This window comes from Pantoea sp. 22096 (assembly GCF_052045955.1).
GTDB lineage: Bacteria > Pseudomonadota > Gammaproteobacteria > Enterobacterales > Enterobacteriaceae > Pantoea > Pantoea alfalfae.
Map to the genome: position 1 here is coordinate 56589 of NZ_JBQEPW010000009.1, position 57146 is coordinate 113734.

Sequence of the window (57146 nt, forward strand, 5' to 3'; positions counted from 1 at the left end):
CATGTAATCGACGATATCCAGGTCGACTAAATTGGCAAACTTGGTGCCATCCTTCAGATTATCCACCACCAGAATGTCGGTGTGACCGCGATCGTTCAGCGCTTTGACGATGTTGCTGCCAATCATTCCTGCGCCGCCAGTTACGATAATCATGTTGTTACCTTCAACGTTGTGGGGTGAAACAGGAGGTTTCACACACGAATACCTCACATCATAACATTTCATCAGAGTGCAGACAGCCAGATGACTCTGTAACGCGTTGTGCGTACATCGTCGCGGCGTGAACTATGCTGCAAAAATGACATTCTGTTGGGCGATTTATCGTGAAGAAGCGGCCTGTTCAGTAAGATATGCCAGATTTTTGCCATCTGAGGAGAGCAATGATGCCTGCGCAATTTTATCAACAACTTCGTCAGCAACTTGATGATGCACGTCAGGAAGGACTGTTTAAACAGGAGCGGATCATTACCTCTGCGCAGCAGACGGAGATCGCGGTTGGCAGCGAGCCGGCAGTGATTAACTTCTGCGCCAATAACTACTTAGGTTTAGCGAACCATCCGGCGCTGATTCAGGCGGCGAAAGAGGGGATGGATTCGCATGGTTTCGGCATGGCGTCAGTACGCTTTATCTGCGGCACGCAGGACAGCCATAAGCAGCTGGAAAAGCGGCTGGCAGAGTTTGTCGGCATGGAGGATGCCATTCTCTACTCCTCCTGTTTCGATGCAAACGGCGGCCTGTTTGAAACCCTGCTTGATGCGCAGGATGCCGTTATCTCGGATGCGCTGAATCATGCCTCAATTATCGACGGCGTCCGGCTGTGCAAAGCGCAGCGTTATCGCTACGGCAATAACGATATGGCGCAGTTGCGTGCCTGTTTGCAGGAAGCACGCGATAAAGGTGCCCGACATATTCTGATTGCCACCGATGGCGTCTTCTCAATGGATGGGGTGATTGCGAATCTGTCTGCCATTTGCGATCTGGCTGATGAATTCTCCGCGCTGGTGATGGTGGATGATTCCCATGCGGTGGGCTTTGTCGGGAACACCGGACGCGGTACCCATGAATATTGCGGCGTCATGGGCCGGGTCGACATCATTACCGGCACGCTGGGTAAAGCACTGGGTGGCGCGTCCGGTGGCTATACCGCAGCAAAAGCCGAAGTCGTGGAGTGGTTACGCCAGCGTTCCCGTCCCTATCTATTCTCTAACTCGCTGGCGCCAGCCATCGTGGCTGCCTCGCTGCGGGTGCTGGATCTGCTCAGTGAAGGCGACGGACTGCGTCAGCGTTTGTGGGACAACGCCCGTTACTTCCGTGAGCAGATGACGGCGGCGGGCTTTACGCTGGCTGGTGCCGATCACGCCATTATCCCGGTGATGCTGGGTGAAGCCAGCGTCGCCCAGGAGTTTGCCCGCCTGCTGCAACAGGAAGGCATCTACGTGACCGGCTTCTTCTATCCGGTGGTGCCAAAAGGTCAGGCACGCATCCGCACCCAGATCTCTGCGGCGCACACCCAGCAGCAGCTGGAACGTGCGATGGCGGCCTTTACCCGCATCGGCAAACAACTGGGCGTCATCGCCTGAGGAGTCCGTCATGAAAGCACTTGCCAAACTGAAGAAGGAAGCGGGCATCTGGATGGTGACTGATGCCCCGGTTCCAGAGCCGGGTCACAACGATCTGCTGATTAAGATTCGTAAAACCGCCATCTGCGGCACCGATGTCCATATCTACAACTGGGATGACTGGTCGCGCAAAACCATTCCGGTGCCGATGATTGTCGGGCATGAGTATGTGGGTGAGGTGGTCGCGATTGGACAGGAAGTGAAAGGCTTTACGATTGGAGACCGGGTTTCGGGCGAAGGGCACATTACCTGTGGACACTGCCGCAACTGCCGCGCCGGACGCACTCATTTATGCCGCAACACGATGGGCGTGGGCGTTAACCGTCAGGGCTGCTTTGCGGAGTATCTGGTCATCCCCGCCTTTAATGCATTTAAAATTCCCGACAACATTTCCGATGAACTGGCGGCAATCTTTGATCCGTTCGGCAATGCAGTGCACACCGCACTCTCGTTCGATCTGGTCGGCGAGGATGTGCTGATCTCCGGCGCGGGTCCTATCGGCATCATGGCCGCCGCGGTCTGTCGGCATGTCGGCGCGCGCAACGTGGTAATTACTGACATCAATGAGTATCGCCTGGCACTGGCGCGGAAAATGGGCGTCACGCGCGCGGTCAATGTGGCGAATGAAGACCTGAGGGAAGTGATGCATGCGCTGGGTATGACGGAAGGATTTGATGTCGGGATGGAGATGTCGGGCGCACCTCCTGCTTTCCGTTCATTGCTGGAGGTGATGAATCACGGTGGGCGTATCGCGCTGCTGGGGATTCCGCCGGGTGAAATGGCAATTGACTGGAACCAGGTGATCTTTAAGGGGCTTTTCATCAAAGGCATCTATGGCCGTGAGATGTTTGAAACCTGGTACAAAATGGCGGCGCTGATTCAGTCCGGCCTCGATTTAACGCCGGTCATTACGCATCGCTACGGTATCGACGATTTCCAGCAGGGTTTCGATGAGATGCGTTCAGGACGCTCGGGGAAAGTGATACTGAGCTGGGATTAAAGCAACGGCCGCCGACGTGGCGGCCGCCTGATTAGCTTTGCTTCTTCTCTTCGTCGGTCAGGTAGCGCACTTTGCGCGTGTAATCCTGACCTTTAAAGTTCAGCGGCTGCTGCGGGTCGGCCAGGTATTTTTGCCATTCCGACAACGGGAATCCGCCATGCGCCCCAACCACATCCGGCGGGATGACTGCCGACTGACCGCCGATTTTTTTTGAGACCGGCCAGTTAGCCCATTCCCCCAGATTGACGGTTTTAATATCCAGCATGTCGAGCAACACTGCGAGCGGCAACTGGTCAGTAGGCGGCTGGCTGTCGTTCATTAAATTCCAGGTATCATTAAACAGCGTCAGCCACAGCGGCGAAATGCGCTGCCAGACTTCACGGGTGGCAGCCAGGTAAGCGCCATTCACATGGTCCACCAGATAAGGCCGGATACTGTGCGGATAGTAGGCGGGGATCGCTGCTTCCGGCGCACCGTCCAGCTTGGCAATCATTTTCCCCTGACGAAAGCTGGAATAGAGATGGCCTGGCTTCATCATGATCTGCGGCATCTTAAGCAGATTGAGGTCGGAATCGATCATCAGAATACCGTCGCCTTCTGCCTGTAAAGGCGCCTGCAACTTGATCAAACGACTGCGATAGATTTGCTTATAGCGATAATTTTCTTCCCGATGCGGAACATCCAGCGTCGCCACGCGGGTTTTAGCCGGCAGGCTGCCAAAGGCGTGCGCTGGCTGATCGCTGACAATCACGACCTCTTTTGTCCCCGTTGCGAAACGTGCCGCAAAATCGGCACTGAGCAGGGCTTCTTCAATATAGTCCGCGCCTGTGCAGGGGATCACGACAGACGTGACCGGTACAGTGCCCTGAACCTCTTTTTGCGAATAAGGCAGGTTATGGCGCGCCCTGATATGGCGGTAACGGGGATTTAAAAAATTAAGCATGAGGTTTCTTTTTGACGACGCTTTGCAGAATATTCTCGACGCCGCTGATATAAGTTTCAATGGCGTACTGTTCACGTACGCGTTTCGCTGCCGCATTGGTCAGGCGTTGACGCAATTCCGTATCCTGCCACAGTGCGGTCAGGTGCTGGGTCAGTTGTACCACGTTGCCGTAATCAAACAGCAGTCCGGTTACGTCATGACTGATCAATTCGGCAGTGCCGACCACACGGGATCCCACAACGGCGGTATTCACCAGCATCGCCTCCAGCACAACCCGGGGTAAACCTTCACTGCGTGAGGCCAGAATAAACGCATCAAAAGCCGTGAGGTAATCGAGAGCATTATTCTGAAAGCCCGTAAAAACCACGTGATGCTGGATGTTCTCTGCTGTAGCAAGCTGCAGCAGATGCTGAAGTTCCGGACCCGCGCCGACAATCACCATCCGCCAGTCTGCATCGGGATTGGCGCGTTTAAAACGGCCCAGCGCCTGCAGGATATGGTGATTAGATTTGCGCAATATCAGGGAGCCGATAGTGCCAAATACAAAGGTCGAAGGGGAGAGTTTAAAACGCTGGCGGACTTCAAGGCGGTCGGGCAGAGTCTGGTGAACGTCGATAGCATTACTGACGGTAAAACAGCGTTCTACATCGATACCATGACGACGCAGGGTATTCCTGACGCCCTGCGATACGGCAATCACAGCCTGGCAATCCTGATTCACCATGCTCACCAGCCGCGGTTCCAGAACCGGATCGATACGGCAGTGTTGAACCACCGCAACGTCAAGGCTGCGCGCGGCCAGATAACCTTCCACATTGGTGCTGGGCTGGTTATTCATGTAGAGCGTGTCGAAATTACCCAGCTGTAGCAGTGAATTGATTTTGCTGGCATTGGGCATAATTCGCCAGCGCGTATCAATCTCATCAATAGCGCGCTTCTTGAGCTTTTTATTGAAAAACAGCAGCGCGCGCACGGCTTCTTTAACAAATTTAGCCCAGCGTGGCTGTTTGATTTGCGGAATAAAAAAGACCGGAATGGCCAGCGCATTTAGCGTGGCCTCAATGGTTTCGTCGTTACCACGGCTGTAGTTGTGGTAGAAGCAACAGGTGATATCAAATTTTTGACGATCGATACGTTTCAGCAGCTCCAGCATACTGTTGGTGCCGCCACCCCACTCTCTGCCGTTATCCAGCAGCAGGATTTTTTGTTTATTTATCGTCATCCCTATCACTGTTTCCGCACAGCCCGTTATTGTCCGACCCTGGATTATAGTAATTTCTGCGTATAAATGAACGCTAAGCCGGAGACTTAGCATTCATAGCAAATCAGAACAGATTTTTTAGCGTGGTAAACAGTGGGCTGTGATTCACACTTTCAGCGATTACGGCTAAGGCTCGGGTCGCCGGAACCGGTGCCAGTGGCTGTTTCACTTTACACAGGCTGGCAGGCTGGAAGCGTGGTGGTACCGGTTTTGGCGGAGCCACTGGCGTCGGTGAGCCGCTGCGGAGTGATTCGTTCAACAGCTGGCTGGGACGAACCAGCGTTATGTCGGCTGGCAGCGTGGGTAACATCTGTTGCAGCACCCGAACGGTAGTCGGATGGGGATGACCAATGGCAATCGCATAACCGTCGCGCTGCGCCAGCTTCACCGCCCGATTGAACTGCTGGCGGATGGCGTTAATATCCTGGCTGTCATCAAGAAAGACCCGACGTTTTAACACCCTGACCTGAGTACCCTGCGTGGCAGGTATCGCCTGACTGTTAGCGATGGTCATGCTATCCAGGAAGTAAAGATTGTAGTGGTTCAGCGCCTGCATCACTTTCTGCATGCCGGGCAGGCTTGAGGTCATTCTGCTGCCCATATGGTTATTCAGACCGACGGCATAAGGCACGTTGTTAACCGCATTACGCATGATGCGGGTAACCTCTTCGCTGCTCATCTCTGGCGTTAAGGTATCTTTTTCCAGCGGCTGTTTACTGAGCGGTGCCATCGGCAGATGGATCAGTACTTCATGACCACTCTGATGTGCTTTAGTCGCCATTTCATGCGCATGGGGTGCGTTGGGCAAGACCGCTAATGAAATAGCCTGCGGCATCTGCAGGACTTTGTTCTCTTCGGCAGGGCGATAGCCGACATCATCGATGACAATAGCCAGTTTGCCAGCCTGTGCAGCGTAGCTGAACAGTAAGGCGCTCAACAGAATGGAGATTTTTCGACGTTGCAGCAAAACTTATTTTCCTAACCACGGGAGTGGATTGACGGCCTGTCCCTGACGTCGGATTTCAAAATAGAGCGACGGGGTACCGCGGCCACCACTGGTGCCCACCAGTGCGATAGGCTGTCCTGCCTTCACCTGCGTACCCACGCTCACCAGCGCACTTTGGTTATAGCCATACAGGCTCATATCACCTTTGCCGTGCTCCAGCACAACCACCAGTCCGTAGCCCTGCAACCAGTCGGCCATCAGCACACGACCATCGGCGATAGCTTTCACCTCGGTGCCTTCCCGCGCATCAATCACCAGTCCTTTCCAGCGCAGTTCACCCTGGAGCTGTTCACCAAAGCGATGTTCAATACGTCCGCGCACCGGCCACAACGCCTGTCCGCCTGCACGACCGAGTCCACCGGTGCGGGCGACCAGTTCACGTTCGCTCTGGGTTGGCTGATAGCTGGAGCCTTTGGCTTTCGCCTGCGCCTGACGCTGACGCACTTTTTCCGCCTCACGGGCTTCACGTGCTGCGCGCTCACGCGCCTCGCGCTCCGCGCGGGCGATCTTATCCTGCAGACGGCTTTCGTTCTGACGCATCTCGACCAGATCGGCCTGATCTTTTTCCAGCGCGCTTTCCAGTGACGTCAGGGTCTTTTTACGCGCGTCGCTCGCCTGTTGCAGCTTCTGCTGCTGGCCCTGCTGCTGCGCTAATAACTCTTTCTGCTGCTGTTGCTTCTGCTCCAGCGAGGCACGTTGCTGATCCAAATCCTGACGTGTCTTTTGCAGCGATTCGATACTTTTCTGACGGGCAGCGTTCAGATAGCCGAAATAGGCCAGAATACGCTCACTGCGCTGGCTCTCTTCACCGCCCATCAAAAGCTGTACGCCACTGTGCTGACCCTGACGAAATGCCGCATCAAGTTGCTCAGAAAGCAGGCTTTCCTGCTGAGTTTGCTGTTTCTCCAGGCGAGCGATGGAGGTAGCGAGCTGCCTGATCTCATCATTCAGCGCGGTGAGGCTGTTGCGGGTGTCACGCAGCTGACGGCTCGCCAGCGCGATGATTTTTTCCTGGCTCTGCAACTGATCCAGCAGTTTGCTGCGCTGCAGTTTCTGCGCTTTAACGCTTTTCTCTTTTGCAGCAATGTTTTGCTGAATAGATTGCAACTGAGATTTACTGTCCTCTGCGCTGTGAACAGCGGCAGGCAACAACAGTGCTCCCGCACAAAGCAGACTAAGGGAGAAGCTGGACAGGTGTGTGAACAACGGCAGGTTATCGCCGTTGGGACGGGTCCTTGTGTGCGAAACGGTTGTTTTTCCCTTCATAGGCCAATGATTATTCCACGATGAACCGCCGCTTACCAGTGCTGCCAGCGGGCATTTGCTTTTCCAGTTATGTCCACTTTCGCCATGACATGGATTAACCCTTACGCCATTTTTGCCTTTCAGCCACTTTTTTTGGAAAATGGAGCACAAATCGATACTCTGGCCGCATAGCATCTGTACATGCGAAGTGGCGCAGGTATACTCAGAACCCTTGTTTTAGCTTATTAGCCCGGTCTGGAGTCGTTACCCCTCATGCAAGAAATTATGCAGTTTGCAAGCAATCACCCCATCCTGAGTCTGGCATGGGTCGTTTTACTCGTTATGGTGATTGTGACTACCGTTAAAGGAATGTTCTCTAAGGTAAAAACGATCAGCCGCGGTGAAGCCACCCGCCTGATTAATAAAGAGGACGCGGTAGTAGTAGACGTGCGTTCGCGCGACGATTTCCGCAGGGGGCATATTTCAGGTGCGCTGAATGTGGCAGCCGCTGAGATTAAAAAAGGCAACATCGACGAACTGGCAAAGCATAAGGCGCAGCCCATAATTGTGGTGTGTGCAACCGGACAAAGCGCAGGCGATTCTGCTGCACATCTCAGCGCGGCAGGCTTTGAGCAGGTTTCAGTGCTGAAAGAGGGTATCAGTGGCTGGAGCGGCGAAAATCTGCCGTTGGTTCGCGGTAAATAATCTTACAGAGGTGCTGATCATGGCAAACGTTGAAATGTATACCAAGGCCACCTGTCCTTACTGCCATCGTGCGAAGGCGCTGTTAACGCAAAAAGGCGTTTCGTTTCAGGAAATTCCCATCGATGGTGATATGGCGAAGCGCGAAGAGATGATCAAGCGTAGCGGTCGTACCACCGTGCCTCAGATTTTTATTGATGCGCAGCACATTGGCGGCTGCGATGACTTATTCGCACTCGATAATCGCGAAGGTTTAGATCCCTTACTGCAGGCGTAATTTTACGCCGGACAACCTCATATATAGGATTTGGTCACATGTCAGAACACAACACCAACGAAATGCAGTTCCAGATTCAGCGCGTATTCACTAAAGATATCTCTTTTGAAGCGCCAAATGCCCCGCAGGTTTTCCAGAAAGAGTGGGAACCGGACGTTAAGCTGGACCTGGATACTGCATCTTCTCAGCTGGCTGACGACGTTTACGAAGTGGTACTTCGTGTGACTGTAACCGCAACTGTGGGCGAAGAGACCGCTTTCCTGTGTGAAGTTCAGCAGGCCGGTATTTTCACCATCAGCGGTATCGAAGGAACGCAGATGGCACATTGCCTGGGTGCATACTGCCCGAACATTCTGTTCCCATACGCACGCGAATGTATTACCAGCCTGGTATCACGTGGTACCTTCCCGCAGCTGAACCTGGCACCGGTTAACTTTGATGCGCTGTTCATGAACTACCTGCAGCAGCAACAAGGTGAAGAAGGTGCTGAACCACATCAGGATGCCTGATGACAACTCACGCTTCGATTAGCGTCATCGGTGCCGGTTCCTACGGCACCGCTTTGGCGATTACGCTGGCCCGTAACGGCCACCCGGTGCTGTTGTGGGGACATAACCCGGCGCATCTGGCGCAACTTCAGACTGACCGCTGCAACACTGCTTTCCTGCCCGATGTACCGTTCCCCGACAATCTCTCCCTTGAGCCTGATCTGACCAAAACCATTGCCGCCAGCCGTGATTTATTAATCGTGGTGCCGAGTCATGTGTTCGGCGATGTGCTGCAGCAGATTAAACCTCATCTGCGGCCAGACTCGCGTATTGTCTGGGCGACCAAAGGGCTGGAAAAAGAGACGGGCCGTCTGCTGCAGGACGTGGCACGTGAAATAGTGGGTGATGCTATTCCGCTGGCCGTGATCTCCGGGCCGACCTTTGCAAAAGAGCTGGCGGCAGGATTACCGACGGCCATCGCGCTGGCCGCAACGGATGCGCAGTTTGCTGACGACCTGCAGCAGAAGCTGCACTGCGGTAAAAGCTTCCGCGTTTATAACAATCCAGATTTCATCGGCGTACAGCTGGGCGGCGCGGTAAAAAACGTCATCGCTATTGGTGCCGGGATGTCTGACGGGATTGGTTTTGGCGCGAATGCGCGTACTGCACTGATCACCCGTGGTCTGGCTGAAATGAGTCGGCTGGGCGCAGCGCTGGGTGCCGATCCCACCACCTTTATGGGTATGGCAGGTCTGGGCGATCTGGTGCTGACCTGTACCGATAATCAGTCGCGAAATCGTCGGTTTGGCATGATGCTGGGCCAGGGCGAGGATGTAGATAGCGCGCAACGCATTATCGGACAAGTTGTAGAAGGGTACAGAAACACCAAAGAAGTCAAAGCATTGGCTGCGCGTTTTGGTGTGGAAATGCCGATCACCGAGCAGATTTATCAGGTGTTGTATTGCGAAAAACCGGCGAGAGATGCAGCATTGAGCCTGCTGGGACGAACAAGGAAGGACGAAAACAGCATCAGCTAACGCAGGACGCGTAGCATCATCACCTGTAGCGCCCATTCAGGCGCTTTTTTTATCGGGAGAAAACAGCAATGTCGTCTGATGAGTTAGAACTGGTCTGGAATAATATCAAAGCAGAAGCGCGCGCCCTGGCTGATTGTGAGCCGATGCTGGCCAGTTTCTTCCACGCGACATTGCTCAAGCATGAAAATCTTGGTAGCGCTTTGAGTTATATGCTGGCCAACAAGCTGGCTAACCCGATTATGCCCGCCATCGCCATTCGTGAAATCGTTGAAGAAGCCTACCGTGAAGATCCGTCGATGATTATGTCTGCGGCTTACGATATTCAGGCGGTGCGCCAGCGCGACCCGGCGGTCGATAAATACTCCACGCCGCTGCTCTATCTCAAAGGATTTCATGCACTTCAGGCCTACCGCATTGGTCACTGGCTGTGGAATGAAGGCCGGCGTGCGCTGGCGGTTTATCTGCAGAATGAAATCTCCGTCTCTTTTGCCGTTGATATTCATCCCGCCGCCAACATTGGTCACGGCATTATGCTCGACCATGCCACTGGCATTGTGATTGGCGAAACCGCCGTGGTTGAGAATGATGTCTCGATCCTGCAATCGGTGACGCTGGGCGGTACCGGCAAAACCAGCGGCGACCGCCATCCGAAAATCCGTGAAGGGGTAATGATTGGTGCCGGTGCGAAAGTGCTGGGGAATATTGAAGTCGGCAGGGGAGCAAAAATTGGCGCGGGTTCTGTGGTGTTACAGCCTGTGCCGCCACACACCACGGCAGCAGGCGTACCCGCGCGTATCGTCGGCAAGCCAGGCAGTGAAAAGCCGTCAATGGATATGGATCAGCACTTCAATGGCAGCCTGGCCGGTTTTCAGTTTGGCGACGGCATCTAATCTTTAATCAGTGCGCCCGCGTAATCCAGCTGGCGCCACGCTTCATAGACCACTACTGAAACGGCATTCGATAAATTCATGCTGCGGCTTTCCGCTTTCATTGGGATGCGGATTTTCTGCTGCGCCGGTAACGCCGCCAGAATTTCCGCTGGCAGTCCACGGCTCTCAGGTCCAAACAGCAGATAATCGCCAGCCTGATAGGCGACGGCACTGTGTGTGGGTGTACCTTTGGTCGTCAGCGCAAACAGACGTTCAGGCGACTCCGTGGCGATAAATGCCTGATAGTCAGCATGGAATTTTATGGCCGTGAATTCGTGGTAATCCAGTCCGGCGCGACGTAAACGCTTGTCATCCCAGGCGAAGCCGAGCGGCTGAATCAGATGAAGCTGGAAGCCCGTATTGGCGCACAGGCGAATGATATTGCCGGTATTTGGCGGAATTTCTGGTTCAAACAAGACAATGTTAAGCATAAGGCCCCCGATGACAGGGGCCGAAGCATAGCAAATTATTGACGACCGGAGGAGTAGAGCGGCAACCAGAGGGTCAGACGCAGGCCGCCCAGTGGACTGTCATCGGCTTTAACCCAGCCGCGATGCTGCTGCACTGCCGTTTCAACAATGGCCAGGCCAAGACCCGTGCCGCCTGATTCGCGATCGCGCGCTTCATCGGTACGGTAGAAGGGTCGGAAAATCTGTTCACGATCTTCCGGACTCACGCCAGGGCCGTCATCATCAACGTGTACCGTGATACCGGAAATATCGACGGAGAAGCTGACGCTGATATGGGTGTGTGAGTAGCGCAGCGCATTGCGCACGATGTTTTCCAGTGCACTCTCCAGCGCATGAGGGTTGCCGTAGAGCGGCCATGGGCCAGGCGGGTAGGGGATATCCATCTTCTTGCCCATCTGCTCAGCCTCAAAACGGGCATCTTCCAGCACCCCATTCCACAACTGATTCGCCTTCATCGCTTCGCTGACCAGTGCATTTTTATGCTGGGTGCGTGACAACACCAGCAGGTCGTTGATCATGCCATCCAGACGCTGTGCTTCCATCTCAATCCGCTCCAGCTCTTTCCCTTCGCCCTGACGCCGACGCAGCAGCGCGGTAGCCAGTTGCAGACGAGTAAGCGGGGTACGAAGCTCATGACTGATATCCGATAGCAGACGTTGCTGACCGGTCATCATTCGCTCCAGCGCACTCACCATCTGGTTAAAGCTGGAACCCGCCGCCAGAAACTCCTGTGGGCCTGACTCCAGTTCCGGATGCTGACGCAGATTCCCGCTTGCCACTTCATCGGCGGCATATTTCAGCTTACGCGCCGGACGTGCCAGACTCCACGCCAGCCACAGCAGCAGCGGTGAGCTGATGAGCATGGTGACAATAAGCAACAGCAACGGACGGTCAAACAGCAGATTGACGAAATCCAGCTGGGAACTGTTGGCGGGACGGATCATGTAAAGCTGGTAGTTATCTTCGCCATCCCGTACGGCGAAAGGCCCTACCAGCTCAACTCGACCATATTTCTTTTTCTGCGGATGATCGGCGTTATCAGACTGGCCGATAAAGTTGCGGATAACCTGCATTTCGTTATGTTGCGCGCCAATCACCCGACCTTCACTGGTCACTAACAGCAGCCGCTGACCCGGCGGTGCCCACTTTTCTACGGCGCGAAACAGACGACGCCACCACATCAGATCGTTAGGGGGATCCTGTGACAGCTCTGCTTCGACGTGTTGCTCAATCATGATGCCCTGCCGCTGTTCACTTTCCAGCAGCGAGGTCATCTGTCGTGAATCGAGCTTGGGCACCATCAGCACCAGCATCAACACCAGCGCCAGCGTTAACCAGAAGATGGCGAAGATACGGGTGGTCAGACTTCCAATCATGATGCCGAAACCATCAGGTAGCCGCGGCCACGTAAGGTTTTAAACCAGGGATGACCGTCACGGCGTTCAGGCAGCTTGCGGCGCAGATTCGAGATATGCATATCGATGGCGCGGTCAAAAGGTGTCAGGCGCTTGCCCAGCACTTCCTGACTCAGATGTTCACGCGAGACGACCTGGCCCAGATGCTGCGCCAGCAGATAAAGCAGGGTGAACTCCGTGCCGGTGAGATCCAGCGTGACATCATCAAAACTCGCTTCCTGACGGCCAGGATTGAGCCGCAGGCAGTCCACTTCCAGTGTGGGCGAGCTATTGTCGTGTTGCTGCTGCTGTTCACTCCAGTTTGAGCGGCGCAGAATAGCGCGGATACGCGCCACCAGTTCGCGATCGTTAAACGGTTTAGGCAGATAGTCATCTGCACCGAGTTCGAGGCCCAGTACGCGATCCAGCTCGCTGCCGCGCGCCGTGAGCATGATGACGGGGGTTTGATGTTGCTGACGCAGTTCTTTCAGGGTGTCGATACCGTTTTTCTTCGGCATCATGACATCCAGTAAAAGCAAATCAATAGAGTTATCGAGCAGGTTCAGTGCTTGTTCACCATCGCTGGCCACCACCACTTCAAACCCTTCCATTTCTAACAGTTCTTTTAAAAGCGAAGTTAATTCGCGGTCGTCATCTACCAACAGGATTTTATTCATTTTTGTAGCCCTCCGCAGGCAAAATACCGTGTTCCTGGCGCACCTATCTATCGCTTTACGTAGTTTTACACCCCCTGACGGATGTTTGCAGCTGTCGCCGTACACTGGCTCTCGTTGAATCGCAAAACGGAACGAACTGGAGTACACGATGCGCAAATTAACCGCCGTCGTCCTTGCCTCAGCGATGGCTCTGAGTGTCGCCAGCGCAGGTGCTAAAGATGCGACGACGATTGACGAGATGCATCATGGCGGATTGCCGACAGGCAGTATGACGCAAAATCCGCAAAGCCACATGTTCGATGGTATCGAGCTGACTGAAGTGCAGCGTCAGCAGATGCGAGACCTGATGCAACAGGCCCGACATGAGCGCCCGGTCGTTCATATTGACGATATCGCAGCATTACACGACCTGGTGACTGCAGACCAGTTTAACGAAGCGGCCATCCGCGCAAAGGCGGAAGTTATCGCCAGAGTTCAGGTTGAACAGCAGGTTGAGATGGCGCGCGTACAGAATCAAATGTTTCAACTGCTAACGCCGGACCAGCAGGCCACGTTGCAGAAGAATTACCAGCGGCGACTTAATGAGCTGCGACAGTTTTCGAATCTGCAGTCAGCGTCATCGCTGCAGGCAGTGAGTAGTACCAGCAGTAACCAGTAACATAGTATCCCTGTTTTCCTTGCCATAGACACATCCCTGTCTTCCCCCGCCATGATGGTGGGGGTTTTTTTTATCTTTTTTTCACTTTTTTTAATTTGACCGGAATCATCACCACGCAACAAAACCCCCATTTTATTAGCGCTTGTTTAACGTTAGTTTGTCAGGCTCGATGATTATTGACTATTCAGGCCATCACGTAAATTTAAGCGTACCGGTAAGCATCTTAAGGCTGTCAAAATAATTTAAGCCACTGAAACTAATAGATTTACGGCCTTCTCATATAAGCTTTTATCTTAACTTTCAACGCGTTGCTTTTCCCGCGTTACGCTTGCCGGTTCAGGCGCACCCTCTACACTTAATCCTGTCACTGCAGGGAAGTTAAGTGTCTTTGCGAAGTCTCAGGGAGCAACAACCACATTATGTAGTCCTGAATGAATCTATTAACGGAGTAAGTTATGGCAGAGCATCGTGGTGGTTCAGGTAATTTCGCAGATAATCCGCAAAAAGCGTCTGAAGCCGGTAAGAAAGGCGGCCAGAGCAGCGGCGGCGGAAACTTCAAAAACGATCGTGAAAAAGCATCAGAAGCAGGGAAAAAGGGCGGCAAAAAGTAATCGCCGCGTCTTTCTCAGCCCAGACCAGCACATGACTGTGGTCTGACACTGATGTGTATGACACTTTGCCCCGTCCTCCCCGAGGTCGGGGCTTGTTTTTTTATGCCTGCCACGCTTTTGCAAAAGAGACTAAGTCGTTGAATGACCCGCTAAGCACTGCCCGCCTCCTGGTGTTAAACTTTAGCCATTCTTTTATTTGAGTACGCATCATTGCTGATGCTGCAAAGGGAATCTGGCATGCGATCCTCTTATGGCCGACTGGTAAAGCGTGCTGCGCTGGCCGCCACCATTCTTGCTTCTGTGCTGTTAATCGTGAAAATTTTTGCCTGGTGGTACACCGGTTCGGTGAGTTTGCTGGCTTCACTGGTAGACTCGCTGGTGGATATCGCCGCATCCCTGACCAATCTGCTGGTGGTGAGATATGCGCTGCAACCGGCTGACGAAGATCATACTTTCGGGCACGGCAAAGCGGAATCGCTGGCGGCGCTGGCGCAAAGTATGTTTATCTCCGGCTCGGCGCTGTTTCTGTTTCTGACTGGCCTGCAGCATCTTGCCTCGCCCAGTGAGATGCGGGCGCCCGGCGTTGGCGTTGTGGTGACCGTTTTGGCACTGAGTTCAACGCTGGTGCTGGTCGCCTTTCAGCGCTGGGTGGTGCGTAAAACCCGCAGTCAGGCCATCAGGGCTGACATGCTGCACTATCAGTCGGACGTCATCATGAATGGTGCCATTCTGATCGCGCTGGTCCTGAGCAGCTATGGCTTTGTCCGGGCTGATGCCCTGTTCGCGTTGGGGATTGGCATTTTCATTCTCTACAGTGCGTTGCGTATGGGCTATGAGGCGGTGCAGTCATTACTGGATCGCGCGCTACCTGAAGAGGAGCGGCAGCAGATTCTGACACTGGCGACAAACTGGCCACAGGTGCAGGGCGTCCACGATCTGCGAACCCGCCAGTCCGGCCCCACTAAATTTATTCAGCTACATCTGGAACTGGAAGACCAGTTGCCACTGGTGCAGGCGCACCGGGTAGCCGATCAGGTTGAGAAGGCATTACGCAAAGAATTTCCTGGGTCAGACGTAATTATCCATCAGGATCCCTGTTCTGTGGTACCGTTCGAGAGAGAAGATTCTTTAGGTTTTTAACGTAAATGAATCAAATCGATACGAAAGGAATGACGTAACGCTAACATTGCTGCAAAAAATAGTGAAAAGTTGTCTGACCTGAATCAATTCAGCAGCAAGCCTTTGATATACTATCTGCCATCACATGTCGCGCTAATCGTAAAATGATCTTCAGCAGCGATCGACAGGCAGGATTAACCCTTAGTTTTGAACAATCCAGAGGTTGTCATGATCAAAAAAATTGGTGTATTGACCAGTGGCGGTGACGCCCCAGGCATGAACGCAGCTATTCGTGGAGTGGTACGTTCCGCGCTGAGTGAAGGACTGGAAGTTTTTGGGATCTATGACGGTTATCTGGGATTGTACGAAGATCGCATGATTAATCTTGATCGCTACAGCGTCTCCGACATGATTAACCGTGGTGGCACGTTCCTGGGCTCAGCGCGTTTCCCTGAGTTCCGTAATGAAGATGTGCGCCAGGTTGCCATTGAGAACATGAAAAAGCGCGGTATTGATGCGCTGGTTGTGATTGGTGGTGACGGCTCCTACATGGGTGCTAAGCGCCTGACTGAAATGGGCTTCCCATGCATCGGTCTGCCAGGCACCATTGATAACGACGTGGCCGGAACGGATTACACCATCGGTTATTTCACTGCGCTGGAAACCGTGGTTGAAGCGATTGACCGCCTGCGTGACACCTCTTCTTCGCATCAGCGTATTTCGATTGTTGAAGTGATGGGCCGCTACTGTGGCGATCTGACCCTGGCGGCGGCGATTGCCGGTGGCTGCGAGTTCATCGTCCTGCCAGAGTTCCCGTATACCCGCGAAGAGCTGGTTGCGGAAATCAAAGCGGGCATCGCCAAAGGTAAAAAGCACGCTATCGTGGCGATCACCGAACACATCTGCGATATCGACGATCTGGCCCGTTTCATTGAAACAGAAACCAAACGTGAAACCCGTTCGACCGTTCTGGGCCATATTCAGCGTGGCGGTGCACCTTGTGCGTATGACCGTATCCTGGCCTCACGCATGGGCGCTTACTCCATTGAACTGCTGATGCAAGGTTACGGCGGCCGTTGTGTGGGTATTCAGAACGAGAAGATGGTGCATCACGACATCGTCGACGCAATTGAAAACATGAAACGTCCCTTCAAGCGTGACTGGCTCGACACGGCGAAAAAACTCTATTAATTACAGGCGGGGTGTGCTGCACGGCATGCCCCAGCATTCTCCTTGCATATTCCCCTCGGTTATAACAGCTTATTTTTAATTCTTTTAGCTCTGTAATGGTTTATGTCACGCTTAGCCCATAACGACATTGGGAGAGTGCGTAATGAACAAGTGGAGTATTGGCGTTACCCTGTTGCTGGCCTCAACCAGCGTTCTGGCGAAAGACATTCAGCTGTTAAACGTATCCTACGATCCAACGCGTGAACTGTACGAACAGTACAACAAAGCGTTCAGTGCGCACTACAAACAGGAAACCGGCGACAATGTCGTGGTCCGCCAGTCGCATGGCGGTTCCGGAAAGCAGGCGACCTCCGTGATTAACGGCATCCGGGCGGATGTGGTCACACTGGCGTTGCAATCCGATGTTGATGCCATTGCCGAACGCGGTCGTATTGATAAGGACTGGATCAAACGTCTGCCGGACAACTCTGCGCCTTACACCTCGACCATCGTCTTCCTGGTTCGTAAAGATAACCCCAAGGGTATCCATGACTGGAGCGACCTGACGAAGCCAGACGTATCTGTGATTACGCCTAACCCGAAAACGTCCGGCGGCGCCCGCTGGAACTATCTGGCGGCCTGGGGCTGGGCACTGGATCATAACAACGGTGATCAGGCTAAAGCGCTGGCTTACGTCAGAGCGCTGTTCAAAAACGTTGAAGTGCAGGATTCGGGTGCACGCGGCGCCACCAACACCTTCGTTGAGCGCGGGATTGGCGATGTGCTGATCGCCTGGGAAAACGAAGCTTATCTGGCGGTTAACAAACTGGGTAAAGACAAGTTCGAGATTGTTACCCCGAGCGAATCGATTCTGGCTGAACCGACCGTGTCGGTGGTCGATAAAGTGGTGGATGAAAAGGGCACGCGTAAAGTCGCTGACGCTTATCTGAAATATCTCTACTCGCCAGAAGGCCAGACCATCGCTGCACAGAACTACTATCGCCCGCGTGATGCTGAAATCGCGAAGAAATTTGCCAGCACCTTTGCACCCGTGAAGCTGTTCACCATTCAGGACAAGTTTGGTGGCTGGGCGCAGGCTCAGAAAGCCCACTTCGCCGATGGCGGCAGCTATGACCAGGTCATGAAACCATAACGTATTGCGGTCAGCGCGCTCTGCGCTGACCGCTTATCCGCCACCCTCACGTCTTTTCTCTTCTCTGCCCAGCCGCTGGGTTATCTGCCCGAATTCCCCGTGACATTTTTTTCCCGCCAGGCGAGGATGCAGGCTGCTAAACCATTCGGGAAGCGTTGTTATGCCGACAAATCGTCGTGCAACCAGCCTGGTTGCGGTTCTGCTGGTGCTGCTCATTGCGGGAATACTGGTTGCCGCACTGCATTTCAAAAAGAACAGTGATGCACTCTGGCAGATTGTCAGCCAGAAATGTGTGCCTCATCAGCAGAGCAGCAGAGACCCTGCGCCCTGCCAGCGTGTTGACCAGCCGCATCGCTATGCCATGCTGAAAGATATGAACGGGCCGTTGCAGTATCTGCTGATTCCGCTCGACAAAATCACCGGTATCGAAAGCCCGCAGTTACTGCAACCCGCGACGCCTGACTACTTTGCCCTTGCGTGGCATGAACGAACCCTGCTTGCACAGCGACGCGGCTCACCCATTGATGATCGGGTCCTGTCACTGGCGATCAATTCACAATATGGCCGCACGCAGAATCAGCTCCATATTCATCTCTCCTGTCTGCGGGCCGATGTGCGTCAAAAGCTCGACGAGCTGACGCCGCAGCTTAGCGGTCAGTGGCAGGACATCATGCTGCGTAAGCACCGCTACTGGCTGCGAGCCCTGACGGCCGATGAGCTGACTCAGCAGAGTGCATTTATCCGACTGGCCGATGAACGGCCAGAGGCACGCACAGAGATGGGGAAATATGGGCTGGCACTGGCTGAATTAAGCGATGGGCGACTGGTCTTGATGGCGATTCAGCGAAACTGGCTGCTGCTGAACAGTGGGTCGGCGGAGGAGTTGCAGGATCACGCCTGTGAGCTGATCGCGCCCATAAAAAAGGCGGCTTAAGCGCCGCCTCTGCCCGGAATGCTAATGCTTAAGCGTTTTTTGCAGCCGCCGCAGCTTTAACGATTACCGCGAAAGCATCTGCTTTCAGTGACGCACCGCCAACCAGCGCACCATCGATGTCAGGCTGGGTGAACAGCTCAGCAGCATTCTTGTCGTTAACAGAGCCGCCGTACTGAATGATGACCTGTTCAGCGATAGCTGCATTTTTCTTCGCGATATGATCACGGATGAATTTGTGCACGGCCTGAGCCTGAGCAGGGGTCGCAGATTTGCCGGTACCGATGGCCCAGACGGGCTCATACGCGATAACCGCATCTTTGAACGCTTCAGCGCCCTGGGTTTCCAGAACGGCATTCAGCTGACGCGCACAGACTTCTTCGGTTTTACCCGCTTCGTTTTCTGCTTCGGTTTCACCAATGCACAGCACCGGAACCAGGCCCACTGACTTCAGTACCGCGTATTTCTTCGCGATAAACTCGTCGCTCTCTTTGTGGTAAGTGCGGCGTTCTGAATGACCGATAATGATATATTTCGCGCCGATATCTTTCAGCATCTCTGCGGAAACTTCACCGGTAAATGCGCCAGACAGGTTAACGTCCACGTTCTGCGCACCCAGTGCGATGTGGCTACCGGAGATGGCGTGTTTTGCCTGCTCGAGATAGAGCGCTGGCGGTGCAATGGCGACGCCACAACCCTCAACGCCAGAGAGTTCCTTACGCAGACCCGCGATCAGTTCAGCTGTGATCTGCTTGCTGCCATTCAACTTCCAGTTACCCATAACCAGTGGATGTCGCATTCTATCCTCCGCATAACGCGATACATGAAAAATCGCTGCCAGCCGGCAGCGTTGTCTGCCAGACAGTATAGAGATCAAATGTAGTGATGGCTTTGCTTTTCGTCATTTTCAGCCACATCATCAGGGGCTCGCGAGCGCCAGTTTGACCGGTTCAATCGCGAAGGTCAGTCCTTTGTCGCCGTTGTCAGCGACCACAAAACGCAGCGCGCCGTCGACCTGCGCAAAGTAGGGTAAATCCTTACCTTCCTTCAGCAGGCTCTCCAGCTTTTTACGCCCTTCCTCGGCGCTTAATCCTGGTACAAAAAAGCGCAGCATGGCGGTCATATAAGCCAGCGCTTTTTGCTGTGAGGCGCTCTGGTCCGGGCCAGGCAGTGGCAGCCAGGTGATCTGCAGCGTCTTGATTTTACCGGTGCCGGGTTCCAGCGCGGTAGAGGCATAGAGCGTTTCATTGATTTTGCTGGCGGCGCGCGTCAGGTTGCTTTTATCACCCCGGTTATCAATAGCGCGATACTCCGGCAGCATCAATGCTGCATTGGCCAGATTATATTTTTCGCGAAACTGGCCGATAGTCATATCAAAGGTGGGAGCGCCCGCCAGCAGATAAGGCGCGGTGGGCAACGCATCGGGCCGTTCTGGCGGTGGCGGATCGGCGGCAAAGACCGGAACCGTCAGCGCAAACGATAACAGCAGTGCGCCAGGCAAATTCTTCATTTTGTCGATCCTAACCCGTAAACTCAGGCGCAAATTAAAACGGTTTTTATCCGCGAGGTCAAAAGCGCGGCGGTTCTCTTCTCTCTGGATGATAATGCATGACGTTACAACAATGGTGTTTTTCCTGGCGCGGCCGACTGGGACGACGTGATTTCTGGATCTGGCAGGCCGTCTGGTTGCTGACCACGACACTGTTATTCGTCTTAGCAGCAAACGACTGGATTGATAGCCAGATGGCGGCCTTTGGCGTGGTCTGCCTGCTATGGCCCGCCAGCGCGGTTATGGTTAAACGGCTGCACGATCGCAATCGACGCGGCTACTGGGGATTTCTGGTGATTGTTGCCTGGCTGCTGGTGGCGGGAAACTGGACCATGCTGGGTGGGGTTCTGCCCTGGCTGCTGGGCCGCGCCATTCCGCTTGCATTAATCGCTGGTCTGCTGCTGGATCTCGGCGTCTTTCGCGGTACCCCCGGCGCTAACCGGTTTGGTACCGCGACGCAGCCGGTGCGATACCGGCAAACGACTCACCAGTAATGTTCACTGGTGATATGGCCCGGCTTACGCTTCAGGTGTTTGCGCATCTCGCGCGTCTCTTTCAGTAACTGCTGGGTATCGCGCACCATCTGCGGGTTGCCGCACAGCATCACGTGGCTGCTGTCGGCATCCAGGCTTAACCCGGTGGCGCGCTCCAGCTCACCGTTTTCGATCAGCGCCGGGACCCGGCCCGTCAGCGAACCGGCGATCGCTTCGCGACTCACCACTGTCTGGATGTGCAGCTTACCTTGATAATGTTGTTGCAGCTGCTGCATCAGTGGCAAAAAGCTCAGGTCGGCCGCATAGCGTGCGGCATGCACCAGCACGATGTTTTCAAAGCGATCCAGCCCTTCGCCCTGCTGGAGCATCGACAGGTAGGGACCAATCGCGGTGCCGGTTGCCAGCATCCATAAGGTTTTGCATTCCGGGACTTCATCCAGCACAAAGAATCCCGCGGCTTCTTTGGTAACCATCACCTGATCGCCCGGCTGAAGTGCCTGCAGATGCGGACTCAGCTTGCCCTCTGGCACCGTGACCAGGTAAAACTCCAGCAGGTCATCTTTTGGCGCATTGACGTAGGAGTAAGCGCGCTGCACCCGCTCACCGTCGATTTCCAGCGCCAGCTTGGCAAATTGCCCGGCGATAAAAGGATCGATGGGCGCTTTTACCCGGAGACTGAACAATGCATCCGTCCAGTTTTTGACTTCCTTTACTTCACCATTGACCCACTCAGCCATAATCACTCCCGGGTTGTTGATTATTCAGGCAGGTCACTATTTTCGCGACTAGCCAGCGAGATTGCCAGCCTGCGCCCTGGCAAAGGCTCTAATCGACAAACTGTTGCTTTGTCTTTACAGGCTGGCGCATAAACTTGACAGGCGCAAGCCCGGACCTTTTCGCTTACCTCTCGCTTTGTCATCCAATCCTGATATTTTGCCCGCCATAACAAGATGACTGGCGGGTGAACCGCTGTTTTAACCTCCTTTCACAGAAAGAAATTTTGCATAATCATGATTAGTAAACTGGAAAATCGCCTACTGCTGGTGATGCTCATTGTGCTGGTGGCTGTCGGGCAGATGGCACAGACTATCTACGTCCCGGCGATGTCGGTGATGGCGGACGCCCTGAATGTACGGGATGGCGCGCTGCAGCGGGTGATGGCGGCCTATCTGATGACCTATGGCGGATCCCAGCTGATCTACGGTCCGCTGTCAGACAGTGTGGGCCGTCGTCCGGTGATCCTGGCGGGCATGATGATCTTTATGATCGGCGCAATCACGGCTCTGATGGCGACCTCTCTCGATATGCTGGTGCTGGGTAGCGCAATCCAGGGACTGGGAACCGGCGTGGCAGGCGTGATGGCCCGTACCATGCCACGTGATCTCTACGAGGGGCACGCGCTGCGTCGCGCTAACAGCCTGCTTAATATGGGCATTCTGGTCAGCCCGCTGCTGGCACCGGTGATTGGCGCACTGCTGACCCAGCTCTTTGGCTGGCACGCCTGTTTCGCCTTTCTGCTGCTGCTCTGTCTTGCGGTGACCGGTTCCATGGCGCGCTGGTTGCCGGAGACCCGGCCGCAGAGTGCGGAAGTGACCCCTTTCTTTAAACGTTACGCCCGCCTGCTCAGCGACGCGAATTTCGTCCGCTATATTGTGCTGCTGATTGGCGCGCTGGCCGGGATTGCGGTCTTTGAGTCGAGCTGTGGCGTTCTGCTGGGCGGCGTGCTCGGCCTGCACAGCCTGACCGTCAGCATCCTTTTCATCCTGCCGATTCCGGCAGCGTTCTTTGGTGCGTGGTTTGCCGGGCGCGAGCAGGGTTCATGGCACAGCCTGATGTGGTGGGGCGTGAATAGCTGTCTGCTGGCGGGCATCCTGATGTGGATCCCGGCATGGTTCGGCGTAATGAATATCTGGACGCTGCTGGTGCCCGCCGCGCTGTTCTTCTTTGGTGCCGGTATGCTGTTTCCGCTGGCGACCTCAGGCGCGATGGAGCCGTATGCGTGGCTGGCGGGAAGCGCGGGCGCACTGATTGGCGGCATGCAGAATCTGGGATCGGGCCTGGTGGCGTGGCTCTCAGCCATGATGCCGCAGCGCGATCAGTTCAGCCTTGGCATGCTGATGTTTTTTACCGCGCTGGTGATGCTGCTCTGCTGGTTGCCGCTCTCACGTCAGCCGGAGCGCGGCAATCAGCCGGTTACAGGATAAACGGATGGAGCGCCGGATCTTTACGGTCGAGATAGTGAATCGACTGGATGCGGCGAATGGTGCGTGATTTACCGCGAATCAGCAGCGTTTCGCTGGTAGCAATATTGCCCTGACGCGTAATGCCTTTCAGGAGTTCGCCACTGGTAATGCCGGTGGCGGCAAATACCACGTTGTCGTTACGGGCCATCTCGCCCAGCGTCAGCTTTTTACCCGCTTCAATTCCCATCTCTGCACAGCGCTGCAGCTCCTGCTCGCCAAGCCGACGGTTTTCAGCGCTGTCGCCTTTCACATGATGACGTGCCAGCAAGCGGCCCTGCATATCGCCGTCCAGTGCACGGATCACCGCCGCAGAGACCACGCCTTCCGGTGCGCCGCCAATGCCGTACATCACATCCACTTCGCTGTCCGGCATGCAGGTCAGAATCGAGGCGGCGACATCGCCATCCGGGAAGGTAAAGACCCGTACGCCCAGCTGCTGCAACTGGCCGATCACCGCATCGTGACGTGGCTTTGCCAGAATCGATACGGTCAGCTGCGACAGCGGCTTGTTCATCGCTATCGCGATATTACGCAGGTTGGTTTCCAGCGGCAGGTCGAGATCGATAGCGCCATGCGCTGCCGGACCGACAATCAGTTTCTCCATGTACATGTCAGGGGCGTGCAGAAAGCTGCCTTTATCGCCGACGGCCATCACGGCCAGCGCGTTAGCCTGGCCAAGTGCCGTCATGCGGGTGCCTTCAATCGGATCGACGGCAATATCGACCGCATCACCGCGACCGGTACCAACTTTTTCACCGATATAGAGCATCGGCGCTTCATCGATTTCGCCTTCACCGATCACAATCTGACCGTCAATTTCAATGGAGTTCAGGACATGACGCATGGCATGGACAGCCGCGCCGTCAGCTGCATTTTTGTCGCCGCGTCCTAACCAGTGATAGCCTGCCAGGGCGGCAGCTTCGGTTACGCGGGAAAATTCAATGGCAAGTTCTCGTTTCATGGCATCTACCTGACAAAAAACCGGCAGGCAGTGTAACACAGCGGGGCAGCAGGGCGGGGAAAAGGCCCGCGACGGCCAGCGTCGCGGGCACAGAGATTACTCCTGGTCTTCCCACGCCTGTGCGCGGGCAACCGCTTTTTTCCAGCCGGCATAGCGGAAGTTACGCTCGGTCGTTTCCAGGCTTGGACGGAACTCACGCTCAATAACCGCTTTAGCGCGCACTTCATCCAGATCCTGCCAGAAGCCGACAGCCAGACCCGCCAGATAGGCAGAACCCAGCGCCGTTACTTCACGCACTTCCGGACGCTCAACACGGGTGCCGAGGATGTCAGCCTGGAACTGCATCAGGAAGTTGTTGGATACCGCACCACCATCCACACGCAGCGCCTGCAGGCGGGTGTTGGCATCATTCTGCATCGCTTCCAGCACGTCACGCGTCTGATAAGCGATCGACTCCAGCGTCGCACGGATGATGTGGTTAGCGTTCGCGCCGCGCGTCAGACCGAAGATTGCGCCACGGGCATACGGGTCCCAGTAAGGTGCGCCCAGGCCGGTGAAAGCAGGCACCATGTAAACGCCATTGGTATCTTTCACTTTCATCGCGAAGTATTCAGAGTCAGCCGCTTCACTGATCAGCTTCATCTCATCGCGCAGCCACTGAATAGAGGCACCCCCGATAAATACGGCACCTTCCAGCGCATAGTTCACTTCACCGCGCGGGCCACAGGCGATAGTGGTCAGCAGGCCATGGGTCGAGGTCACCGCTTCAGTACCGGTGTTCATCAGCATAAAGCAGCCGGTGCCGTAGGTGTTTTTCGCCATGCCAGGCTGTACACACAGCTGGCCATACAGCGCGGCCTGCTGGTCACCGGCAATACCGGCGATAGGAATACGTGTACCGCCTTTACCACCGATGTTGGTCTGACCGTAGACTTCAGACGAGGACTTCACTTCCGGCAGCATTTCACGTGGGATATCCAGGATATCCAGCATGCGCTGATCCCACTCGAGCTTGTGAATGTTAAACATCATGGTACGTGAGGCGTTGGTATAGTCAGTAATGTGAACGCGGCCCTGAGTCATTTTCCAGACCAGCCAGGTATCAACGGTACCGAACAGCAGCTCGCCACGTTTCGCACGCTCACGTGAGCCTTCAACATGGTCCAGGATCCACTTCACTTTCGTTCCGGAGAAGTAGGGGTTAATTACCAGCCCGGTGGTGTGCTGGATGTACTCTTCCAGACCCTCTTTCTTCAGTTTGTTACAGTAGTCGGCGGTGCGGGGATCCTGCCAGACGATGGCGTTATAGATAGGTTTACCGGTCTCTTTTTCCCACACGATGGCGGTTTCGCGCTGGTTAGTGATACCAATTGCCGCAATCTCATCAGAACGGATATCGGCATGGGCCAGCACTTCAACCAGCGTAGAGCTTTGTGAAGCCCAGATATCCATTGGATCATGCTCAACCCAGCCCGCTTTCGGGTAGATCTGAGTAAATTCGCGCTGCGATACCGCAACGATATTAGAGTCGTGGTCGAGAACGACGGCGCGTGAGCTGGTTGTTCCCTGATCGAGCGCGACAATATATTTTTTATCTGTGGTAGTCATAAATTCAGTCCTGATGATAAAAGGTGAAACTTACGCTTTACGCTGCTGAGCGCGTGCAACTGGTTTGTCTGCTGGAACGCTTGCAGGTTCCTGGGCGGTACCTGGCAGGTAGCGACCAATCAGTGTGCGATAACCTACTGCACCCAGGCAGGCACCGACCAGCGGGCCAAAAATCGGCACGAGGAAGTAAGGGATGTCACGACCACCGGTAAAGGCAACGTTACCCCAGCCTGCCAGCCATGCGAAGATCTTCGGTCCGAAATCACGTGCCGGGTTAAGGGCGAAGCCGGTCAGAGGACCCATGGAGCCACCGATAACCGCAACCAGCAGGCCAATCAGCAGTGGAGCCAGTGGGCCACGCGGAATGCCGTTGCCGTCATCCGTCAGACCCATAATCACCGCCATTAATACTGCAGTGATGACCATCTCAACCAGGAAGGCCTGGCCGACACCGATATGTGGATTAGGGTAGGTTGAGAAGATGCCTGCCAGGTCGAGACTTTCAACCGTGCCGCGCACCATCTGGTGGCTCTGCTCATAATCAAAAAACAGGCTGTAGTAGAGACCGTATACCAGCGCCGCGGCACAAAAGGCACCGGCAATCTGCGATACGATATAAGGCAGAACTTTACGTCCTTCAAAATTAGCAAACAGGCAGAGTGCAACGGTAATTGCCGGATTCAGGTGCGCGCCCGAAATGCCTGCGGTGAGGTAGGCGGCCATGGAAACGCCAAGACCCCAGATGATGCAGATCTCCCACTGACCGAAGGCGGCACCGGCGAGTTTCAGAGCAGCCACACAGCCTGCGCCGAAGAAAATAATCAAGCCTGTCCCCAAAAATTCGGCAATACACTGACCTTTGAGCGTGTTAGTTGTCTGACTCATAATAGTGGTTCCTGAAGCGAGGTTAAATTTTATCAGTTTTTGTTCTCAGTCCATGAGGCACCCAGCTTTTATGTAGGGCTGATGTGAATTTATCGTTAACGAACATAAACGAGAAATAGCGAAATCGTTTTTTGTGTACTGTGTCATAAAAATGCGCGTTTTCGCGTATTCTGGCTTTCTTAACCCATTATTCGCGCCTCATTGCAGTGATAACGGGCCAGTGCCAGAACGCAGCTGCAGTAAGCGCAGCGTAAATTCAGGGATTGGCTGAAAAGTGTTACAGACTACGCCCGCAAAGGCCGCGTTGCTGGACTTGCGGGGTGAGGCTACATACAATCGGGACAACGTTGCTGGCTTAAGCTGGCATCATCAACGCCTTGCAGGAATTTAGGAGAGGTCAGAAAGATGTCATTTGAAGTGTTTGAGAAACTGGAAGCGAAAGTACAGCAGGCGATTGATACCATCACCCTGTTGCAGATGGAAATCGAAGAGCTGAAAGAGCAGAACAACTCACTGCGTAACGATGCGCAACAAGTCGCGGGCAACCACGATGCGCTGATGCGTGAAAATCAGCACCTGAAAGAAGAGCAACACGTATGGCAGGAACGTCTGCGTGCCTTGCTGGGAAAAATGGAAGAGGTTTGAAGCCTCAGCTGATGTGAAAAACGGGTGCTCAGGCACCCGTTTTCATGTCCGGCCTATTCGAGGTCCAGCGCATCCTCTGACAGAATGATACCGGTGTTATCGGCATAAAGATGGTCGCCGGAGAAGAAGGTGACGCCGCCGAAATTGACGCGCACATCGCTTTCACCAATCCCTTCACCCGCAGCGCCTGCCGGAATCGCGGCAATGGCCTGAATGCCAATCTCCAGCTCCTCCAGCTCATCAACCTGGCGTACCGAACCGTAAATCACCAGGCCTTCCCACTCGTTAGTTGCCGCCAGGCGTGCCAGCTGCGCATCGACCAGCGCACGACGCACGGAGCCGCCGCCATCGATTACCAGGACGCGACCCCGGCCATTCTCTTCCAGCAGATCGTAGAGTAAGCCGTTGTCTTCAAAGCATTTCACTGTGGTAATCTGACCACCGAATGAAGTGCGCCCACCAAAGTTTGAAAAAAGCGGTTCAACAACATTCACTTCTTCATGGTAGATATCGCAGAGTTCAGATGTATCGTATTTCATAAGGGTTTCGTCTGTTTGCCACAGGAAGGGTAAGTATATCGCTATATGCAGATTGTTGGCAAAATCATCAGTATGAAAAAAGCATCGTTCGATCAAGAACATGCATAAAAAAGCCCAGCCGGATGGGCTGGGCTTCTGAAATGCGCTGATTCAGTGAATCAGAGAATGAAGCGGCTAAGGTCTTCGTCAGCCACCAGTTCATCCAGATGTTTGCCGACATAATCAGCATCAATGGTCACGGATTCACCGTGACGATCGCTGGCGTCATACGATATATCTTCCATCAGACGTTCCAGCACCGTATGCAGACGGCGCGCACCGATGTTTTCGGTGGTTTCGTTGACCTGCCATGCGGCTTCAGCGATCCGGCGGATACCCTCTTCGGTGAACTCGATGTTCACGCCCTCGGTATTCATCAGCGCTTTATACTGCACGGTGATGGAGGCATTCGGCTCGGTCAGGATGCGCTGGAAATCATTCACGGTCAGTGCCTGCAGCTCTACACGGATGGGCAGACGACCCTGCAGTTCCGGAATCAGGTCAGAAGGGCTGGCAACCTGGAACGCGCCTGAAGCGATAAACAGAATGTGGTCGGTTTTCACCATGCCATGCTTGGTCGAAACGGTACAGCCTTCAACCAGCGGCAGCAGGTCGCGCTGAACACCTTCGCGAGAAACATCCGGGCCGCCGGCATTCTGGCCGCCGCGCTTACAGATTTTGTCGATCTCATCGATAAACACGATACCGTGCTGCTCAACCGCATCAATCGCGTCCTGCTTAAGCTCTTCCGGATTAACCAGCTTTGCCGCTTCTTCTTCGATCAGCAGCTTCATCGCTTCTTTGATCTTCAGCTTGCGCGCTTTCTGCTTCTGACCGCCGAGGTTCTGGAACATCGACTGCAGCTGGCTGGTCATCTCTTCCATGCCAGGAGGCGCCATGATCTCAACACCAGGCGCGCTGGCGGCCAGATCGATCTCAATCTCTTTATCGTCCAGCTGGCCTTCGCGCAGCTTTTTGCGGAACGACTGGCGCGCCGCAGACGGCTCAGCGCTCTGCTCTGCCTGGCCCCAGTTGTTTTTCGCAGGCGGAATCAGCACATCGAGAATGCGCTCTTCGGCCATCTCTTCGGCACGGTATTTGTTCTTTTCAATCGCCTGACTGCGCACCATCTTAATGGCCGAATCGGTCAGGTCACGAATGATAGAATCTACTTCCTTACCGACATATCCCACTTCGGTAAATTTAGTCGCTTCGACTTTGATGAACGGTGCATTGGCCAGCTTAGCCAGACGACGCGCGATCTCAGTTTTACCGACACCGGTCGGACCGATCATCAGGATGTTTTTTGGCGTCACTTCATGGCGCAACTCTTCGTCGAGCTGCATGCGGCGCCAGCGGTTGCGAAGTGCAATAGCCACGGCGCGCTTGGCGCTGTCCTGGCCGATGATAAAGCGGTTCAGCTCGCTGACGATTTCGCGTGGAGTCATCTCAGACATATTTATACCCTTACGCCTTAGACGTTAATTCTTCGAAATTAACGTTGTGGTTAGTGTAGATGCAGATATCACCCGCGATATTCAGCGACTTTTCGACGATGTCGCGTGCGCCCATTTCGGTATTCTCCAGCAGCGCACGTGCTGCTGCCTGGGCGAAAGGCCCACCGGAGCCGATGGCGATCAGATCGTTTTCAGGCTGGATGACGTCACCGTTACCGCTGATGATCAGAGAGGCTGACTCATCTGCGACGGCCAGTAAAGCTTCAAGGCGACGCAGCATGCGGTCGGTACGCCAGTCTTTCGCCAGTTCCACCGCGGCTTTTACCAGGTGGCCCTGATGCATTTCCAGTTTACGTTCGAAAAGTTCAAACAGGGTAAAGGCGTCTGCGGTGCCGCCAGCAAATCCGGCAATCACCTTATCGTTGTATAAACGACGCACCTTTTTAACGTTGCCTTTCATCACGGTATTGCCGAGCGTAGCCTGGCCATCACCGCCAATCACTACCTGGCCGTTGCGTCGTACACTTACTATTGTTGTCACGGGCAGACCCCTTGTTGCAGTCGGAAAAGGACTCCGCGCACGGGGCGCGGAGTATCATGCAACAGATATGGGGCGGGTTTGACGGGTTTCAACCCCCGACGGAGAGTGGAATACAGCTGGAGTGTCCGGAACTGCGCAGGCGTTTCAGGGTGCTGTCAGCGGAGGCGCGGTCTTTATACGGACCGATAACCACACGATTCCAGCCGCCACCGGTCGTAATACGGCTTTCAAAACCTTCAAAGGCTAAGCCTGCACGCACCGATTCAGCCTGGTCAGTGCCTTTGAACGAACCACACTGCACCATCCAGCGCTGCGAAGAGGCTTTCTCCGCTGTTTTCGCCTTCGCGGTCTCCTGCGGTTTTGACTGTATGTCCGGCTCCCGCGTGATCGGTGCAGGCTGCGTCTGGCGCTGTACGTTTTGCTGCTGCTGCTGCTGCTGCTGCTGCTGCTGCTGCTGCTGCTGACGTTGCTGTTGTTGTAATTGCTGCTGTTGCTGACGCTGCTGTTGTTGCTGCAACTGCTGCTGGCGTTGCTGTTGCTGCTGGGCCTGCAACTGCTGGCGCTGTTGCTGAACCTGTTGTTGTTGCTGATGTTGCTGCTGCTGTTGTTGCTGAACCTGCTGCTGGCGTTGCAGCTGTTGCAACTGCTGCTGATGCTGCAGCGTCTGCTGCCGTTGCGCCGGGGTTTGTTCGTTCCACGGCACTTCGTTGAGCTGCGTCGGCTGCTGACGCATATCTGCCTGCATCTGCTCCAGCAACTGGCGCTGCTCATCGGTCAGCTGTGTCTGCGACTTCACTTCGCCACCTGAAGAGGGTTCGATAGGCGTCGGCACGGTGACCTGACGGTTCTCCAGCTCTTTAATATATTTCCAGCGCTCTTCTGGCTTCGGCGGCAAGCCATTGCCGTTGGCTTTATGATCCGTAATGACCGGCACGTCTTCTTTCTTGTGATGCGCCAGGAACCATAAACCACCGGCAAAGGTCACCAACACTGCGACCGCCAGTACAATCATCAATTTAGATGTTCCCGAACCGCCTTTGCTCTTCTTGCCACGGCTGGGGCTTTTTTTGCGACGCGTCCCTGTTGAACGCCCGCGGCCTACGTAATCTTTTTGTGCCACTCTCGTTCTTATACCCTTCAAAAATAGTGCCAGTTGGGCGAAATGATGATTTTTACGCGCCCGGCAAGGAGTCCGCCATGTTACTCAAGGGTCGGAACTTTGACCAGCAGTGTTCGCCTTAAGAATCTACTGAAAAAATCAGACAAATACGCTTATTTTTCACGCTTTTTTGCTCGCGCCGTGCTGCCACGAATGGTTAAACCGGCATCCAGCAGCCGCGATCCGCTGATGACCCGTTTGCCATTTAACTCATCCAGCAGCAGAAGCATCGCCTCCCGGCCTATCTGGTAACGTGGCTGCGTGACCGTGGTCAACGGCGGCTCGCAGTAACGTGATAGCTCAATGTCATCGAATCCGACCACAGAGAGGTCCTCCGGTATCCGCAGTCCACAGCGTCTGGCCTGATTCATCGCCCCCAGCGCCATAATATCGCTGTGGCAGAACAGGGCGCGCGGCGGTTGCGGCAGGGTCATCAGCTGATTCATGGCGGCCACGCCTGCTTCAAACGTAAAATCACCGCGCACAATATAGGTGGGATCGACCGTCAGCCCGCTGCGACGCATCGCCTGTACATAGCCCTGCAACCGATACTGACAGAGCGGCATCTCTTCCGGCCCGGCGATACAGGCGATCTGCGAGTGGCCTAACTGCAGTAAATGATTCACCGCTTCAAATGCGGCGGTCAGGTTATCGATGTGAACTGTGGGCAGCGACATTTCCGGCGCAAACTCATTCGCCATCACCATGGGCGGCAGGTTACGTTGCTCATCAATGCTGGCATCAAAGGGCAACTGTGACCCGAGCAGCACCATGCCATCGATCTGTCGTGTGACCATCAGATTGAGAAAGGTTCGCTCCTGCTGATTCTGATGAGCACAGTCACCAATCAGGACCAGATAGCCTTCTTCGGCTGCCGTGACTTCGACGCCACGAATGATTTCACTAAAGAAGGGATCGCAGATGTCAGGGACAATAACCAGGATGGTTCGCGTTTCGTTACGCCGTGCGTTGCGCGTTGGGCCATGTGCTGCATAGCCGACGGCGGCAACGGCCTGCTCGACTTTCTGGCGGGTCGCCGCAGAAACCTTCTCCGGATTCATTAGCGCACGCGATACGGTGGCGGTTGAGACGCCCGCATGCTCCGCGACATCCTTCATCGTGGCGGCGGGCGGTTGTTGATTCTGCTCCAACACATGCTCCTGACGCGTTATGGCGCGTTCGATTCTGTTTTTGCCTGACCTGAAAGCAATCCGGGCAACATTGTTAACGATTGCCCGGCTGGTTGTTACTTAATTTGCATAAAAATTGTGACTTATGCGACGTTTTTCGATCTGGCTCGCAGTGTCAGTAAAAATCAGCTCTCGGTCGGGTCGATATCCAGCGTCCATTTCACTTTGCGTGCAGCGGGGAGCGTTGAAACCAGCGGCAACGAACTGCTCAGTAACTGTTGCAGACGTTGCCGGGAAGGATGCTGCAACAGAAGTTGCCAGCGCCAGCGTCCACTGCGTTTGGGCTGCAAAGCGGGCAACGGACCCATAAACCACATCGCCTTGTCATTCAGCGGGCTCGCCTCCAGCAGGTTACGAAGTTGTTGCAAAAATTCGGCTGCCTGCTGGTTATCCATATCTTCCGCGCGGAACAGCGCATGGCGGCTCCAGGGTGGCAGGTGAACCGCCTGTCGCTCCAGCAGCGCCTGCTGGGCAAAGGCTGAATAACCCTGATGCAGCAGTGTCTGCAGTAAGGGGTGTTCCGGATGGTGAGTCTGCAGCATCACCTCACCCTGCTTTCCGGCACGGCCAGCACGGCCGGCGACCTGGGTGTAGAGCTGAGCAAAGCGCTCCGCCGCACGGAAATCGGCTGAGAACAGGGCACCATCAACATCCAGCAGCGAGACCAGTGTGACATCGGGGAAGTGGTGGCCCTTAGCCAGCATCTGGGTGCCGACCAGGATACGTGCGCCGCCACGATGGACGTCAGCCAGATGCTGCTCCAGGGCACCTTTGCGGCTGGTGGTATCGCGATCGATGCGCGACACCGGCACGCCAGGGAAGAGTGTGCCGAGCTGCTGCTCCAGCTGCTCAGTACCGACGCCGACCGGCAGCAGATGGGTTGAGCCACACTGCGGGCACTGATTAGGTAGCGGACGCTGGCTGTCGCAATGATGGCAGCGTAGCTGACGGTGGTGCTGATGCAGGGTGTAGTAGCGGTCACAGCGGGTACACTCGGCAATCCAGCCGCAGTCGTGACAGAGCAGGGCGGGTGAAAAGCCGCGGCGGTTAAGAAACAGCAACACCTGATTGTCGGCCTGCAGATGCTGGCGCATTTTACCAATCAGACCCGGTGCCAGGCCGCCGATCAGCTGCACGCCTTTTAAATCGATAAGCTGTTGCAGCGCCGGTCGGGCGTTGCCGGCGCGCTTTGTCAGGTCGAGCTGGCGATACTTGCCGCTGCGGACATTGTGCAGCGTCTCCAGAGCCGGTGTCGCCGAGCCCATGACAATCGGGATATCCTCTTCATGGGCACGGAACACAGCCAGATCGCGCGCCTGATAGCGCCAGCCTTCCTGCTGTTTGTAGGAGCTGTCATGCTCTTCATCAATAATGATGACGCCAGGACGAGCCAGCGGCGTAAACAGCGCCGAGCGGGTACCAATCACAATCGCCGTTTCGCCGCGCCGGGCACGTAACCAGACCGCCAGCCGTTCACTGTCATTTAATGCAGAGTGCAGCACATCGATGGGCGCATCAAAACGTTCCCGAAAACGGGCAATCGTTTGTGGGGTTAAGCCAATCTCCGGCACCAGCACCAGCGCCTGTTTACCCCGTGCCAGCACATTTTCCAGCACGCTGAGGTAAACCTCAGTTTTGCCGGAGCCGGTGATGCCCGCCAGCAGCCAGGCGGCATAGTGTTCATCATCTGCCCGAATCGCACCCACGGCCATCGCCTGATCGGTATTCAGTCGCAGCCGTTCGCCTTTTACAGCATAAGTGGTGCGCCAGTCGTGCATCTGCGGCTGATGCTCATGCAGTTCGCATAATCCTTTAGCCCGCAATGCCTGTAATGTTGCCTCGGTAAGATCGTGTTCACTGACCTGATGCCGATAGAGCGGTTGCTGACGCAGTGCTGCCAGCGCCTGCTGCTGTTTCGGGGCGCGCTTTAAACTTTCCGGCGCGGTTTCACGGCCCTGCTCGGTAATTTCCCAGCGCCACAGGGGATTGTCCTGCGCCGCTTTGCCCTGGCGCAGTAGCACCGGAATCGCGTGGCTCAGCACTTCACCCTGCGGCGAGTGGTAGTAGCTGGCGGCCCAGTTCAGGATGCGCCACAGCGACGGGGGATAGAGAGACTCACTGTCCAGCACCTCAACCACGCGCTTGAGCTGTGCTTCCGGCAGATCGCTGCTGTCACGAAAGGCGACCACAATCCCGATCATTCTGCGATTGCCAAAGGGCACACTCACGCGCCCGCCAATGACCGGCTGCACACCCTGAGGCGGCAGATAATCAAACAGGCGGGGCAAGGGGACGGGCAGGGCAACCTGAACAACGGGCATAACTCTCTCTTTCCGGCTCAATCATCGGGGAAGCTAGTGTACACGCTGACCCCCTGTGGCGGGTATCTCAGCATATATTTGCAGCAATCCAGACTTACCTGTATAATATGCCCCCTTCGGTGAGAAAATCTGGCCGGAGTACACCCTATAATGTTCAACCGCGTGTGGTGCTGTGCAGGTTAACGCCTGGCACGGAGAGCGACACGGCCTTCTATGAGGTTTCCCATGAAACAAGGTATTCACCCGAAATACGAAGCAGTTACTATCAAATGTACCTGCGGCAACGAGATCCACACCCGTTCAACACTGACTCACGAACTGAACCTGGACGTTTGTGGCAAATGCCACCCGTTCTATACCGGTAAGCAGCGTGAAGTGGCAACTGGTGGCCGTGTTGACCGCTTTAACAAGCGTTTCAGCGTGCCAGGCGCTAAAAAATAAGATTAAAAGGCACCTGAACCTGCGGGTTCGGCGGCAAGAAAAAACCCAGCTTCGGCTGGGTTTTTTTATGGCTGTTACAGGCTGGTGTCCGTTCCCGGGGTCGCCGCAGGCTTATTCAGTTCAAGTACCTGCGTCGTATAAGTACCATCTAAATCACCAATCGCGGCGATCTTCGGTGCGGTAATCGAGATTTTATCGGCTGACATCGTACCTTTACTGCACAGCACCCAGAGTAAACAGGATGAGTTACTGATTTTCTTGTCTGTCGCCAGTGTCAGCGTTTCCGCCTTCATGGTACCGCTATTAGATATGCCGTTTTTGCCCGACACGTTTAACAGTCCGGTTGCCTGCATGACGCCCTGATTGCTGACCTCATTCGCCATAACAGAGGCACTCTGAGCGGTCAGAGTCGCCGCGTTAGAGACCTTTATCGCAGAAACATAGGCTGTCCCCTGTGAAGTCACGTCTCCGCCAGACAGGAGGCTGACCTCTTTAACGGCATTCATACTCAGGTTTCCAGCCTGAATTGCCCCTGAATTGAGCAGGCTGGTGTTGGCGACAGCCGTTACGACGCCGTCAACCGTATTATAACCGGTCTGCATGGCCAACGTTTTTGGCGTCGTGATTGTTCCTCTGTTCTCAATATTACCGGCCAGAGAAACAATATTTACAGCACCAGCAGCATCAATTTGCGCATTATTGTTGTTAGAAATTTTTCCCAGGCTGACGATGGTGGCGTAATCCGTCGTTTTAATAGTGCCGTTATTGGTGAACGCGTCCGTTGTCTGCAGAACAGCCTGGCTGGCAGACAGTGTTCCTCTGTTCGTTATGCTGCCACCTGCGGTGGCGCTAAGCAGTCCGGTTTCAATCGTGCCGCTATTGGTTAATGTGCCATTAGCTGCAATGTAGAGATTAGTCGCATTCAGTATGCCGCTATTATTGACACCCGCTCCGGCATCAGTAGTCTGCAGCTGAATAATTCCCGCAGTTGACCCACCCAGCGCGCTGACATCAATGGTGTTGCCGTAGGCTTTGGCCGTTCCAGTCGCTGTCGCCGAACCGGAAGCGATATTGTAATCATAGATACCAGCAATCGCTTGTAATTGAGTAGTAGCGATCTGTCCCTGAATATTAATTTTCTGCGCCAGAAGGTCGGTGTAATCGGCACCTTTCAGGCCATTACCATTAACCGTAATCGTGCCTTTCGCCACATTGAAACCAGTCAATGCACCCTCGGTAAAGGTGGGCGTTCCGGTGGTCAGCGTGGCGCGTCCGGTGTTAATAAAGCTACAGCCAGAGCAGGTAATACCATTCGGGTTGGCGATAATGACATCCGCTTTTTGACCGGCGACTTCAATATAGCCATTCAGTGAAGATGAGCTTTTTGAGATAACTTCATTCAGGATAAGGCTGGCTGACTTATCCAGATTGCTGTTTCGCGCAAGATCACCTTTGTCACGCACTAAATCTGTCATGCTATTATTCAGGACCATTCCATCACTGGTGACGTTAAAATTCTGATACATATTATGAGAAAGACCATTTGCATCAGCCTGATTAATATTAACAACTGTCGATCCATTTGCATGAGTGTAAGTATTGAGTGCAGCCAGCGCAGGCTGGCTGCACAATGTGGCCACGGTAGCCAGGAATAACAGGTTAAACTTATGCTTCTTCATTATTTCTATCCTTTTTCTGTGTGAGTGTTTTTTAAAGTTTTTTTTATTAAAAAATGTCCATCTTTTTTAATATTTCCATTGCAATGAAAAACCCAGCGTAAGTGGATCAGTGTGAAAGGCTTGTGGTTTTTTTAGCGGGGTACCGGCAAAAAGATCAAAGCGTGTTTGCAGAAGTTTTCCCCGCAGGCCGACAACGCTGCCTATGACGGTTTTTCCTTTATAATACAGCTGGTTGTAATTGCCATAGACCTGGCCTGCATCAACACCGATATAGGGCTGAATCGGTTGGCCGGGGATTATCCAGCTAAGATCGTTGCGCCAGTACCCTCCCTTATTGTCCTGAAGAGAATATTCACCATCGAAACCGCGCACCGTCCAGCGGTTTGCCAGCGAAAAGCGGTTAAGTGACGAGAGGCTATCGGGCGAATATTGCAGGCTGATATGAGGGGAGTAATTCAGCCAGTTTTCATAGACACGAAAGTTGACGGAACCCTCAAGATCTAAAGTGACAATCCGACCTTGCTTATCAATGAGTCCATACTCCTGCTCAACAGTATTACTGCTGTTAAACCAGGGCATCTTTCTTTGGTAACTTAGCGTGGTTGCGAGACCTGCATTATCAACATTGATTTGATGTTGCAGCACCGCTTTCCAGCCCGCACTTCTTTTATGCATGCTGACAAGGTCAAAATCATCCAGAGAGTAACGCGATTCCGTATCAAATATTTGCAGGCCAACCGTGCTGGTCTGATGCACGGTTCGTGAAATCAGCCGATTGAGTTGCGCACTGTAATAATGGTTCTTATTATTCAGCGTCCATTTTGCCCAGTTTCCGGTCATAAATTGTCGGTAGTCACTGTGACTGGCGTAGAGATCGAGCCACCAGTATCCCCAGGGGATTGAATAACCTATCGATTTATTACTGTTACCTTTTATCGTGTGCTTCGGGGCAATATCGTGGCCATAAGAGACATAAAGGGTGTCACTGAGTGAGGTAATATTATTCAGATAGAGCGCTGCACCACCCTGATATCGGCCTGTTGCAACCGAGCCAGCATCATTGAGCCATGCACCCACCTGCCAGTATTTATCCTGCCTGCGCTGGATATAAATGTCGCTTTCACCTTTGCCGCTGCCAGGCACCAGATTGACGTTAACCTGCGATCCCGGTACTCGCTGAAGATTAAGACTACCCTGTTCAAGGTCGCTGAGTTCAAGCACATCACCCGCTTTGAACGGTAATGTGCTGGTTAAATTGATATAGTCGTCTCCGGATTTATTAAGAACGATTTTTCCCACTTTACCGGCATTAATATCAAATTTTAATTCACCACCTGACAGGTTCTGCTCCGGTAAATTAACACGTGTGGTGATATATCCCGCCCGGATGATTTCATTTTGCAGAGTTTTTGCCAGCAGTTTTATACCCGCGATACCCAGACATTTTCCTTCTGCCTGAGAAGTAAAATACCTTAATTTTTCGAGGTGAAGTTTTTTGTTATCCTGCTTTAAAGAGACCTTATCGATAAGATAACATTTTTCTTCATGCGGAAAGGGAATCTCTTCTGCCCGGAAGCGCTGTTGTTCAGACGCTGCCCGCTGCGGTTCAGGCATCAGTTGCGCTTTGCGTACCTGATCCTGTTGCAGTGCATTGATATTCCCATTTGACTCTGTAAGAGCGGGTGCAGCTTTCGCCTGATCAGGAAAGGAAAAGGTTACTGCAGCGAAAAAAATAAGAAGATAAGCGGATGCAGATGACGTTATTTTATATTTAATGCTCATTTTCTTTCCGTGAAATAGTCGCTCTGGCAAAATTTTACGGATGCAGATAATAGTGAACAATAGTAATTATTCTATTGTCGGAATAAAAAGACATTCTTATTGCAACAGAAATAACGGAATAATAGGAGAACAGGCTGGAGTTTTATGATAAGTCTGGCGGGCAATATTCAGAAGGGTCTGTCAGATTACGGAAAGCAGGAAGGTCATTTCACATCGGATCAGAAAGCGGCTCCCTGAGCGGAGCCTGCTCCTCTGAAGCGGGGTTAAGCGAAACCGGCCCCGGGAATTAATATTCCCAGGTATCCGGGTCGACACCCATCTGGCGCATGATTGCTTTTGCTTCTTCCGGAATCTCATCACTACGCTCTTTACGCAGGTCGACATCATCCGGCAGCGGTTGACCCGTAAAGGCATGTAAAAAGGCTTCGCAAAGCAGCTCGCTGTTGGTAGCGTGACGCAGGTTATTCACCTGACGACGGGTACGCTCATCCGTTAAAATCTTCAGCACGCTCAATGGGATAGAAACTGTAATCTTCTTGACCTGCTCGCTCTTCTTACCGTGCTCAGCGTATGGGCTGATATATTCGCCGTTCCATTCAGCCATGGGTTACCTTAATTAATAAACGTTAAATGTGAGGAAATCAGCGGATTATGCCTGATTTTTTCCTGCCTGACCCCTCATATGGCGGGTTTTCTTCGTTCGCCGCTTCTGCATTACAGAGGGGAACGCCAGGCGATGACGCATAATTTTAGCGGTTATTGCGTTTGTGCTCAATCTATACGCAAAGACATTTAGATGTCCAGATGTATTGACGTCTAATTAGAGGGTGATATTCTGTGGACTACATTTTTTTAACTCTTCAGGAACAATTCGCTCATGACGCGTAAACCGGCAACCATCGCAGTGCGCAGCGGTTTGAATGATGACGAGCAATATGGCTGCGTTGTCCCGCCCATCCACCTCTCTACAACCTATAACTTCCTGGATTTCAATGAGCCTCGTGCACATGACTATTCCCGTCGTGGTAACCCCACGCGTGATGTCGTACAGCGTACGCTGGCGGAACTGGAAGGCGGGGCGGGTGCGGTATTAACCAATACCGGCATGTCGGCTATTCACCTGGTCACGACGGTGTTCCTGAAGCCTGGCGATCTGCTGGTTGCGCCACACGACTGTTATGGCGGCAGCTATCGGTTATTTGACAGCCTGAGCAAACGCGGCGCGTATCGGGTGAAATTTGTCGATCAGGGCGACCCGGTGGCGCTGCAGGCGGCGCTGGATGAAAACCCCAAACTGGTGCTGATTGAAAGTCCCAGTAATCCGCTGTTGCGCGTCGTGGATATCAGCGCGATTTGCGCCGCCGCACGCGCGGCGGGTGCCGTCAGCGTAGTAGACAACACCTTTATGAGTCCGGCGCTGCAGAATCCTCTCGCGCTGGGTGCGGACCTGGTGATCCACTCCTGTACCAAATACCTCAATGGTCACTCCGATGTGGTGGCGGGCGCGGTGATTGCCAAAGATCCGCAACTGGCGACCGACCTGGCCTGGTGGGCAAATAACATTGGCGTGACCGGCGCGGCATTTGACAGTTATCTGCTGCTTCGCGGGATTCGTACGCTGTCACCGCGCATCGCCGCTGCTCAACGCAACGCACTCGCGATTGTGGACTATCTGAAGCAGCAAAAGCGGGTGAAAAAGTTGTATCATCCTTCGCTGCCGGAAAACGCCGGACACGAACATGCTGTACGTCAGCAGCGTGGCTTTGGCGCCATGCTGAGTTTCGAGGTCGACGGTGATGAGGCGCTGCTGCGTCGCTTCCTGAAAGCGTTGCGGTTATTTACGCTGGCGGAATCGCTGGGCGGCGTAGAGAGTCTGATCTCCCATACCGCCACCATGACGCACGCGGGGATGTCGGCAGAAGCACGCGCGGCAGCAGGCATTTCCGATACGCTGCTACGGGTTTCTGTTGGTATTGAAGATCACGAAGATTTAATTGCCGATCTGGATAATGCATTCCGGATCGCAGCCGAGGATTAAGCATGACGATTTCAGCAGGCGCGGGAACGCCGAACATCAGGCAGTTGCACAAGTTTGGCGGCAGCAGCCTGGCCGATGCGCGCTGCTATCAGCGCGTTGCCAGCATTATGGCGGACTACAGCCAGCCGGGCGATCTGATGGTGGTCTCCGCGGCAGGTTCAACCACCAACCAGCTGATTAGCTGGCTGAAGCTGAGCCAGAACGATCGGCTCTCTGCGCATCAGGTGCAACAGGCTTTACGGCGCTACCAGAGCGAGCTAATCGGTGCGCTGCTGCCTGCTGAGATCGCCGAACCCTTAATCACTGCATTTATCCGCGATCTGGAAAAGCTGGCCGTACTGCTGGATGCGCCGATCACCGATGCGGTCTATGCCGACGTGGTCGGGCACGGTGAAATATGGTCGGCACGCCTGATGTCAGCGGTACTGAGCCAGCGTGATCTGCAGGCCTGCTGGCTGGATGCGCGTGAGTTTCTGCGTGCTGAACGTGCTGCTCAGCCGCAGGTGGATGAGGGTAAATCCTGGCCCCTGCTGCAGACTTTGCTGGCGCAGCATCCGCAAAAGCGCATCGTGGTAACAGGCTTTATCAGCCGCAACGATGCCGGTGAAACCGTCCTGCTTGGCCGCAACGGCTCCGACTATTCCGCCACGCAGATTGGCGCGCTGGCGGGTGTAGGACGCGTGACCATCTGGAGCGATGTCGCGGGCGTTTACAGCGCCGATCCCCGCAAAGTTTCTGATGCCTGTCTGCTGCCGCTGTTAAGGCTGGATGAAGCCAGTGAGCTGGCTCGCCTGGCTGCTCCGGTGCTGCATACCCGCACGCTGCAGCCGGTTTCTGGCAGCGATATCGACCTGCAACTGCGCTGCAGCTATCAGCCAGAGCAGGGCTCAACCCGCATCGAGCGTGTGCTGGCTTCGGGGACCGGGGCGCGCATCGTAACCAGCCACGATGATGTTTGCCTGATTGAGATTCAGCTGCCAGAGCAGCATGACTTCGCTATCCTGCACAAAGAGATCGATCTGCTGCTGAAGCGCGCGCAACTGCGCCCGCTGGCGTTTGGCGTCCATCCTGATCGTCAGCTGCTGCAACTCTGTTATACCTCCGAAGTGGTCAACAGCGCCTTCACGTTGCTACAGGACGCCGGTTTACCGGGTCATCTGCAGCTGCGCGACGGCCTGGCGCTGGTAGCGCTAGTGGGAGCAGGCGTTACCCGTAACCCGCTGCATACTCATCGCTTCTGGCAGCAGTTAAAAGATCAGCCTGTTGAATTCATCTGGCAGTCAGAAGATCACATCAGCGTGGTGGCGGTGCTGCGCGTCGGGCCGACCCAGCACCTGATTCAGGGACTGCATCAGTCACTGTTCCGCGCAGAAAAGCGCATCGGTCTGATGCTGTTTGGCAAAGGCAATATCGGTTCACGCTGGCTGGAACTGTTTGCCCGCGATCAGGAAACGCTGTCAGCGCGCACCGGCTTTGAATTTGTGCTGGCGGGCGTCGCGGACAGCAGCCGCAGCCTGCTGAGCTATGACGGGCTGGATGCCAGTCGTGCACTCGCCTTCTTTGATGATGAGGCGGTGGAGCGCGATGAAGAGTCGCTGTTCCTGTGGATGCGTGCTCACCCGTTCGATGACCTGGTGGTACTGGATGTCACGGCCAGTACACCCCTGGCGCAGCAGTATCTTGACTTTGCCAGCCACGGTTTTCATGTGATCAGCGCCAACAAGGTTGCGGGTGCGTCTGACAGCCAGACCTGGCGGCAGATTCGCGATGCCTTTACCAAAACCGGGCGTCACTGGCTCTATAACGCCACTGTTGGTGCTGGTCTGCCGATTAACTATACGGTGCGCGATCTGCGCGACAGCGGCGATACCATTCTGGCGATTAGCGGGATCTTCTCCGGTACGCTGTCGTGGCTGTTCCTGCAGTTTGATGGCACGGTGCCGTTTACCGAGCTGGTGGATCAGGCGTGGCAGCAGGGGTTAACCGAGCCTGATCCGCGCGCCGATCTCTCGGGTCAGGATGTGATGCGCAAACTGGTGATCCTTGCCCGTGAGGCGGGCTACAACATCGAGCCGGATCAGGTGCGGGTTGAATCGCTGGTGCCGAACAACTGTCAGCAGGGATCTGTGGACCACTTCTTTGAAAATGGCGAAGAGCTGAACGAGCAGATGCTGCAGCGGCTGGAAGCCGCGCGGGAGATGGACCTGGTGCTGCGCTACGTTGCCCGTTTTGATGCTAACGGCAAGGCGCGCGTAGGTGTTGAAGCGGTGCGACCGGAGCACCCGCTGGCCGCGCTGCTGCCGTGCGACAACGTCTTTGCCATTGAGAGCCGCTGGTATCGCGATAATCCGCTGGTGATCCGCGGGCCGGGCGCAGGCCGGGATGTCACCGCCGGCGCTATTCAGTCAGATATTAATCGCCTCGCACAACTGCTGTAATCCCTCCTCATCAGGCGCTTCGGCGCCTGTTTTCAAAGCGTTATCTCCTTCCTGTTGAAATCCCTTCATGTTGATTGAAAATTGATCACGTCAGTTGACCATTTTTACGTTGACGGCACACTGAGATTGCGTCATTTTGAACATCTGGACGTCTAAACGTGTAGATGTTTTCAGGCCGATTATTAATCAGTGAGGGTGCAGGATGAGTTTCTTTCATGCCAATCAGCGCGAAGCGCTAAACCAGAGTCTGGCTGAACTGAACGGGCAAATTAATGTGTCGTTTGAGTTCTTTCCGCCGCGCACCAGCGAAATGGAAGAGACTCTGTGGACCTCAATTGACCGCCTGAGCAGTCTGAAACCGAAATTCGTTTCTGTCACTTACGGTGCGAACTCAGGTGAACGTGATCGCACCCACAGCATTATCAAAGACATTAAAGATCGCAGCGGCCTGGAAGCCGCACCCCATCTGACCTGTGTTGATGCGACGCGCGATGAACTGCGCACCATCGCTCAGGATTACTGGAACAACGGCATCCGCCATATTGTGGCGCTGCGTGGCGATCTGCCGCCTGGCAGCGGCAAGCCAGAGATGTATGGCAGCGATCTGGTTTCGCTGCTGAAAGAGGTTGGCGATTTTGATATTTCCGTCGCCGCCTATCCGGAAGTCCATCCTGAAGCGAAAAGCGCCCAGGCCGACCTGATTAATCTCAAACGAAAAATCGATGCAGGCGCAAATCGGGCTATTACCCAGTTTTTCTTCGACGTCGAAAGCTATCTGCGTTTCCGCGATCGCTGTGTTGCCACCGGCATTGATGTGGAAATTGTGCCGGGTATCCTGCCGGTCTCTAACTTTAAGCAATTGCAACGCTTTGCCACGCTGACCAATGTGCGTTTGCCGGGCTGGATGAGCGCGATGTTTGCCGGTCTGGATGACGATCCGGAAACGCGCAAAATGGTGGGAGCGAATATCGCGATGGATATGGTGAAAATCCTGTCACGCGAAGGGGTGAAAGATTTCCATTTTTACACGCTGAACCGTGCCGAAATGAGTTACGCCATCTGCCACACGTTAGGGGTTCGTCCGGTTGCGGCGGCGGCTTAACCGCTCTGCCTGATCCCGTAAAAAAGTCGGGAAATTCCCGACTTTTCTATTGCTGCTCTCCGGCGGCGCGGAGTGGGGGCCGCGCCTGATCAGGATTAACCGGTATTGCGCATGCCTGCTGCGACACCCGCAATCGTCACCATCAGAGCCTGCTCAACGCGGGCATCCGGTTCTTCACCCCGCGCTTCCTGCGCACGGGAACGATGCAGCAGTTCTGCCTGGAGTACGTTGAGCGGATCGGTATAGACGTTACGCAGCGCAATCGACTCGGCAATCCACGGCTGGTCAGCCATCAGGTGCGAGTCGTTGGCGATGGTCAGTACCGCTTTAATATCGGCATCAAGCTGATCGCGTAGCTGTTTGCCCAGCGGCCAGAGTGATTTGTCGACCAGACGCTGATCGTAATATTCCGCCAGCCACAGGTCCGCTTTCGAGAACACCATCTCCAGCATGCCCAGACGGGTTGAGAAGAACGGCCAGTCGCGGCACATCGCTTCCAGCTGATCCTGATGACCGGCCGCCATCGCCTGCTGCAGGGCAGCACCGGCACCGAGCCAGGCAGGCAGCATCAGGCGGTTCTGCGTCCAGGCAAAAATCCACGGGATCGCACGTAGCGACTCCACGCCACCGGTAGGACGGCGTTTAGCCGGACGTGAGCCGAGCGGTAATTTACCCAGTTCCTGCTCCGGCGTCGCCGAACGGAAGTAGGGGACGAAGTCTGCATTTTCACGCACATACCCGCGATACATTGCGCAGGAGTCAGCAGAGAGCTGATCCATGATGTCGCGCCATTCGCGTTTTGGCTCCGGTGGTGGCATCAGGTTCGCTTCCAGAATCGCGCCGGTGTAGAGCGACAGGCTGGCGATCGTCACGGCTGGTAAACCATATTTAAAGCGGATCATCTCGCCCTGTTCGGTCACACGCAGACCGCCGCGCAGGCTGCCTGGCGGTTGTGACAGCAGCGCAGCATGGGCAGGTGCGCCGCCACGGCCAATGCTGCCGCCGCGTCCGTGGAACAGCGTCAGTGAAATCCCGGCTTTTTCGCAGGTTTTAATCAGCGCATCCTGTGCCTGATACTGCGCCCAGCTGGCGGCCATCACACCGGCATCTTTCGCCGAGTCAGAATAGCCAATCATCACCATCTGTTTGCCCTGAATAAAGCCGCGATACCAGTCGATGCTCAGTAACTGGCTCATCACGTCGTTTGCGTTGTTCAGGTCATCCAGTGTTTCAAACAGCGGTGCAACCGGCATCGCATAGCCGATACCTGCTTCTTTCAGCAGCAGATGCACGGCCAGCACGTCGGACGGGGTTTTCGCCATCGAAATAACATAAGCGGCGATAGAGCCTTGTGGCGCTTCAGCCGCAACGCGACAGGTCTCCAGCACTTCACGCGTCTCATCGCTGGGTTCCCAGCTGCGTGGCAGCAATGGGCGTTTGGAGTTCAGTTCACGGATCAGGAAGGCCTGTTTGTCTGCTTCGGACCAGCTTTCATAATCGCCGAGGCCCAGGTAACGGGTGACTTCAGCAATCGCCTCTGTATGGCGGGTACTTTCCTGACGCAGATCGATACGCACCAGCGGCACGCCGAAGCATTTCACGCGGCGCAGCGTATCGAGCAACTGACCGTTGGCAATAATGCCCATGCCGCACTGTTGCAGTGACTGATAGATGGCATACAACGGGTCCCACAGCTGATCGTTTGAGACCAGCAAATCGGCCGGACGCGGCAGACGCTCACCTTTCAGGCGGCGTTCCAGGAATGACTGGGTAGACATTAACTGGCTGCGCAGGCGTTTCAGGATTACGCGATAAGGTTCCAGCGCTTCCGGATCGCCGCTGAGCTCGCGGATCTCTTCGCTGCACTCGGACATCGACAACTCGGAAATCAATACGCCGATATCACGCAGGAACAGGTCTGTGGCTTTCCAGCGGCTTAGCTGCATCACATGGCGGGTGATCGATGCCGTGACGTTCGGGTTACCGTCGCGGTCGCCACCCATCCAGGAGGTGAACTGAACCGGCACGAAATCGACCGGCAGCTTAATGCCAAAGGCCTCTTCGACCTGCTCATTCAGCTCACGCAGGAAGGCAGGAACGCCTTCCCACAGGCTGTTTTCCACGACGGCGAAGCCCCATTTGGCTTCGTCGACAGGGGTCGGACGATATTTACGGATCTCATCGGTGTGCCACGCCTGTGCCACCAGCTGACGCAGACGGCGCATAATCTGGTTACGCTCGTAGTCGGAGACGTCGCTGTGGTCGAGCTGTTTCAGACAGCTGTTCACTTCAACCAGCTTGTGAATCAGCGTACGGCGGGTGATTTCGGTCGGGTGCGCAGTCAGCACCAGCTCCAGCGACAGCGACTCAATGGCCGCCAGAATGTCGGTTTCGCTGATATCTTTCTGCTGCTTCAGGGTATCAAAGGTCTTTTTCAGAAGTTCAGGATGGTTCTCACCTTCGCCGTTCTGCGAGATGGTCTGATACTGCTCAGCTACGTTGGTGAGGTTCAGAAACTGGCTGAATGCGCGTGCAACCGGCAGAAGCTCCTCGTTGGAGAGGTTCTGCAGCGTATTGAGCAGCTCTTTACGATGAGTATCATTGCCTGCACGGGATGACTTGGAGAGCTTACGGATGGTTTCCACCTGGTCGAGGATGTTCTCTCCCAGTGCATCCTTAATCGTATCCCCGAGCAGTTTGCCGAGCATACTGACATTACTTCGCATTGCGGAATATTGTTCGTTCATTGGACCCTGACACCCTTATCGTCTTTAAAAACTTCTACACCCGACCTTTCAGGCAGCAAAAAATCAGCAACATCGTGTTCCCGATACTCTAAAGGTAACCGGCTCCGTTGCCGCCTGTCCGCATTCTGAAACGTTCTGGATAATCACCCGGTGGGCATAACATCGTCTTTTATCTAGCCACGTAATGTTGCGTTCGTCAAATGCGTTAAAGTGCGCTGAAGATGGCGCTAACTAACGGAAATTCACAGAATTTATCGGGAAGGAAGCGGGATAAGTTATTCTTATTGTTAATTCCCGCAGAATGAGGGGGCATTTTGCTGTTAATACAGTGAAATGCCCCATTTACTGTCAATCAGTGACAAAAATGCTGCACAACCTGACTGATAAGCGCCCGGGTCGGCTTAATAAATGCCGTATCGATAAATTCATCTGGCTGGTGTGCCTGATTAATCGAACCTGGACCCAGGACCAGCGTCGGGCAGAGCTGTTGAATAAACGGCGCTTCGGTGCAGTAGTTCACCACCTCGGTTGGCGTACCCAGCAATTTCTCTACCACGCTCACTAACTCATGGTTTGCCGGACACTCATAGCCCGGAATCGGCGGATGCAGTTCGGCCACCGTGACACGGCCCGGCCAGCGTGCACTCACGGGTGCCAGCGCCTCGTTCAGTAACCCATCCAGATCGCTCAGCGACAGGCCTGGCAGCGGACGGATATCCATATGCAGTTCACAGCAGGCGCAAATACGGTTAGCGGCGTCGCCGCCATGAATATGGCCGAAATTCATGGTGGGATAGGGAATAGCAAAGCCGTCATGGTGATAACGCTCCTGCAGCGTGTGACGCAGTTGCATCAGATGGGTGATCGACTCATGCATCAGTTCAATGGCATTGACGCCACGCGCCGGATCGCTGGAATGGCCCGATTTCCCTTCAATACGAATCACGTTGGACAGATGGCCCTTGTGCGCGCGCACCGGTTTCAGCGAGGTCGGTTCACCGATGATGGCGCAGTCGGGACGCAGTTGCGTTGATTCCGAAAAATATTTGGCACCCGCCATGGTGGTCTCTTCATCGGCTGTGGCGAGGATATAGAGCGGCTTACTCAGTGTCCTGACATCCACATCGCGCAGCGTATCGAGAATAAAGGCGAAGAAGCCTTTCATGTCTGCCGTGCCCAGACCATAGAGCTTGTTGTCGTGCTCGGTCAGGGTAAAGGGATCGCGCGTCCAGCGGCCATCGTCAAAGGGAACGGTATCCGTATGACCCGCTAACAGCAGGCCGCCCGCTCCGTTGCCGGTTCGCGCCAGCATGTTAAATTTATTGCGGGTGCCGGGCACCGGTTGCACTTCAACGCTGAAGCCAAGGTCGCGGAACCAGCCGGCCAGCAAATTGATTAAAGTTTCATTACTCTGATCCAGTGCGGCATCGGTTGCACTGATCGACGGTGTGGCGATTAACTGGCTGTACAGTTCAATAAAAGGCGGTAATTTTGTCTTCACTGTTGGCGGTCCTTGGGTTAGGATGTATCCATATTCATGCAGTAATAGTGAATAAAAATACATTAACGTCCTCTGCAAGGGAACCTTAAATCACTGCAGATGACAGGGTGGGTAACGGGGCAAGGCCGCGACCCGGAACGTGCGACTGTAAAAAGGGTTACAGCCTGATGTTGAATACGCTGATCGTTGGTGCCAGTGGTTATGCTGGTGTTGAGCTTGCCACCTTCCTGAATCGCCATCCACATATCAACATAACCGCTTTGGCGGTTTCGGCGCAAAGCCCTGATGCCGGCAAGCGCCTGTCCGATCTCAATCCGCAGCTGAAAGGCGTGGTGGATTTACCACTGCAGCCGCTGAGCAGCGCGGAGGAGTGGGCAGACAAAGTGGATGTCGTGTTCCTGGCGACGGCCCACGAAGTCAGCCACGACCTGGCCCCGGAATTTCTCAAGGCTGGCTGTGTGGTATTCGACCTGTCGGGTGCGTTCCGCGTTAACGACGCTGATTTTTACACCCGTTTCTACGGTTTCACGCATCAGCATGGCGACTGGCTCGATAAAGCCGTTTACGGCCTGGCGGAATATCAGCATGAGAAAATTCAGCAGGCGCAGCTGGTGGCGGTACCCGGTTGCTACCCGACCGCGGCTCAGCTGGCACTGAAACCTCTGGTGGATGTGGGACTGTTAAACGATGCGCAGTGGCCGGTTATTAACGCCACCAGCGGCGTGAGCGGTGCCGGACGTAAAGCCAGTGTCGGGACCAGCTTCTGCGAAGTGAGCCTGCAGCCTTACGGTCTGTTTAATCATCGTCACCACCCGGAAATTGTCGCGCACCTCGGTACGCCAGTGATCTTTACACCGCACCTGGGGAGCTTCCCGCGCGGTATCCTGGCGACCATCACCTGCCGTCTGAAAGCGGGTGTCAGCCGCGAAGATATCGCTGCCGTCTTCCATCGTGCCTATGACGACAAGCCGCTGGTGCGCCTCTACGATAAGGGCGTACCGGCGCTGAAAGCCGTTGTCGGCCTGCCTTACTGCGATATCGGTTTTGAAGTGCAGGACGAACATCTGATTGTTGTAGCAGCCGAAGATAATCTGCTGAAAGGGGCGGCATCGCAGGCAGTACAGTGCCTGAACATCCGGTTCGGCTTCCCTGAAACGCAGTCACTGATTTAACGGATAACTAAACCATGACTAATCCATTGATTATTAAGCTGGGCGGTGTGCTGTTAGACAGCGAAGAAGCGCTGGCGCGCTTGTTTGAAGCACTGCTTAACTATCGTAGCGCTCATCAGCGTCCGCTGATCATCGTCCACGGCGGCGGCTGCCTGGTGGATGAGCTGATGAAAAAGCTGGCGCTGCCGGTGATGAAGAAAAATGGCCTGCGCGTCACCCCGGCCGATCAGATTGACATTATTACCGGTGCGCTGGCGGGAACCGCGAATAAAACGCTGCTGGCCTGGGCGAAAAAATCGGGCATCAACGCGGTCGGCCTCTGCCTGGGCGATGCGGGCATCGTCAATGTCGCCCCGTTTGATGAAGAACTCGGCCATGTTGGCCATGCAATGCCGGGAGATCCGGCCTTGCTGAACACCCTGCTGGCGGCCGGTTATATGCCGGTGGTGAGCTCCATTGGCATTACTGACAGCGGCGACCTGATGAACGTCAACGCTGACCAGGCGGCGACCGCACTGGCCTCAACGCTGGGCGCCGATCTGGTTCTGTTGTCAGACGTCAGTGGTATTCTCGACGGCAAAGGTCAGCGCATCGAAGAGATGACCGCCGACAAAGCTGAGCAGCTGATTACCCAGGGCATTATTACTGACGGCATGATTGTTAAAGTGCACGCTGCGCTTGATGCGGCGCGTACGCTGGGCCGTCCGGTGGATATTGCCAGCTGGCGTCACGCTGAGCGGCTGCCTGACCTGTTTAACGGCGTGTCTATTGGCACCCGGATTCTCGCTTAACGACTCTGATTCAAGGATTACGAAATGCAAACGCAAAACATCAAAAAAATCGTTCTGGCTTACTCCGGTGGTCTTGATACGTCAGCCATTATTCCATGGCTGAAAGAGAACTACGGCGGCTGTGAAGTGGTCGCTTTCGTAGCGGACATCGGTCAGGAGCGCGGCGATCTGGAAGGTGTAGAGAAGAAAGCCCTGCAGTCCGGCGCATCTGAATGCCACGTGGTTGACCTGCGTGAAGAGTTTATCAGCGACTACGTCTATCCGGTGCTGCAGACCGGTGCGCTGTATGAAGGCACCTATCTGCTGGGCACCTCAATGGCGCGTCCTATCATCGCTAAAGCCCAGGTTGAGCTGGCGCTGAAAGTGGGCGCAGATGCGCTGTGTCACGGCGCAACCGGTAAAGGGAATGACCAGGTGCGTTTCGAAACCACCTACACCGCGCTGGCACCGCAGCTCAAAGTGGTGGCACCGTGGCGTGAATGGAACCTGCGTTCACGTGAAGCGCTGCTGGACTACCTGAAAGAGCGCAACATCCCGACCACCGCGTCGCTGGAAAAAATCTACAGCCGTGACGAAAACGCCTGGCACATCTCCACCGAAGGCGGCGTGCTGGAAAGCCCGGCCAATGCACCGAATAAAGATTGCTGGGTCTGGACTGTCGATCCGCTGGACGCCCCTGACCAGCCTGAAGAAGTGACCGTAACCGTGGAAAAAGGTCGGGTTGTGGCGGTTAACGGCGAAAAACTGAGTCCGTTCCAGTGTCTGGAAAAACTCAACGTGCTGGGCGCAAAGCATGGCGTTGGCCGTATCGATATCGTTGAAAACCGTCTGGTGGGCATTAAATCCCGCGGCTGCTACGAAACCCCGGGCGGCACCATCATGGTGAATGCGCTGCGTGCGGTTGAGCAGCTGGTGCTGGATCGCGATAGCTTCAAATGGCGTGAGCAGCTGGGTCACGAGATGTCTTACGTGGTTTATGACGGCCGCTGGTTCGCACCGCTGCGTAAGTCAATTCAGGCTGCTGCTGAATCGCTGGCGGAAGACGTTAACGGTGAAGTGGTGCTGCAGCTTTATAAAGGCCAGGCGACAGCCACCCAGAAGCGTTCCGCGAACAGCCTCTACTCAGAAGAGTTCGCCACCTTTGGTGAAGATGAGGTCTACGATCACCGTCATGCGGGCGGCTTTATCCGTCTGTTCTCGCTCTCTTCGCGTATCCGCGCCCTGAACGAGCAGAAGAAGTAATTTTCAGGCGGGGTGCGCCTCGCCTCACAGTTTTCATTCAGGGGCGGCATTTATGCCGCCTCTTGTTTAACGATTCAGAGGAGTTTTCACATGGCACTTTGGGGTGGACGGTTTACTCAGGCAGCGGATCAGCGTTTTAAACAGTTCAATGACTCGCTGCGCTTCGATTACCGCCTGGCTGAGCAGGACATCATTGGCTCTGTTGCCTGGTCCAAAGCGCTGGTGACGGTCAATGTTCTGACTCAGGATGAGCAGCAGCAGCTGGAAGCAGCGCTGAATGCGTTACTGGATGACGTGCGTGAGAATCCTGAACAGATCCTGCAGAGCGACGCCGAAGATATCCACAGCTGGGTTGAAGGCAAGCTGATCGACAAAGTCGGTGCGCTGGGTAAAAAGCTGCATACCGGCCGTAGCCGTAACGATCAGGTCGCGACCGATCTGAAACTGTGGTGCAAGGTGCAGATTGAGGCGCTGCTGGGAGCCACGCGTGATCTTCAGCAGGCACTGGTGGTCACCGCGGAAGTGAATCAGGATGCGGTGATGCCTGGCTACACCCACCTGCAGCGTGCGCAGCCGGTGACATTTGCGCACTGGTGTCTGGCCTACGTTGAAATGCTGGCGCGTGACGAGAGCCGTCTGCAGGATACCCTGAAGCGGCTTGATGTCAGCCCGCTGGGCTGTGGCGCTCTGGCTGGTACCGCTTACGAGATCGATCGTCAGCAACTGGCTGGCTGGCTGGGCTTTGCTTCTGCAACGCGCAATAGTCTGGATACGGTATCAGATCGCGATCACGTGCTGGAGCTGCTGTCTGATGCGGCCATTGGCATGGTGCATCTGTCGCGTTTTGCTGAAGATATGATCTTCTTCAATACCGGCGAAGCGGGCTTTATTGAGCTGTCAGATAAAGTCACTTCTGGCTCATCGCTGATGCCGCAGAAGAAAAACCCGGATGCGCTGGAGCTGATTCGCGGCAAGTGTGGTCGGGTGCAGGGCGCACTGACCGGCATGATGATGACGCTGAAAGGTTTGCCACTTGCCTACAACAAAGATATGCAGGAAGACAAAGAGGGGCTGTTTGACGCGCTCGACACCTGGCTCGACTGTCTGCATATGTCCGTACTGGTGCTGGATGGCCTGCAGGTTAAGCGTCCGCGCTGCCAGGAAGCGGCGGAACAGGGTTACGCAAACTCCACCGAACTGGCTGACTATCTGGTCGCTAAAGGTGTGCCATTCCGTGAAGCACACCATATCGTCGGGGAAGTGGTGGTTGCTGCCATCGGGCAGGGCGTGGCGCTGGAAGCGTTGTCGCTGGCGCAGTTGCAGCAGTTCAGCTCGGTGATTGGCGAGGATGTTTATCCGATTCTGGCGCTACAATCCTGTCTGGATAAGCGTAATGCGCAGGGCGGTGTCTCGCCACAGCAGGTTGCGCGTGCCATCGGTGATGCTAAGCAGCGTCTGGCGTGATTAGCGGGTAAAAAAAGCGGGCACATTAAATGCCCGCCAACCTCTAGCTTCAGAATTACTACTTTTTTATAGGCACATCATCAAAGCGCCCGCTCTCCCAGCCGACGCTCAGATTCTCTTACGCTGACAGCAAATATTGTTGCAGATCCTCACTGCCGCCAATGTGACGACCGCCCATGAAGATCTGCGGCACCGTCGCCCGGCCTGATACGGCACGCAAACTTACGGTTGTCGCATCCTGCCCCAGCACAATTTCTTCGTACTGAATACCGTGATCCATCAGCATCTGTTTTGCCTGAGTGCAGAAGGTGCAGCCAGGTTTAGTGAATATGGAGACCGACTCCTGGGCTTTACACTCCGGCGCCAGATAGCGCAGCATGGTGTCAGCATCGGAGACCTCAAACGGGTCACCAGGTTTGTTCGGCTCAACGAACATTTTCTCGACCATGCCGTTACGCACCAGCATCGAGTAACGCCATGAACGCGGGCCAAAACCGAGATCGGCTTTCTCAACCAGCATCTCCATGCCACGCGTGAACTCGCCGTTGCCATCGGGAATAAAAGTAATGTTGTCTGCGCGCTGTTCGGCTTTCCAGGCGTTCATCACAAAGGTGTCATTCACTGAAACGCACAGAATGCTGTCCACCCCATGTTGGGCAAACAGACCCGCTAATTCGTTGTAACGCGGCAGATGGCTGGAGGAGCAGGTGGGTGTAAAGGCTCCCGGCAGTGAAAAAACGATCACCGTTTTGTCTTTAAACAGCGCTTCTGTGGTGACATCAACCCAGCGATCGCCCTGACGTGTGTGAAAAGTGACTGACGGAATAGCGTTACCTTCCTGACTTGCAAACATTTTTTGCTCCTGACCTGCCGCGTTCCATTTGATGCGCGCATTATTCCCAACCACCCTTGATAGGGCCAATCGTTCATTGCTATTCTATCTATCGCCACGGGCTATCGTGGTTTGGAGGGTAATAATGAATATTCGTGATCTTGAATATCTGGTTTCGCTTGCTGAACACCGTCATTTCCGCCGTGCCGCGGATGCGTGTCATGTCAGTCAGCCAACATTAAGCGGGCAGATCCGTAAGCTGGAAGATGAGCTGGGTGTGATGCTGCTGGAGCGCACCAGCCGCAAAGTGCTGTTCACACAGGCAGGTCTGCTGCTGGTGGATCAGGCGCGAACGGTACTGCGTGAAGTGAAAGTGCTGAAAGAGATGGCCAGTCAGCAAGGGGAAGCGATGTCAGGTCCGCTGCATATCGGCCTTATTCCGACCACCGCGCCCTATTTATTGCCACAGATTATCCCTACGCTGCACCAGACATTCCCGAAACTGGAGATGTACCTGCACGAAGCGCAGACGCAACAGTTGTTGTCTCAGCTCGACAGCGGCAAGCTGGACTGCGCGATTATCGCGCTGGTCAAAGAGAGTCAGGCTTTTATCGAAGTGCCGTTATTTGATGAGCCGATGAAGCTGGCAGTCTATGCCGATCATCCGTGGTGCGACCGCGATCGCGTACCGATGTCTGATCTGGCTGGCGAGAAGTTGCTGATGCTGGAAGACGGGCACTGTCTGCGTGACCAGGCGATGGGTTTCTGCTTTGAGGCGGGTGCGGATGAAGATACCCACTTCCGCGCAACCAGTCTTGAGACGCTGCGCAATATGGTGGCGGCTGGCAGCGGGATTACGCTGTTACCGGCGCTTGCCGTCCCGCCGGAACGCGTCCGCGATGGCGTCTGCTATCTTCCCTGCTACAAACCGGTGCCACAGCGTACAATTGCGCTGGTCTATCGCCCGGGGTCACCTCTGCGCAGCCGTTATGAACAGCTGGCAGAGGCGATTAAAACCCACATGGCGCACTATTTCGACGCTGCCTTAAAACAGGCGGTTTAAGCCGTTTAACGCGGCAACGCGATAGGCTTCAGCCATGGTCGGATAATTAAAGGTGGTATTCACGAAGTACTCAATCGTGTTACCACCATTTTTTTGCTCCATGATCGCCTGACCGATGTGAATAATCTCGGCGGCACGCTCACCAAAACAGTGGATCCCCAGAATCTCTTTCGTTTCGCGATGGAACAGAATTTTCAGGCTGCCAACGTTCATGCCGACGATCTGCGCCCGCGCCAGATGTTTGAACTGCGCGCGGCCCACTTCGTAAGGCACCTTCATGGCCGTCAGCTGCTGCTCGGTTTTACCTACAGAGCTGATTTCCGGAATGGTGTAGATGCCGGTCGGGATATCTTCAATCAGGTGCGCTGACGCTTCTCCTTTGATAATCGCCTGCGCGGCAATACGGCCCTGATCGTAGGCAGCAGAGGCCAGGCTGGGATAGCCAATCACGTCACCCACGGCATAGATGTGTGGCTGAGCGGTCTGATACATGCTGTTCACTTTCAGCAGGCCACGACCATCCGCTTCCAGACCGACATTTTCCAGCGACAGCGAATCAGTGTTACCGGTACGGCCATTGGCGTAAAGCAGACAGTCTGCTTTCACTTTCTTGCCGGACTTCAGATGCATGATCACGCCATCTTCCACGCCTTCGATCTTCTCAAACTCTTCGTTGTGACGAATGACTACGCCGCTGTTCCAGAAGTGGTAAGAGAGGGAGTCAGACATCTCCTGATCAAGGAATGCCAGCAGGCGATCGCGGGTGTTAATCAGATCAACTTTGACGTTCAGGCCACGGAAAATGGACGCATATTCACAGCCAATTACACCCGCGCCATAAATAATGACGTGACCTGGTTCGTGGTGCAGGTTGAGGATAGAGTCAGAGTCATAAACGCGGGGGTGGGTAAAGTCGACATCGTCAGGATGGTAAGGTCGTGAACCGCAGGCGATAACAAACTTCTCTGCCGTCAGCGTCTCACGCGTGCCATCAGGTTGCTCAATCTCAATGGTATTAGCATCAACAAAATGCGCATCACCCTGATAAAGTTCACAGCGGTTACGCTCGTAGAAGCCCTGACGCATGGCTGTCTGCTGGCTGATAACATTTTCTGTGTGATTGAGAATGTCGGCAAAAGAGGAGCGAAGCAGTCGGGTATGATCGCTGTAGAGTGGGTTCTGGTTAAATTCAATAATGCGACTGACGGCGTGGCGAAGGGCTTTAGAAGGGATGGTGCCCCAGTGCGTACAACCGCCGCCGATGTTGTGGTAGCGTTCGATCACGGCGATGCGCGCTCCCTGTTTTACCAGCCCCATCGCCGCCCCTTCACCGCCGGGCCCTGAGCCAATCACAATGGCATCGTAATCGTAAGACTTTTGCATACCGATACGTCCTATTATTTATACATTTTTACAACGAGATTCTAACATCTCGTCGCGCACTTCTGAATTCTATCAGCGATTTTCATCACATTTTGACAAAGAGTGAGGTTCACAGGCGGTGACAAAGATTGCCAATCTGTACGCTGAAAATTTTGTTATAGTGCCCACTCATTACCGCTAAAGGCAGAGAGCATGGGCGTCAGAGCGCAACAAAAAGAACGTACACGGCGTACACTGATTGAAGCAGCTTTCAGTCAGCTCAGCGCCGAACGCAGTTTTACCAGTCTGAGTTTGCGGGAAGTTGCCCGTGAAGCGGGGATAGCACCCACCTCTTTTTATCGTCATTTTAAGGATGTTGATGAGCTTGGTCTGACGATGGTGGATGAAAGCGGGCTGATGCTGCGACAGCTGATGCGTCAGGCGCGCCAGCGTATCGCCAAAGGCGGCAGCATCATTAAAACGTCGGTGGCGACCTTTATGGAGTTCATCGGCAACAATCCCAACGCTTTCCGCCTGTTACTGCGTGAACGTTCCGGTACCTCCGCCGCTTTTCGTGCCGCCGTGGCGCGTGAAATTCAGCACTTTATCGCTGAACTGGCCGATTATCTTGAGGTCGAAAATCGCATGCCGCGTAGTTTTACCGAAGCGCAGGCGGAAGCGATGGTGACCATTGTTTTCAGCGCCGGTGCAGAAGCACTGGATGTTGATGCTGAGCAGCGACGGAAGCTTGAGGATCGGCTGGTACTGCAGCTGCGTATGATCGCCAAAGGCGCTTATTACTGGTATCGCCGTGAGCAGGAACGACTGGCAGTTACCCTGGAAAAACCCGAAGAGCAATGAGTAAGGATCCGTCCATGACCCAACCAGGTATTCGCGATAAAAGCACTCTGGCACTGGCTTTTATTACCGGCTTAGCGATTAACGGCTCGTTTTCTGTGCTGTTCAGCGCTTTTGTTCCCTTTTCGATTTTTCCGCTGATTGCGCTGGGTCTGGCGGCCTGGTGTCTGCATCAGCGTTACCTCAACACCAACATGCCGGACGGCATGCCAGGTCTGGCGGCGGCGTTTTTCCTGCTGGGGATTCTGGTGTATAGCGCGCTGGTGCGGGCGGAATACCCGGACATTGGATCTAACTTTGTTCCCACCGTTCT

The 57146-nt window shown here is 54.7% G+C and carries 54 protein-coding genes (2 of these 54 cut by a window edge); 27 read left to right on the top strand and 27 right to left on the bottom strand.

What is annotated here, in order from left to right; all coding sequences use genetic code 11:
- A protein-coding gene (rfaD, locus tag ACTJKZ_RS19985) for an ADP-glyceromanno-heptose 6-epimerase (protein ID WP_161732967.1) crosses the window boundary here: on the bottom strand, positions 1-153 show its start. 780 nt of this gene lie to the left of the window's left edge; 153 of the gene's 933 nt are visible here — the first part of the coding sequence; it begins with the start codon at positions 151-153; its stop codon lies off the left edge, out of view.
- 230 nt (positions 154-383) lie between these two features.
- Here rfaD and ACTJKZ_RS19990 point away from each other — a divergent pair, with 230 nt between their 5' ends.
- Both ACTJKZ_RS19990 and tdh read left to right on the top strand, forming a co-directional pair.
- A complete protein-coding gene (locus ACTJKZ_RS19990; RefSeq protein ID WP_253422087.1) occupies positions 384-1580 on the top strand; it encodes a glycine C-acetyltransferase in 1197 nt (398 codons plus the stop codon).
- Positions 1581-1590: 10 nt separating this feature from the next.
- Positions 1591-2619, top strand: coding sequence for an L-threonine 3-dehydrogenase (tdh, locus tag ACTJKZ_RS19995; RefSeq protein WP_161732969.1), 1029 nt, complete (start codon positions 1591-1593; stop codon positions 2617-2619).
- Positions 2620-2650: 31 nt separating this feature from the next.
- Here the strand turns inward: tdh and ACTJKZ_RS20000 are convergent, their stop codons facing one another.
- The 4 genes from ACTJKZ_RS20000 to envC all read right to left on the bottom strand — a co-directional run bounded on the left by ACTJKZ_RS20000 (position 2651) and on the right by envC (position 7095).
- The gene (locus ACTJKZ_RS20000) at positions 2651-3562 is read right to left on the bottom strand and encodes a hypothetical protein (protein ID WP_253420494.1); all 912 of its coding nucleotides are present in this window, start codon (positions 3560-3562) and stop codon (positions 2651-2653) included.
- Positions 3555-4784, bottom strand: a complete 1230-nt coding sequence (locus tag ACTJKZ_RS20005) for a glycosyltransferase (RefSeq protein WP_440829978.1) — start codon at positions 4782-4784, stop codon at positions 3555-3557. Before ACTJKZ_RS20005 ends, ACTJKZ_RS20000 begins: the two co-directional genes overlap by 8 nt.
- Before the next feature lie 103 nt (positions 4785-4887).
- Positions 4888-5790, bottom strand: coding sequence for a divergent polysaccharide deacetylase family protein (locus ACTJKZ_RS20010; RefSeq protein ID WP_440829979.1), 903 nt, complete (start codon positions 5788-5790; stop codon positions 4888-4890).
- A 3-nt stretch (positions 5791-5793) separates the two neighbouring features.
- Positions 5794-7095, bottom strand: a complete 1302-nt coding sequence (envC, locus tag ACTJKZ_RS20015) for a murein hydrolase activator EnvC (protein WP_161732976.1) — start codon at positions 7093-7095, stop codon at positions 5794-5796.
- Between the two features lie 252 nt (positions 7096-7347).
- Between envC and ACTJKZ_RS20020 the strand changes: the two genes are divergently transcribed.
- The 5 genes from ACTJKZ_RS20020 to cysE all read left to right on the top strand — a co-directional run bounded on the left by ACTJKZ_RS20020 (position 7348) and on the right by cysE (position 10468).
- The gene (locus tag ACTJKZ_RS20020) at positions 7348-7779 is read left to right on the top strand and encodes a rhodanese-like domain-containing protein (RefSeq protein ID WP_161732978.1); all 432 of its coding nucleotides are present in this window, start codon (positions 7348-7350) and stop codon (positions 7777-7779) included.
- Positions 7780-7798: 19 nt separating this feature from the next.
- Positions 7799-8053, top strand: coding sequence for a glutaredoxin 3 (grxC, locus tag ACTJKZ_RS20025; protein WP_008926942.1), 255 nt, complete (start codon positions 7799-7801; stop codon positions 8051-8053).
- Between the two features lie 38 nt (positions 8054-8091).
- Positions 8092-8562, top strand: coding sequence for a protein-export chaperone SecB (gene secB, locus ACTJKZ_RS20030; RefSeq protein ID WP_161732980.1), 471 nt, complete (start codon positions 8092-8094; stop codon positions 8560-8562).
- A complete protein-coding gene (gene gpsA, locus ACTJKZ_RS20035; RefSeq protein WP_197061506.1) occupies positions 8562-9578 on the top strand; it encodes an NAD(P)H-dependent glycerol-3-phosphate dehydrogenase in 1017 nt (338 codons plus the stop codon). Before secB ends, gpsA begins: the two co-directional genes overlap by 1 nt.
- Before the next feature lie 68 nt (positions 9579-9646).
- On the top strand, positions 9647-10468 hold the full coding sequence (gene cysE / locus ACTJKZ_RS20040; protein WP_090967199.1) for a serine O-acetyltransferase: 822 nt from the start codon (positions 9647-9649) through the stop codon (positions 10466-10468).
- Here the strand turns inward: cysE and trmL are convergent.
- The 3 genes from trmL to cpxR are packed head-to-tail and all read right to left on the bottom strand — an operon-like array spanning position 10465 to position 13048.
- The gene (gene trmL / locus ACTJKZ_RS20045; RefSeq protein ID WP_440829980.1) at positions 10465-10938 is read right to left on the bottom strand and encodes a tRNA (uridine(34)/cytosine(34)/5-carboxymethylaminomethyluridine(34)-2'-O)-methyltransferase TrmL; all 474 of its coding nucleotides are present in this window, start codon (positions 10936-10938) and stop codon (positions 10465-10467) included. The genes cysE and trmL overlap by 4 nt on opposite strands.
- 35 nt (positions 10939-10973) lie before the next feature.
- Positions 10974-12353 (bottom strand): envelope stress sensor histidine kinase CpxA, encoded by a 1380-nt coding sequence (gene cpxA / locus ACTJKZ_RS20050; RefSeq protein ID WP_013359484.1) that lies wholly within the window; start codon positions 12351-12353, stop codon positions 10974-10976.
- Entirely contained in the window at positions 12350-13048 is a 699-nt protein-coding gene (gene cpxR / locus ACTJKZ_RS20055) for an envelope stress response regulator transcription factor CpxR (protein ID WP_009088062.1), read from the bottom strand. Before cpxR ends, cpxA begins: the two co-directional genes overlap by 4 nt.
- A gap of 148 nt (positions 13049-13196) precedes the next feature.
- On the opposite strand from cpxR, the gene cpxP reads away from it, so the two are divergent.
- The 6 genes from cpxP (at position 13197) to ACTJKZ_RS20085 (ending at position 18693) form a co-directional block, all read left to right on the top strand.
- Positions 13197-13706 carry a cell-envelope stress modulator CpxP gene (gene cpxP, locus ACTJKZ_RS20060; protein ID WP_161732983.1) on the top strand — a complete coding sequence of 170 codons (510 nt, stop codon included), beginning with the start codon at positions 13197-13199 and terminating at the stop codon, positions 13704-13706.
- 455 nt (positions 13707-14161) lie between these two features.
- On the top strand, positions 14162-14317 hold the full coding sequence (locus tag ACTJKZ_RS20065; protein WP_010258211.1) for a general stress protein: 156 nt from the start codon (positions 14162-14164) through the stop codon (positions 14315-14317).
- Between the two features lie 237 nt (positions 14318-14554).
- Positions 14555-15457, top strand: coding sequence for a CDF family cation-efflux transporter FieF (gene fieF / locus ACTJKZ_RS20070; protein WP_161732985.1), 903 nt, complete (start codon positions 14555-14557; stop codon positions 15455-15457).
- Positions 15458-15664: 207 nt separating this feature from the next.
- Entirely contained in the window at positions 15665-16627 is a 963-nt protein-coding gene (pfkA, locus tag ACTJKZ_RS20075; protein ID WP_003851263.1) for a 6-phosphofructokinase, read from the top strand.
- 142 nt (positions 16628-16769) lie between these two features.
- Positions 16770-17759 (top strand): sulfate ABC transporter substrate-binding protein, encoded by a 990-nt coding sequence (locus ACTJKZ_RS20080; protein WP_222924834.1) that lies wholly within the window; start codon positions 16770-16772, stop codon positions 17757-17759.
- 160 nt (positions 17760-17919) lie between these two features.
- Positions 17920-18693: a CDP-diacylglycerol diphosphatase gene (locus ACTJKZ_RS20085; RefSeq protein ID WP_440829981.1), complete on the top strand. Its 774-nt coding sequence runs from the start codon at positions 17920-17922 to the stop codon at positions 18691-18693.
- A gap of 28 nt (positions 18694-18721) precedes the next feature.
- Here ACTJKZ_RS20085 and tpiA read toward each other — a convergent pair whose 3' ends face one another.
- Together tpiA and ACTJKZ_RS20095 are read right to left on the bottom strand one after the other, a co-directional pair.
- Positions 18722-19489 (bottom strand): triose-phosphate isomerase, encoded by a 768-nt coding sequence (tpiA, locus tag ACTJKZ_RS20090; RefSeq protein WP_253420466.1) that lies wholly within the window; start codon positions 19487-19489, stop codon positions 18722-18724.
- A gap of 120 nt (positions 19490-19609) precedes the next feature.
- Entirely contained in the window at positions 19610-20200 is a 591-nt protein-coding gene (locus tag ACTJKZ_RS20095; protein WP_161732993.1) for a DUF1454 family protein, read from the bottom strand.
- Positions 20201-20298: 98 nt separating this feature from the next.
- Here ACTJKZ_RS20095 and ACTJKZ_RS20100 point away from each other — a divergent pair, with 98 nt between their 5' ends.
- The gene (locus ACTJKZ_RS20100) at positions 20299-20733 is read left to right on the top strand and encodes a DUF805 domain-containing protein (RefSeq protein ID WP_222924837.1); all 435 of its coding nucleotides are present in this window, start codon (positions 20299-20301) and stop codon (positions 20731-20733) included.
- On the opposite strand, the gene fpr is transcribed toward ACTJKZ_RS20100, so the two are convergent.
- Positions 20724-21470 (bottom strand): ferredoxin--NADP(+) reductase, encoded by a 747-nt coding sequence (fpr, locus tag ACTJKZ_RS20105; protein WP_253420464.1) that lies wholly within the window; start codon positions 21468-21470, stop codon positions 20724-20726. The two genes, ACTJKZ_RS20100 and fpr, sit on opposite strands and share 10 nt — an antisense overlap.
- A 273-nt stretch (positions 21471-21743) precedes the next feature.
- Between fpr and emrD the strand changes: the two genes are divergently transcribed.
- Positions 21744-22937: a multidrug efflux MFS transporter EmrD gene (gene emrD, locus ACTJKZ_RS20110; RefSeq protein WP_440829982.1), complete on the top strand. Its 1194-nt coding sequence runs from the start codon at positions 21744-21746 to the stop codon at positions 22935-22937.
- Here emrD and glpX read toward each other — a convergent pair.
- From glpX to ACTJKZ_RS20125, 3 genes are all read right to left on the bottom strand, one after another.
- The gene (gene glpX / locus ACTJKZ_RS20115; RefSeq protein ID WP_161732999.1) at positions 22927-23937 is read right to left on the bottom strand and encodes a class II fructose-bisphosphatase; all 1011 of its coding nucleotides are present in this window, start codon (positions 23935-23937) and stop codon (positions 22927-22929) included. The genes emrD and glpX overlap by 11 nt on opposite strands.
- A 96-nt stretch (positions 23938-24033) precedes the next feature.
- On the bottom strand, positions 24034-25545 hold the full coding sequence (glpK, locus tag ACTJKZ_RS20120) for a glycerol kinase GlpK (RefSeq protein ID WP_033734465.1): 1512 nt from the start codon (positions 25543-25545) through the stop codon (positions 24034-24036).
- A gap of 30 nt (positions 25546-25575) precedes the next feature.
- A complete protein-coding gene (locus ACTJKZ_RS20125; protein ID WP_010258182.1) occupies positions 25576-26430 on the bottom strand; it encodes an MIP/aquaporin family protein in 855 nt (284 codons plus the stop codon).
- A gap of 405 nt (positions 26431-26835) precedes the next feature.
- On the opposite strand from ACTJKZ_RS20125, the gene zapB reads away from it, so the two are divergent.
- On the top strand, positions 26836-27075 hold the full coding sequence (gene zapB, locus ACTJKZ_RS20130; RefSeq protein WP_003851242.1) for a cell division protein ZapB: 240 nt from the start codon (positions 26836-26838) through the stop codon (positions 27073-27075).
- 53 nt (positions 27076-27128) lie between these two features.
- On the opposite strand, the gene rraA is transcribed toward zapB, so the two are convergent.
- The 6 genes from rraA to priA form a co-directional block, all read right to left on the bottom strand.
- The gene (gene rraA / locus ACTJKZ_RS20135) at positions 27129-27614 is read right to left on the bottom strand and encodes a ribonuclease E activity regulator RraA (RefSeq protein WP_009088032.1); all 486 of its coding nucleotides are present in this window, start codon (positions 27612-27614) and stop codon (positions 27129-27131) included.
- Positions 27615-27772: 158 nt separating this feature from the next.
- Positions 27773-29110: an HslU--HslV peptidase ATPase subunit gene (gene hslU, locus ACTJKZ_RS20140; protein WP_013359469.1), complete on the bottom strand. Its 1338-nt coding sequence runs from the start codon at positions 29108-29110 to the stop codon at positions 27773-27775.
- Positions 29111-29120: 10 nt separating this feature from the next.
- Positions 29121-29651: an ATP-dependent protease subunit HslV gene (gene hslV / locus ACTJKZ_RS20145; RefSeq protein ID WP_003851234.1), complete on the bottom strand. Its 531-nt coding sequence runs from the start codon at positions 29649-29651 to the stop codon at positions 29121-29123.
- Between the two features lie 88 nt (positions 29652-29739).
- On the bottom strand, positions 29740-30771 hold the full coding sequence (ftsN, locus tag ACTJKZ_RS20150; protein WP_440829983.1) for a cell division protein FtsN: 1032 nt from the start codon (positions 30769-30771) through the stop codon (positions 29740-29742).
- 152 nt (positions 30772-30923) lie between these two features.
- The gene (cytR, locus tag ACTJKZ_RS20155) at positions 30924-31961 is read right to left on the bottom strand and encodes a DNA-binding transcriptional regulator CytR (protein ID WP_161733003.1); all 1038 of its coding nucleotides are present in this window, start codon (positions 31959-31961) and stop codon (positions 30924-30926) included.
- Between the two features lie 164 nt (positions 31962-32125).
- A complete protein-coding gene (priA, locus tag ACTJKZ_RS20160; RefSeq protein WP_161733005.1) occupies positions 32126-34321 on the bottom strand; it encodes a primosomal protein N' in 2196 nt (731 codons plus the stop codon).
- Between the two features lie 225 nt (positions 34322-34546).
- On the opposite strand from priA, the gene rpmE reads away from it, so the two are divergent.
- Positions 34547-34762, top strand: coding sequence for a 50S ribosomal protein L31 (rpmE, locus tag ACTJKZ_RS20165; RefSeq protein ID WP_003851227.1), 216 nt, complete (start codon positions 34547-34549; stop codon positions 34760-34762).
- Positions 34763-34836: 74 nt separating this feature from the next.
- On the opposite strand, the gene ACTJKZ_RS20170 is transcribed toward rpmE, so the two are convergent.
- From ACTJKZ_RS20170 to metJ, 3 genes are all read right to left on the bottom strand, one after another.
- Positions 34837-36402 (bottom strand): filamentous hemagglutinin N-terminal domain-containing protein, encoded by a 1566-nt coding sequence (locus tag ACTJKZ_RS20170; protein ID WP_440829984.1) that lies wholly within the window; start codon positions 36400-36402, stop codon positions 34837-34839.
- A 105-nt stretch (positions 36403-36507) separates the two neighbouring features.
- The gene (locus ACTJKZ_RS20175; protein WP_440829985.1) at positions 36508-38223 is read right to left on the bottom strand and encodes a ShlB/FhaC/HecB family hemolysin secretion/activation protein; all 1716 of its coding nucleotides are present in this window, start codon (positions 38221-38223) and stop codon (positions 36508-36510) included.
- Between the two features lie 286 nt (positions 38224-38509).
- Positions 38510-38827 (bottom strand): met regulon transcriptional regulator MetJ, encoded by a 318-nt coding sequence (gene metJ / locus ACTJKZ_RS20180; RefSeq protein WP_009088019.1) that lies wholly within the window; start codon positions 38825-38827, stop codon positions 38510-38512.
- Positions 38828-39100: 273 nt separating this feature from the next.
- On the opposite strand from metJ, the gene metB reads away from it, so the two are divergent.
- The 3 genes from metB (at position 39101) to metF (ending at position 43801) form a co-directional block, all read left to right on the top strand.
- Positions 39101-40261, top strand: coding sequence for a cystathionine gamma-synthase (gene metB, locus ACTJKZ_RS20185; RefSeq protein ID WP_161733011.1), 1161 nt, complete (start codon positions 39101-39103; stop codon positions 40259-40261).
- A gap of 2 nt (positions 40262-40263) precedes the next feature.
- Complete coding sequence (locus ACTJKZ_RS20190; protein WP_161733014.1) at positions 40264-42699, top strand: bifunctional aspartate kinase/homoserine dehydrogenase II; 2436 nt, start codon at positions 40264-40266, stop codon at positions 42697-42699.
- Between the two features lie 202 nt (positions 42700-42901).
- A complete protein-coding gene (gene metF / locus ACTJKZ_RS20195) occupies positions 42902-43801 on the top strand; it encodes a methylenetetrahydrofolate reductase (RefSeq protein ID WP_440829986.1) in 900 nt (299 codons plus the stop codon).
- Between the two features lie 95 nt (positions 43802-43896).
- On the opposite strand, the gene ppc is transcribed toward metF, so the two are convergent.
- A complete protein-coding gene (ppc, locus tag ACTJKZ_RS20200) occupies positions 43897-46548 on the bottom strand; it encodes a phosphoenolpyruvate carboxylase (protein WP_440829987.1) in 2652 nt (883 codons plus the stop codon).
- A 352-nt stretch (positions 46549-46900) separates the two neighbouring features.
- Positions 46901-48049 (bottom strand): acetylornithine deacetylase, encoded by a 1149-nt coding sequence (gene argE / locus ACTJKZ_RS20205; protein ID WP_440829988.1) that lies wholly within the window; start codon positions 48047-48049, stop codon positions 46901-46903.
- A 167-nt stretch (positions 48050-48216) separates the two neighbouring features.
- On the opposite strand from argE, the gene argC reads away from it, so the two are divergent.
- The 4 genes from argC (at position 48217) to argH (ending at position 52718) form a co-directional block, all read left to right on the top strand.
- Positions 48217-49221 (top strand): N-acetyl-gamma-glutamyl-phosphate reductase, encoded by a 1005-nt coding sequence (gene argC / locus ACTJKZ_RS20210; RefSeq protein ID WP_440829989.1) that lies wholly within the window; start codon positions 48217-48219, stop codon positions 49219-49221.
- Between the two features lie 14 nt (positions 49222-49235).
- Entirely contained in the window at positions 49236-50012 is a 777-nt protein-coding gene (gene argB, locus ACTJKZ_RS20215) for an acetylglutamate kinase (RefSeq protein ID WP_161733024.1), read from the top strand.
- Between the two features lie 24 nt (positions 50013-50036).
- Positions 50037-51254 (top strand): argininosuccinate synthase, encoded by a 1218-nt coding sequence (locus tag ACTJKZ_RS20220; RefSeq protein ID WP_253420441.1) that lies wholly within the window; start codon positions 50037-50039, stop codon positions 51252-51254.
- Positions 51255-51344: 90 nt separating this feature from the next.
- Entirely contained in the window at positions 51345-52718 is a 1374-nt protein-coding gene (gene argH, locus ACTJKZ_RS20225; protein ID WP_222924845.1) for an argininosuccinate lyase, read from the top strand.
- Positions 52719-52836: 118 nt separating this feature from the next.
- On the opposite strand, the gene ACTJKZ_RS20230 is transcribed toward argH, so the two are convergent.
- Complete coding sequence (locus ACTJKZ_RS20230) at positions 52837-53571, bottom strand: glutathione peroxidase (RefSeq protein WP_161733032.1); 735 nt, start codon at positions 53569-53571, stop codon at positions 52837-52839.
- A 124-nt stretch (positions 53572-53695) separates the two neighbouring features.
- Between ACTJKZ_RS20230 and oxyR the strand changes: the two genes are divergently transcribed.
- Positions 53696-54613, top strand: coding sequence for a DNA-binding transcriptional regulator OxyR (gene oxyR, locus ACTJKZ_RS20235; protein ID WP_033734435.1), 918 nt, complete (start codon positions 53696-53698; stop codon positions 54611-54613).
- On the opposite strand, the gene sthA is transcribed toward oxyR, so the two are convergent.
- Positions 54596-55996 (bottom strand): Si-specific NAD(P)(+) transhydrogenase, encoded by a 1401-nt coding sequence (gene sthA / locus ACTJKZ_RS20240; protein WP_013359450.1) that lies wholly within the window; start codon positions 55994-55996, stop codon positions 54596-54598. The two genes, oxyR and sthA, sit on opposite strands and share 18 nt — an antisense overlap.
- A 192-nt stretch (positions 55997-56188) precedes the next feature.
- On the opposite strand from sthA, the gene fabR reads away from it, so the two are divergent.
- Together fabR and ACTJKZ_RS20250 are read left to right on the top strand one after the other, a co-directional pair.
- Positions 56189-56836: an HTH-type transcriptional repressor FabR gene (gene fabR / locus ACTJKZ_RS20245; RefSeq protein ID WP_013359449.1), complete on the top strand. Its 648-nt coding sequence runs from the start codon at positions 56189-56191 to the stop codon at positions 56834-56836.
- A gap of 14 nt (positions 56837-56850) precedes the next feature.
- Positions 56851-57146 carry the 5' portion of a YijD family membrane protein gene (locus ACTJKZ_RS20250; RefSeq protein ID WP_161733034.1) on the top strand. It continues 58 nt past the right edge of the window, so 296 of the gene's 354 nt are visible here — the first part of the coding sequence; the start codon lies at positions 56851-56853; the stop codon falls past the right edge of the window.

Coding starts and splice junctions, on each gene's coding strand:
- ACTJKZ_RS20095 (WP_161732993.1), bottom strand. CDS start 20,200: ATGAAGAATTTGCCTGGCGCACTGCTGTTATCGTTTGCGCTGACGGTT.
- ACTJKZ_RS20175 (WP_440829985.1), bottom strand. CDS start 38,223: ATGAGCATTAAATATAAAATAACGTCATCTGCATCCGCTTATCTTCTT.
- oxyR (WP_033734435.1), top strand. CDS start 53,696: ATGAATATTCGTGATCTTGAATATCTGGTTTCGCTTGCTGAACACCGT.
- secB (WP_161732980.1), top strand. CDS start 8,092: ATGTCAGAACACAACACCAACGAAATGCAGTTCCAGATTCAGCGCGTA.
- ACTJKZ_RS20220 (WP_253420441.1), top strand. CDS start 50,037: ATGCAAACGCAAAACATCAAAAAAATCGTTCTGGCTTACTCCGGTGGT.
- emrD (WP_440829982.1), top strand. CDS start 21,744: ATGATTAGTAAACTGGAAAATCGCCTACTGCTGGTGATGCTCATTGTG.
- priA (WP_161733005.1), bottom strand. CDS start 34,321: ATGCCCGTTGTTCAGGTTGCCCTGCCCGTCCCCTTGCCCCGCCTGTTT.
- ACTJKZ_RS20065 (WP_010258211.1), top strand. CDS start 14,162: ATGGCAGAGCATCGTGGTGGTTCAGGTAATTTCGCAGATAATCCGCAA.
- ACTJKZ_RS20230 (WP_161733032.1), bottom strand. CDS start 53,571: ATGTTTGCAAGTCAGGAAGGTAACGCTATTCCGTCAGTCACTTTTCAC.
- zapB (WP_003851242.1), top strand. CDS start 26,836: ATGTCATTTGAAGTGTTTGAGAAACTGGAAGCGAAAGTACAGCAGGCG.
- ACTJKZ_RS19990 (WP_253422087.1), top strand. CDS start 384: ATGCCTGCGCAATTTTATCAACAACTTCGTCAGCAACTTGATGATGCA.
- hslU (WP_013359469.1), bottom strand. CDS start 29,110: ATGTCTGAGATGACTCCACGCGAAATCGTCAGCGAGCTGAACCGCTTT.
- rpmE (WP_003851227.1), top strand. CDS start 34,547: ATGAAACAAGGTATTCACCCGAAATACGAAGCAGTTACTATCAAATGT.
- argH (WP_222924845.1), top strand. CDS start 51,345: ATGGCACTTTGGGGTGGACGGTTTACTCAGGCAGCGGATCAGCGTTTT.
- cpxA (WP_013359484.1), bottom strand. CDS start 12,353: ATGATTGGAAGTCTGACCACCCGTATCTTCGCCATCTTCTGGTTAACG.
- grxC (WP_008926942.1), top strand. CDS start 7,799: ATGGCAAACGTTGAAATGTATACCAAGGCCACCTGTCCTTACTGCCAT.
- metJ (WP_009088019.1), bottom strand. CDS start 38,827: ATGGCTGAATGGAACGGCGAATATATCAGCCCATACGCTGAGCACGGT.
- argC (WP_440829989.1), top strand. CDS start 48,217: ATGTTGAATACGCTGATCGTTGGTGCCAGTGGTTATGCTGGTGTTGAG.
- metF (WP_440829986.1), top strand. CDS start 42,902: ATGAGTTTCTTTCATGCCAATCAGCGCGAAGCGCTAAACCAGAGTCTG.
- argB (WP_161733024.1), top strand. CDS start 49,236: ATGACTAATCCATTGATTATTAAGCTGGGCGGTGTGCTGTTAGACAGC.
- ppc (WP_440829987.1), bottom strand. CDS start 46,548: ATGAACGAACAATATTCCGCAATGCGAAGTAATGTCAGTATGCTCGGC.
- ACTJKZ_RS20085 (WP_440829981.1), top strand. CDS start 17,920: ATGCCGACAAATCGTCGTGCAACCAGCCTGGTTGCGGTTCTGCTGGTG.
- fabR (WP_013359449.1), top strand. CDS start 56,189: ATGGGCGTCAGAGCGCAACAAAAAGAACGTACACGGCGTACACTGATT.
- fpr (WP_253420464.1), bottom strand. CDS start 21,470: ATGGCTGAGTGGGTCAATGGTGAAGTAAAGGAAGTCAAAAACTGGACG.
- glpK (WP_033734465.1), bottom strand. CDS start 25,545: ATGACTACCACAGATAAAAAATATATTGTCGCGCTCGATCAGGGAACA.
- cpxR (WP_009088062.1), bottom strand. CDS start 13,048: ATGAATAAAATCCTGTTGGTAGATGACGACCGCGAATTAACTTCGCTT.
- rraA (WP_009088032.1), bottom strand. CDS start 27,614: ATGAAATACGATACATCTGAACTCTGCGATATCTACCATGAAGAAGTG.
- metB (WP_161733011.1), top strand. CDS start 39,101: ATGACGCGTAAACCGGCAACCATCGCAGTGCGCAGCGGTTTGAATGAT.
- gpsA (WP_197061506.1), top strand. CDS start 8,562: ATGACAACTCACGCTTCGATTAGCGTCATCGGTGCCGGTTCCTACGGC.
- glpX (WP_161732999.1), bottom strand. CDS start 23,937: ATGAAACGAGAACTTGCCATTGAATTTTCCCGCGTAACCGAAGCTGCC.
- tdh (WP_161732969.1), top strand. CDS start 1,591: ATGAAAGCACTTGCCAAACTGAAGAAGGAAGCGGGCATCTGGATGGTG.
- cysE (WP_090967199.1), top strand. CDS start 9,647: ATGTCGTCTGATGAGTTAGAACTGGTCTGGAATAATATCAAAGCAGAA.
- ACTJKZ_RS20005 (WP_440829978.1), bottom strand. CDS start 4,784: ATGACGATAAATAAACAAAAAATCCTGCTGCTGGATAACGGCAGAGAG.
- ACTJKZ_RS20100 (WP_222924837.1), top strand. CDS start 20,299: ATGACGTTACAACAATGGTGTTTTTCCTGGCGCGGCCGACTGGGACGA.
- cpxP (WP_161732983.1), top strand. CDS start 13,197: ATGCGCAAATTAACCGCCGTCGTCCTTGCCTCAGCGATGGCTCTGAGT.
- ACTJKZ_RS20020 (WP_161732978.1), top strand. CDS start 7,348: ATGCAAGAAATTATGCAGTTTGCAAGCAATCACCCCATCCTGAGTCTG.
- sthA (WP_013359450.1), bottom strand. CDS start 55,996: ATGCAAAAGTCTTACGATTACGATGCCATTGTGATTGGCTCAGGGCCC.
- envC (WP_161732976.1), bottom strand. CDS start 7,095: ATGAAGGGAAAAACAACCGTTTCGCACACAAGGACCCGTCCCAACGGC.
- ACTJKZ_RS20190 (WP_161733014.1), top strand. CDS start 40,264: ATGACGATTTCAGCAGGCGCGGGAACGCCGAACATCAGGCAGTTGCAC.
- tpiA (WP_253420466.1), bottom strand. CDS start 19,489: ATGCGACATCCACTGGTTATGGGTAACTGGAAGTTGAATGGCAGCAAG.
- ACTJKZ_RS20125 (WP_010258182.1), bottom strand. CDS start 26,430: ATGAGTCAGACAACTAACACGCTCAAAGGTCAGTGTATTGCCGAATTT.
- ACTJKZ_RS20080 (WP_222924834.1), top strand. CDS start 16,770: ATGAACAAGTGGAGTATTGGCGTTACCCTGTTGCTGGCCTCAACCAGC.
- pfkA (WP_003851263.1), top strand. CDS start 15,665: ATGATCAAAAAAATTGGTGTATTGACCAGTGGCGGTGACGCCCCAGGC.
- ACTJKZ_RS20000 (WP_253420494.1), bottom strand. CDS start 3,562: ATGCTTAATTTTTTAAATCCCCGTTACCGCCATATCAGGGCGCGCCAT.
- fieF (WP_161732985.1), top strand. CDS start 14,555: ATGCGATCCTCTTATGGCCGACTGGTAAAGCGTGCTGCGCTGGCCGCC.
- trmL (WP_440829980.1), bottom strand. CDS start 10,938: ATGCTTAACATTGTCTTGTTTGAACCAGAAATTCCGCCAAATACCGGC.